This window comes from Bacteriovorax sp. BAL6_X (genome assembly GCF_000443995.1).
Classification (GTDB): domain Bacteria; phylum Bdellovibrionota; class Bacteriovoracia; order Bacteriovoracales; family Bacteriovoracaceae; genus Halobacteriovorax_A.
Genome location: NZ_AUMC01000006.1, coordinates 576,713 through 634,383, shown reverse-complemented (window position 1 = coordinate 634,383; position 57,671 = coordinate 576,713). Strand labels below are relative to the sequence as shown.

General features: G+C 37.2%; 49 protein-coding genes and 1 riboswitch (2 of these 50 running past the window's edge). Of the genes, 16 read left to right on the top strand and 33 right to left on the bottom strand.

All coding sequences use genetic code 11. The features are described from left to right. Positions 1–563, bottom strand: partial view of a response regulator transcription factor gene (locus M902_RS07270; protein ID WP_021266860.1) — the 5' portion only. 118 nt of this gene lie to the left of the window's left edge; the window shows 563 of its 681 coding nt (coding positions 1–563); its start codon is at positions 561–563; its stop codon lies off the left edge, out of view. A gap of 86 nt (positions 564–649) precedes the next feature. Then, positions 650–1,621 (bottom strand): D-glycerate dehydrogenase, encoded by a 972-nt coding sequence (locus M902_RS07265; RefSeq protein ID WP_021266808.1) that lies wholly within the window; start codon positions 1,619–1,621, stop codon positions 650–652. 145 nt (positions 1,622–1,766) lie between these two features. On the opposite strand from M902_RS07265, the gene M902_RS07260 reads away from it, so the two are divergent. Continuing rightward, entirely contained in the window at positions 1,767–3,128 is a 1,362-nt protein-coding gene (locus tag M902_RS07260) for a S8 family serine peptidase (protein WP_021267079.1), read from the top strand. 37 nt (positions 3,129–3,165) lie between these two features. Here M902_RS07260 and M902_RS07255 read toward each other — a convergent pair whose 3' ends face one another. After that, positions 3,166–4,770, bottom strand: coding sequence for a hypothetical protein (locus tag M902_RS07255; protein ID WP_156979746.1), 1,605 nt, complete (start codon positions 4,768–4,770; stop codon positions 3,166–3,168). Between the two features lie 75 nt (positions 4,771–4,845). Next, positions 4,846–7,047 (bottom strand): penicillin acylase family protein, encoded by a 2,202-nt coding sequence (locus tag M902_RS07250; protein ID WP_021266770.1) that lies wholly within the window; start codon positions 7,045–7,047, stop codon positions 4,846–4,848. Between the two features lie 83 nt (positions 7,048–7,130). On the opposite strand from M902_RS07250, the gene M902_RS07245 reads away from it, so the two are divergent. Together M902_RS07245 and M902_RS07240 are read left to right on the top strand one after the other, a co-directional pair. Next, on the top strand, positions 7,131–8,489 hold the full coding sequence (locus M902_RS07245) for a KamA family radical SAM protein (RefSeq protein ID WP_021266714.1): 1,359 nt from the start codon (positions 7,131–7,133) through the stop codon (positions 8,487–8,489). A 172-nt stretch (positions 8,490–8,661) separates the two neighbouring features. Continuing rightward, a complete protein-coding gene (locus M902_RS07240) occupies positions 8,662–12,918 on the top strand; it encodes a hypothetical protein (protein WP_040314282.1) in 4,257 nt (1,418 codons plus the stop codon). A gap of 154 nt (positions 12,919–13,072) precedes the next feature. Here the strand turns inward: M902_RS07240 and M902_RS07235 are convergent, their stop codons facing one another. From M902_RS07235 to M902_RS07225, 3 genes are all read right to left on the bottom strand, one after another. Continuing rightward, positions 13,073–14,425 carry a TldD/PmbA family protein gene (locus M902_RS07235; protein WP_021266800.1) on the bottom strand — a complete coding sequence of 451 codons (1,353 nt, stop codon included), beginning with the start codon at positions 14,423–14,425 and terminating at the stop codon, positions 13,073–13,075. Next, positions 14,425–15,810 (bottom strand): TldD/PmbA family protein, encoded by a 1,386-nt coding sequence (locus M902_RS07230; protein WP_021266941.1) that lies wholly within the window; start codon positions 15,808–15,810, stop codon positions 14,425–14,427. The genes M902_RS07235 and M902_RS07230 overlap by 1 nt, the downstream gene beginning before the upstream one ends. An 82-nt stretch (positions 15,811–15,892) precedes the next feature. Then, a complete protein-coding gene (locus M902_RS07225) occupies positions 15,893–17,245 on the bottom strand; it encodes a cyclic nucleotide-binding domain-containing protein (RefSeq protein ID WP_021267038.1) in 1,353 nt (450 codons plus the stop codon). Positions 17,246–17,435: 190 nt separating this feature from the next. Between M902_RS07225 and htpX the strand changes: the two genes are divergently transcribed. Beyond that, complete coding sequence (gene htpX, locus M902_RS07220) at positions 17,436–18,320, top strand: protease HtpX (RefSeq protein ID WP_021266729.1); 885 nt, start codon at positions 17,436–17,438, stop codon at positions 18,318–18,320. Positions 18,321–18,335: 15 nt separating this feature from the next. On the opposite strand, the gene M902_RS07215 is transcribed toward htpX, so the two are convergent. After that, on the bottom strand, positions 18,336–19,454 hold the full coding sequence (locus tag M902_RS07215) for a succinylglutamate desuccinylase/aspartoacylase family protein (protein WP_021267013.1): 1,119 nt from the start codon (positions 19,452–19,454) through the stop codon (positions 18,336–18,338). A 154-nt stretch (positions 19,455–19,608) separates the two neighbouring features. On the opposite strand from M902_RS07215, the gene M902_RS07210 reads away from it, so the two are divergent. After that, positions 19,609–23,778, top strand: a complete 4,170-nt coding sequence (locus M902_RS07210) for a hypothetical protein (RefSeq protein ID WP_021266577.1) — start codon at positions 19,609–19,611, stop codon at positions 23,776–23,778. A gap of 8 nt (positions 23,779–23,786) precedes the next feature. Here the strand turns inward: M902_RS07210 and M902_RS07205 are convergent, their stop codons facing one another. From M902_RS07205 to lysC, 5 genes are read right to left on the bottom strand one after another with little or no spacing between them, the layout of a single operon-like run. Next, complete coding sequence (locus M902_RS07205) at positions 23,787–24,983, bottom strand: PLP-dependent decarboxylase (protein ID WP_021267017.1); 1,197 nt, start codon at positions 24,981–24,983, stop codon at positions 23,787–23,789. Positions 24,984–24,996: 13 nt separating this feature from the next. Then, positions 24,997–25,752, bottom strand: a complete 756-nt coding sequence (locus M902_RS07200; protein WP_021266901.1) for a 2,3,4,5-tetrahydropyridine-2,6-dicarboxylate N-succinyltransferase — start codon at positions 25,750–25,752, stop codon at positions 24,997–24,999. Between the two features lie 2 nt (positions 25,753–25,754). Continuing rightward, positions 25,755–26,648, bottom strand: coding sequence for a 4-hydroxy-tetrahydrodipicolinate synthase (gene dapA / locus M902_RS07195; RefSeq protein ID WP_021267081.1), 894 nt, complete (start codon positions 26,646–26,648; stop codon positions 25,755–25,757). 17 nt (positions 26,649–26,665) lie between these two features. Continuing rightward, positions 26,666–27,346 (bottom strand): 4-hydroxy-tetrahydrodipicolinate reductase, encoded by a 681-nt coding sequence (locus M902_RS07190; protein WP_021267008.1) that lies wholly within the window; start codon positions 27,344–27,346, stop codon positions 26,666–26,668. Further along, positions 27,346–28,716 carry a lysine-sensitive aspartokinase 3 gene (lysC, locus tag M902_RS07185; RefSeq protein WP_021266646.1) on the bottom strand — a complete coding sequence of 457 codons (1,371 nt, stop codon included), beginning with the start codon at positions 28,714–28,716 and terminating at the stop codon, positions 27,346–27,348. The genes M902_RS07190 and lysC overlap by 1 nt, the downstream gene beginning before the upstream one ends. A gap of 105 nt (positions 28,717–28,821) precedes the next feature. Continuing rightward, positions 28,822–29,034: riboswitch (Lysine riboswitch) on the bottom strand. Positions 29,035–29,125: 91 nt separating this feature from the next. Between lysC and asd the strand changes: the two genes are divergently transcribed. From asd to M902_RS15855, 5 genes are all read left to right on the top strand, one after another. Next, positions 29,126–30,223, top strand: a complete 1,098-nt coding sequence (gene asd / locus M902_RS07180) for an aspartate-semialdehyde dehydrogenase (RefSeq protein WP_021266563.1) — start codon at positions 29,126–29,128, stop codon at positions 30,221–30,223. Positions 30,224–30,230: 7 nt separating this feature from the next. Continuing rightward, complete coding sequence (locus tag M902_RS07175; RefSeq protein ID WP_021266904.1) at positions 30,231–30,974, top strand: phytanoyl-CoA dioxygenase family protein; 744 nt, start codon at positions 30,231–30,233, stop codon at positions 30,972–30,974. 91 nt (positions 30,975–31,065) lie between these two features. Then, positions 31,066–32,631: a DUF1254 domain-containing protein gene (locus M902_RS07170; RefSeq protein WP_021266668.1), complete on the top strand. Its 1,566-nt coding sequence runs from the start codon at positions 31,066–31,068 to the stop codon at positions 32,629–32,631. A gap of 8 nt (positions 32,632–32,639) precedes the next feature. Then, positions 32,640–32,828 carry a hypothetical protein gene (locus M902_RS07165; RefSeq protein ID WP_021266667.1) on the top strand — a complete coding sequence of 63 codons (189 nt, stop codon included), beginning with the start codon at positions 32,640–32,642 and terminating at the stop codon, positions 32,826–32,828. A 75-nt stretch (positions 32,829–32,903) separates the two neighbouring features. Next, on the top strand, positions 32,904–33,707 hold the full coding sequence (locus M902_RS15855) for a hypothetical protein (RefSeq protein ID WP_021267060.1): 804 nt from the start codon (positions 32,904–32,906) through the stop codon (positions 33,705–33,707). On the opposite strand, the gene M902_RS07155 is transcribed toward M902_RS15855, so the two are convergent. Beyond that, on the bottom strand, positions 33,680–35,044 hold the full coding sequence (locus M902_RS07155) for a sodium:alanine symporter family protein (protein WP_021266590.1): 1,365 nt from the start codon (positions 35,042–35,044) through the stop codon (positions 33,680–33,682). The two genes, M902_RS15855 and M902_RS07155, sit on opposite strands and share 28 nt — an antisense overlap. Positions 35,045–35,184: 140 nt before the next feature. Here M902_RS07155 and M902_RS07150 point away from each other — a divergent pair, with 140 nt between their 5' ends. Further along, positions 35,185–36,048 carry a serine protease gene (locus M902_RS07150; protein ID WP_198011875.1) on the top strand — a complete coding sequence of 288 codons (864 nt, stop codon included), beginning with the start codon at positions 35,185–35,187 and terminating at the stop codon, positions 36,046–36,048. Positions 36,049–36,106: 58 nt separating this feature from the next. Further along, positions 36,107–39,514 carry a hypothetical protein gene (locus M902_RS07145; RefSeq protein WP_021266893.1) on the top strand — a complete coding sequence of 1,136 codons (3,408 nt, stop codon included), beginning with the start codon at positions 36,107–36,109 and terminating at the stop codon, positions 39,512–39,514. Between the two features lie 16 nt (positions 39,515–39,530). On the opposite strand, the gene M902_RS07140 is transcribed toward M902_RS07145, so the two are convergent. The 4 genes from M902_RS07140 to M902_RS07125 are packed head-to-tail and all read right to left on the bottom strand — an operon-like array spanning position 39,531 to position 42,815. After that, a complete protein-coding gene (locus M902_RS07140) occupies positions 39,531–39,869 on the bottom strand; it encodes a hypothetical protein (protein WP_040314275.1) in 339 nt (112 codons plus the stop codon). After that, on the bottom strand, positions 39,844–40,869 hold the full coding sequence (locus M902_RS07135) for a hypothetical protein (RefSeq protein ID WP_021267100.1): 1,026 nt from the start codon (positions 40,867–40,869) through the stop codon (positions 39,844–39,846). The genes M902_RS07140 and M902_RS07135 overlap by 26 nt, the downstream gene beginning before the upstream one ends. A gap of 36 nt (positions 40,870–40,905) precedes the next feature. Next, the gene (locus tag M902_RS07130; protein ID WP_021266789.1) at positions 40,906–41,736 is read right to left on the bottom strand and encodes a MipA/OmpV family protein; all 831 of its coding nucleotides are present in this window, start codon (positions 41,734–41,736) and stop codon (positions 40,906–40,908) included. Then, positions 41,691–42,815: a DegT/DnrJ/EryC1/StrS aminotransferase family protein gene (locus M902_RS07125; RefSeq protein ID WP_021266962.1), complete on the bottom strand. Its 1,125-nt coding sequence runs from the start codon at positions 42,813–42,815 to the stop codon at positions 41,691–41,693. The genes M902_RS07130 and M902_RS07125 overlap by 46 nt, the downstream gene beginning before the upstream one ends. Before the next feature lie 203 nt (positions 42,816–43,018). Between M902_RS07125 and M902_RS07120 the strand changes: the two genes are divergently transcribed. The 3 genes from M902_RS07120 (at position 43,019) to M902_RS07110 (ending at position 45,206) form a co-directional block, all read left to right on the top strand. Further along, on the top strand, positions 43,019–43,978 hold the full coding sequence (locus tag M902_RS07120; RefSeq protein WP_021266578.1) for a hypothetical protein: 960 nt from the start codon (positions 43,019–43,021) through the stop codon (positions 43,976–43,978). Positions 43,979–44,056: 78 nt separating this feature from the next. Then, entirely contained in the window at positions 44,057–44,560 is a 504-nt protein-coding gene (locus tag M902_RS07115) for a hypothetical protein (protein ID WP_021267102.1), read from the top strand. Between the two features lie 76 nt (positions 44,561–44,636). Continuing rightward, a complete protein-coding gene (locus tag M902_RS07110; RefSeq protein WP_021266896.1) occupies positions 44,637–45,206 on the top strand; it encodes a hypothetical protein in 570 nt (189 codons plus the stop codon). 319 nt (positions 45,207–45,525) lie between these two features. On the opposite strand, the gene M902_RS15850 is transcribed toward M902_RS07110, so the two are convergent. From M902_RS15850 to M902_RS15845, 4 genes are all read right to left on the bottom strand, one after another. Further along, positions 45,526–46,425, bottom strand: a complete 900-nt coding sequence (locus M902_RS15850; RefSeq protein WP_021266703.1) for a CPBP family intramembrane glutamic endopeptidase — start codon at positions 46,423–46,425, stop codon at positions 45,526–45,528. After that, positions 46,398–47,192 (bottom strand): hypothetical protein, encoded by a 795-nt coding sequence (locus M902_RS07100; protein WP_021266836.1) that lies wholly within the window; start codon positions 47,190–47,192, stop codon positions 46,398–46,400. Before M902_RS07100 ends, M902_RS15850 begins: the two co-directional genes overlap by 28 nt. Positions 47,193–47,532: 340 nt before the next feature. After that, entirely contained in the window at positions 47,533–47,991 is a 459-nt protein-coding gene (locus tag M902_RS07095; RefSeq protein WP_021266741.1) for a hypothetical protein, read from the bottom strand. Positions 47,992–48,063: 72 nt separating this feature from the next. Then, positions 48,064–48,498, bottom strand: coding sequence for a co-chaperone YbbN (locus tag M902_RS15845; protein ID WP_021267093.1), 435 nt, complete (start codon positions 48,496–48,498; stop codon positions 48,064–48,066). Between the two features lie 157 nt (positions 48,499–48,655). Here M902_RS15845 and M902_RS07085 point away from each other — a divergent pair, with 157 nt between their 5' ends. Beyond that, complete coding sequence (locus tag M902_RS07085) at positions 48,656–49,381, top strand: hypothetical protein (RefSeq protein ID WP_021266983.1); 726 nt, start codon at positions 48,656–48,658, stop codon at positions 49,379–49,381. A 229-nt stretch (positions 49,382–49,610) separates the two neighbouring features. Here the strand turns inward: M902_RS07085 and M902_RS07080 are convergent, their stop codons facing one another. The 11 genes from M902_RS07080 to M902_RS07030 all read right to left on the bottom strand — a co-directional run. Beyond that, a complete protein-coding gene (locus M902_RS07080; protein WP_021266971.1) occupies positions 49,611–50,174 on the bottom strand; it encodes a hypothetical protein in 564 nt (187 codons plus the stop codon). Then, positions 50,155–50,715, bottom strand: coding sequence for a hypothetical protein (locus tag M902_RS07075; protein WP_021266884.1), 561 nt, complete (start codon positions 50,713–50,715; stop codon positions 50,155–50,157). Before M902_RS07075 ends, M902_RS07080 begins: the two co-directional genes overlap by 20 nt. Continuing rightward, the gene (locus M902_RS07070; RefSeq protein WP_021266575.1) at positions 50,705–51,481 is read right to left on the bottom strand and encodes a hypothetical protein; all 777 of its coding nucleotides are present in this window, start codon (positions 51,479–51,481) and stop codon (positions 50,705–50,707) included. Before M902_RS07070 ends, M902_RS07075 begins: the two co-directional genes overlap by 11 nt. Before the next feature lie 355 nt (positions 51,482–51,836). Next, positions 51,837–52,712 (bottom strand): hypothetical protein, encoded by an 876-nt coding sequence (locus M902_RS07065; RefSeq protein WP_021267094.1) that lies wholly within the window; start codon positions 52,710–52,712, stop codon positions 51,837–51,839. After that, a complete protein-coding gene (locus M902_RS07060; protein WP_021266988.1) occupies positions 52,712–53,695 on the bottom strand; it encodes a tyrosine-type recombinase/integrase in 984 nt (327 codons plus the stop codon). Before M902_RS07060 ends, M902_RS07065 begins: the two co-directional genes overlap by 1 nt. Then, positions 53,695–54,306, bottom strand: coding sequence for a hypothetical protein (locus tag M902_RS07055; RefSeq protein WP_021266916.1), 612 nt, complete (start codon positions 54,304–54,306; stop codon positions 53,695–53,697). Before M902_RS07055 ends, M902_RS07060 begins: the two co-directional genes overlap by 1 nt. Before the next feature lie 184 nt (positions 54,307–54,490). Continuing rightward, entirely contained in the window at positions 54,491–55,090 is a 600-nt protein-coding gene (locus M902_RS07050; protein WP_021266835.1) for a hypothetical protein, read from the bottom strand. A gap of 283 nt (positions 55,091–55,373) precedes the next feature. After that, entirely contained in the window at positions 55,374–55,481 is a 108-nt protein-coding gene (locus M902_RS16830) for an RHS repeat-associated core domain-containing protein (RefSeq protein ID WP_156979744.1), read from the bottom strand. After that, positions 55,478–56,245, bottom strand: coding sequence for a hypothetical protein (locus M902_RS07045; protein WP_040314269.1), 768 nt, complete (start codon positions 56,243–56,245; stop codon positions 55,478–55,480). The genes M902_RS16830 and M902_RS07045 overlap by 4 nt, the downstream gene beginning before the upstream one ends. Next, on the bottom strand, positions 56,229–56,753 hold the full coding sequence (locus tag M902_RS07040; RefSeq protein WP_021267020.1) for an RHS repeat-associated core domain-containing protein: 525 nt from the start codon (positions 56,751–56,753) through the stop codon (positions 56,229–56,231). The genes M902_RS07045 and M902_RS07040 overlap by 17 nt, the downstream gene beginning before the upstream one ends. Positions 56,754–57,096: 343 nt before the next feature. Then, positions 57,097–57,671, bottom strand: the 3' portion of a protein-coding gene (locus M902_RS07030) for an RHS repeat-associated core domain-containing protein (protein ID WP_198011874.1). Its footprint extends 103 nt past the window's final position; the window shows 575 of its 678 coding nt (coding positions 104–678); its start codon lies beyond the right edge, outside the window; the stop codon is at positions 57,097–57,099.

Sequence of the window (57,671 nt, the reverse complement as noted above, 5' to 3'; positions counted from 1 at the left end):
ACCTTGTGGTTATCAGGTGCAATATGATTAAGTATTTTTTCTCGCGCAAGAACACTTTGTTCATTCTTCAAAAGTAGATGAATGATCTTAAATTCAGAAGATGTGAAATGAATTCTTTCTCCACGGATCTTAACTTCTTGTGATGGGATATTTAATGCAATATCGCGGTAATTGATCACCTCAAGAGCATTTTCATTGTTAACAGATTTAAGTGTTGTGCTAATTATGCTTTTTACTTCTGATGGTTCAAATGGTTTGCTAATAAAATTAATTCCACCTAATTGGTAACCTGTAACTCTCGTATTAACATTATTCTTTGATGAAATAAAAACAATTGGTGTTTCTTTAAGTTCATCATTCATTTTTAATTGCGAGCAAATTTCAAAGCCAGACTCATTTTGTAATAAGATATCTAGAAGGATGAGGTCTGGTTTTTCTTGCCAGGCCGTTGCGATGGCCTCATCCTGATTACTCGCTTCAACGATATTGTAATTGCTCTCTAATAAGGCCCTAAGAAGGTCTCTGATTTCTTGATCGTCATCAATTATTAAGATTTTTTTCATGAATAACTCCTTTCTATTCATGAATATAATGTATAAATATATCAAAAAATCTTCAGCTTAATTTAGGTAAACCTTATATAAGATTCTTAAACACTTGTTTTTAAATCTTTGCCATTTGCAAAGCATTGAATATTGTCAAAAATAAGTTGGGCCATATCTGAACGAGCAACATCATTGGCCGAACCAATATGTGGCAAAATGAAAATATTATCAAGTTCACGAAGGGGAGAGTTGTCGTCTAAAGGCTCGTTACAGACGACATCTAGACCGGCCATTGCGTGATTATTTATTTTGAAGAAATGATACATGGCCTCTTCGTCAATGATTTCACCTCTGGCAGTGTTAATTAATAGAATGTCTTTTTTCATTCTCTTAAAAGCACTTTGGTTAATGAGTTGGTGAGTGGCTTCACTATACGGACAGTGAATTGAAATGATATCGCTTTCTTGGAGAAGTGTTTGTAAGTTGACGTATTTTGCATCGCACGTCTCTTCGATTTCTGACTTCTTATTAGGCCCGGTATAGATTATTTCTTGATTAAAGGCCCCTTTGCACATTTTAGCAAACTGAGTTCCAATTCTCCCTGCACCAATGATTCCATGTTTTAAATTAAAGAGTGATTTTCCAATGAAACCTGATGGCTCCCAAGTCTGCCACTTTTTATCGATAACATTTTTTCTTGCTGCTTCAATATTTCTTGCACTACAGAGCATAAGGGCCATGGCCAATTCTGCTGTGGCATTAGTTAGAACATTTGGTGTGTTTGTTACACTAATGCCATTTTCTTGGCAGAAGTTAATATCAATATTATTAAAACCGACTGCGTACTGAGATATTAATTTTATATTTGGGAGTTGCGCTAAAGTTCTTGCACCTAATTTATTGCTAAGCATTGAAATGATAACATCACATTCTTTCGCATTATTTATAATATCAGATTCCGAGATTTCACCATTTTGTGTACGATCCCATACTGTTAATTGGTGGCCCTCTTTTACTAGGTCTTCAAATAGACTACCTTTGATGACATCTGTAGCGAAAATTTTTAAATGACGCATGGTTTCCTCGGCTTTTGATCAGTGATTTTTTCTATTCGTTTTATGTAAGACGTTGTAAGCTAACTTCATTTTACATATGCAATCTACATTTTAAAATAGATAATAGTCTTAAATTTGAATCAAATATTTTTCATTGGAGGAAATTTTGAAAATATTAGTAAATATATTAGCAGTGGCACTTATATCAAGTGCAACAAGTGCTGCGACAATCGCAATTATTGACTCTGGTACAGATATGATGCACGAGCAAATCGCTCCTAAAGCTTGGATCAATCAACTAGAGATTCCTGGAAATAACCGTGATGAAGATCGTAATGGTTACCAAGATGATGTTTATGGTTGGAATTTTGCGGAAGGCAATAATCAAGTAATCGATTATAAGTACCTTGGTACATTAAATGACGATATGGTGAAGTTCTTCGAACTACAAGAAAAGTCAATGCGTGGGACGATCACTCAAGAAGAAATTACTTGGATGAGATCTATTGTTCAGGATGAAGACTTCATTAAAAGAATGACTGTTTATGGAAATTTCATGCACGGGACTCACGTCGCAGGTATTTCTGCTTACAAATCAGATGATGCAAAAATTCTTGCTGTTAAACTTATTCCTACAGAAGTAAAGCTTCCTGGTCAAAAAGTTGCAATTAATTCTTTCCTTGGTGGATTTGTTGAAAAGCTAATTAAGGCGGGGATTGATCAATTAGCTAAAGCACAAACTTCAACATTTAATGAAATTGCTTACTATGTGGCCGACCACGGAGCACGTGTTGCTAATGGTTCTTTTGGGACAGGTTACCCTCAAGCAAAGATGATTGTAGAAACAGTAATGAAAACTTTCTCTAAAAAAGAACCAAACCCTGAAACAGTGGATAAATATGCAAAGTACTTTTTAAGTGCTCTTGTTAAGAACTCGCAGTCAATGCTTGAGGCGGCACCAAATACTCTTTTCGTATTTGCTGCCGGTAACGACGGTCTAGATAATGATGTTTATCCAACGTCACCTACAAATATCCAAGGTGATAATGAGATTTCTGTTGCTGCTACAATTGATTATGATCAATTAGCTCCATTTTCTAACTACGGCGAAAAGATGGTAGATGTTGCAGCTCCGGGGGTAGGGATTCTTTCGAGTGCTCCGGGAAATAAATACATAAAAGTCTCTGGTACTTCTCAAGCTGCTCCATATGTAGCTGGTGTTGCTGGAAAGGTATTTGATATTAACCCTGTTTTAACTCCATATGAAGTTAAGAGAATTATCATGGAAACAGTTGATGTGAAATCCTTCCTAGCTGGAAAGGTTAAAACATCAGGTGTTGTTAATTCTGAACGTGCCCATCGTGCAGCAATCTTATCTCTTTCAGCATCTGTCGATCATGCTATTGCGGCAGCAAAGAGTGAAGTGCTTGATATGGAATCACCACGTTTTGAAAAAGCTTCCAACAGGCCTGTCTATATTAAAGGCTCTGTTCTACCACTTCCTTCAAATTTTGTTATTTCAAATTAATTAATAAAAAGGCCGCTTACTTAGCGGCCTCTTTTATTTATAATGTATCTTTTAATTCCTGTATAGATCCTCTTTTGGACGTTCCAAATTCTGGCCTTTTACTCTTTTCGTTTAATTCCCTCTTGTTAAGTGCTTTCATATAAACTACTAAACTTAATTGTTGATCTCGTTGTGGGTCTTCAACTTGATTGATAAAGGTTTGGACAAGGTCAAATCCGTACATTGCAGGTTTTCCCATAACAAGGTTTACGTCCCATTCAATACCTTCTTTTTGTTCGTTTGGATTTGTTTCATATGAATACTGGATCAGCTCAGTACAGACAAATCTTGAGTAGGAATTACCGTTAAATGAGTAATCATATTTTTTGCCAATACTTTTAAATGTTCGTTCTAAGGCAAGTGCTTTATCCTTCTTTGAAAGATTAGGTCGTAGAATGACAAGATTATCCCATGCCATAGACGGGCCAAGCTCCATAAAGACGACACCAGGCTTTAGCCCTTCAAGTGTTACGTATGGCCGGCCCTTTTTTTCACTCGTTTTGTATTGACTCATAGACTTAGGGTATTTCTCATGTAGATATGACATATAGTCATGACATTTCATTAGTTCGTCGTTGCAGCGCTTTGCAAAGACTTCGTTTGTTTCTAGATCATCTTTGAAATACTTATTAAACTTTGAGTACTTTCCAAGAAACATAAGGCCATGAGTCCAATTTCCTTTGAATACAATATTTGATAACTTTCCATAACGTTGGATTGCGCCGATATCCCCAGGCTCAAACTCTCTTTCAGAAACCTTCTTTAGTTCTTCTACTTGTATCGCATGCTTGATTGGAAGTGCAACATAGCTAAAACTCTTTAAAATAAACTCTTTTAGAGCATATAGAAAATTGTAATGGCCAGCATTCCAATTTGTTTCTTTTAGTAGCCTTTTAAAAGCTGTTAGCTCTTGACGTGATTCTTCAATATCATCATTAATATTTTCAACCAGAGTCTTTAGGTCATTGTCATTTCCTGCAAGCTTTGAGATCTGACGATTGAGATTATAAAAATCAGTAATTGTTGGGGATTTAATATAATTTAGGTGATATCGATTATATGGAGAGTCCATATGGTCTCGGCCACTTCGATTATGAGTACGATTTGAGTCATATAATTGGCTTTTCGTTTCTTTGAAGTCTTTTTCAAAATGTTTTGAGTAGTATTTAATATCTTCAAAGTCATCAGAGAAGACAGAAATAAAATTCTCTCCCGACATCATCATATAATTCATTAGAGAAAGCATTGCTTTATACTTGGCCGTGCGAATGCGAATTAATTCTAGGGCCTTGGCATTATTCTTCTTTCTTATATGGTAAGTTACTTTTTCTAGCTCCTCATCATGTGTATGGATAAGTAAATTGAGCTTTTCATATTCATTAATTAGCTTTTCTCGTTCGTGATATCGAACAATATAGCGCGGAGTAAACGTTGTTTGATATGCTATGTCTTTTGTTGCGGAAACAAAGTCTAATAAGGCATCTTGTAATTGTTTATCAAATGATGCCGCTGACTTATGAAAGTCCGAACTTTGATATTCCTTGCCCATTATGGAAAAAGGCAAAGACGTTACAATTAGAAATGATACGAATAGAGTTTTCATCTATTATTTATATCAAATCTATTATTTTAGTGGCGTTGGCCTGTAAAGCTTACAGGCCAAGTATCAATAGGTTAGTCACTTACCATTAGTAATAACATTATGACGATAACGATTATGAATCCAGTTACTTACGTCACTTTTGTAGTTATTTGAAAACCTGCGGTCACTAAGTCCTCCAGGTAAAACGGTATAGACATCTGGAGATACATGATTTGTGACCATTTTCCAAGATGGGACAAAAGAAGTTGTTCTACCGTGGGCCTCATAGACTGCACCTTGAGTGATTGTCGAGCGATTACCAGGAATTTCTACATTATCAATATCAAAACCTAGAATCAGCGGAAGCTTACCGTCGAATAAAATGTGTTTCATTTTATAACGATTTTTATCTCCCCAACGCATATTTTTTGGTGCCTCTTCAAGGCATTTATTTAGCGCGCTTTCAATATAGTGCTCTTTTTCTTTACTATCTTTAAACCAAATATGATCAATATCATTAGTTAGAAAAATACGATCAAAAAGACCGTAGAAATCTGCAATGATCGAAGTTTCATCCATACAGTATGTCGTCACATGTTCCCCGAGTAAGTGATCACTAAAAAAGTCTTTAAGTAAGTTGCGGTAGAAGCTTTCAAAAATTGTTGCATCACAATTATCGACGTCATAATGTCGTTTCCAAGCTAGAAGTCGTTTTCCAATTTCATTCTTTTCAAAAACACTATGGAAGACATTAATATAGAGATCAGCTTGTCTTGAGAAGGTGTCTGATTGCATTTGTTTAAACATTTCAACACTGTGGTCTTTGTTACCAAATAAGAGCTCCTCAATACGATCCTTACGGTACGAGGCCATTGGTGCATTGATTGCCGTTGGAAATTGCTCATGTTGAATACGATTATTGGCCGTCGCGATAATTTTGATATCAGGATTTTTAAAGTGATATAGCTGGTGGCCTTCATAATAGCCTTGCCAAATATTTTGTTTAAAAAAACCTTCAACTGGATATAGTCCTGAATGGGCCCTTTTTGGTAAAACTCCTGATTGATGGTAAGCGATATTTCCACTTGAATCAGACAGTAGCCAATTGCAGCTTATGGCAACGTTTGAAACACAACCAAAGAGATCATCGACATTCTTGGCATAGAGGAGATCAATGATTGCCTTTAGGGTCTTTGCACCACCTCTTTTTCGACATGACCATGCCATCGATAGATAGTGGCCGTCGATGATATTTTTATTTTCACTATCTGCTTCAAGAAATCCTGCGTGAGTTTCTCTAATATAGAGTTCGACATCTTCTTTCTTTTTTCTTTTTATTACGTCTCGTCTCACTTTGAAATCAAATAGGTTTGATTCAAATCTGTATTTATTGTCGCGGACTTCTTCAATGAAGTGATCAACCATATCCATAAAGCCATAAGTAAAAGAGAATGCCGTGTCGTCACTTCTACCCATGACAAAGCCTGGTACTCCTGGCATGGAAATTCCAAAGAAGTTTCCAACATTTTTGATATTGGCCTTCATTTCATACCATATTGCCGGTAGGCGATTACATTCTAAGTGTGGGTCACAGGCGTGAATGGCATGGCCCTTCAGGTTCGATACCCAATTATTTGAGGCCTGAATTTTTGGGATATTCTTCAAAAATTTATAACTTTCAGGTATAAGTGGATTATAAACTTTTACCTTGCTGATAAGATTAATCTCACTATCTGAAATTGTGTCAAGAGCACCCTTTGCAAGTGATTTAATTCGCTCAACTTGAGTATCTTGATCGTTTTTGTCGTTCAATTTCTGAGCATTTTGTAGCAATTGTATAATTAGCTTTTCTAAATCCTGTTGTCCTTGAGCAAGCCCTAGAAAGCTCATGGCCTTAATTGTTAGGATTGTATCACTTATACGCCATTCACTAGGTTTGTGGCCTAAAATTTTAAATTCAAAAGGGTGGCCCTCACTAATGGCCTTATTAATTCCATCTACGTAGTGTGTTAATAATATATTTGTCTCTTCATCGATATTTTGAATTTCTTCTTTAGCAAAGTGATTAATTCCCAGCTCTCGCATATATTTATCAATGGCAAAAGTCTCATCGCTGTCCTTGATGCACTCACAGAGGCGTCCTTGAGCAATTAGACGCAACATCTCCATTTGCATCAAGCGGTCTTTTCCGTGATAGTAGCCTTGTGCGAAGAGAAAAGAATTGACGTTCTCGCATGAAATATGTCGAGTGACATTGTCTAAAACATCTGAGGTATAATCTAAATTAGGTTTTTCCATATCTTAATAATGACACGTTTAGCGTTTCCTAAAAAGGAATATTTTGGGATATAATATGTAAAATTAAATTCAAGGATTATTATATGACGACGACTGATCTATCTACTGATCACTCTCAAGATCACATGAAGATACCAGATCTTGAGCACAGAAATTTTAGAAATGATGACTTTTGGAAACAGATCCCAGCATGGGCAAATGTTACAAGAGGTGAGTTCTCAGACCATCTATGGCAACTGAAGAATTCAATTCGAAAAATTGACCAAGTAAAAAAAGTTCTTGGTGATAAGATTTCAAAAGAGTTTTTTGAAGACCTACAACAAGGCCAGCATATTACTCCAATGAATATCAGAATCACTCCATATGTTTTTGCACTTATTAATTGGGACGATCCGGTTAACTGTCCACTACGTAAGCAATTCTTACCAATCGGCTCTCAGTTCTTAGAGGATCACCCTATGCATATGGCCGACTCCCTTAGTGAAGATGTTGATTCACCAGTACCAATGCTTACTCATCGCTACCCTGATAAAGTTCTCTTTCTACCACTTACAATTTGTCCAGTTTATTGTGCCTACTGTACACGCTCTCGAGTTATTGGTGGTTCAACTGAAACTGTTGAAAAAGAATCTTATGGTGCAAACCAAAAACACTGGGATAATGTATTTGCTTATCTTGCTACACATCCAAAGGTTGAAGATGTCGTTATTTCTGGTGGTGATGCATTCATGCTCAACCCTAAACAGATTCAATATATTGGCGAAAACCTTCTTAAGATCCCTCATATCAGACGTATTCGCTACGCAACTAAAGGGATTGCAATCTTTCCTCAAAAAATTCTTACAGATGATGCATGGATGGACGCACTTGTTAAAGTTAATAATCTTGCCAAGGGCTTTGGTAAGCAGATGGTGATTCATACTCACTTTTCTTCACCACTTGAAATTACAAAATGGTCTCAGATGGCCATGGACCGTCTTTTTAGTGAAGGAATTCTTGTTCGTAATCAGGCCGTTCTTCAAGAAGGTGTAAATAATCATGTTGATACGATGGTTCTTTTAACTCGAAAACTAGGTTATATGAATATTCAACCATACTATGTTTATATGCATGATATGGTTCCTGGTTGTGAACACTTTAGAACTACTCTTGGCGAAGGTGAAGAACTCGAAAAGGCCGTTCGCGGAACAACTGCTGGTTTTAACACGCCAACTTTTGTCTGTGATCTTCCTGGCGGCGGTGGTAAGCGCCACGTGGCCTCTTATGAATACTATGATCAAGAAAATGGAATCTCTGTATGGCGCGCACCTTACGTGAAGCCAGACAAGTTATTCACTTACTTTGATCCAATTCATAAACTAGCACCTGACGCTCAGGAGCGCTGGAGGGATGCAGCAGCTCGTAAGGCCATGATTGATGAAGCAATTGCAAAAGCAAAATAAAGTCTAACTATCTAATAATACGCTTACGTGTGGCATTTTCTTGGCACACGTAAGTATTTGAAATTTCACTTTAACTACCTGAAATTCAATATTTATATTCTGCTTGAGTAATTTACTCATTCTTCCGATAAAATATACATAAATTTAATCTTAAGAAAATTAAGAGGGAAATATGTTTCGTCTCATAATATTAATCACTTTTACCGCTCTGTTTAATATGCTCTCGTATGGTGCAAATGAAACAGATGCGTTCATCAAGTCTGAGGCCAAGAACCTAGAGGCGATTATTGGAAAATCATCAAAAGTTAATGTTAAGGCCGTTGATGCCTATATTAAGAAGAATCTCGAGGCCTCAAGTGATGAATATGTAAAAGTAATTGTTAATAAACTCAATAAGACCTCTATAAATTCTAGGCCACTTAAAATGGCCCAACTTCTATACTCTGAAAAGAAATATTTAAAAAGAGGAGAGGCCTGTTATTCGGCCACAAACCAATGTTACAAAGGCCTAATTTGTGGACTACCACTCTATTCAAAAGATAAGAATTATTATGAGAAATGCTTAGTTGCAAAAAAAACGAATCAGGCATGTTCTCCAGAAACTGATATGTGTGAAGCAGGCTCATGTAAGAAAATGCGTCGCCTAACTAATATCAACACTTGTAATATTGAAAAGGATTCTTGTTCAAAAGATAGTGAATGCTGTTCAAACTCATGTGATAAAAGAAAGAAGGTCTGCCGTGCAAATTTCAAGTGCTCAAGTTGCTTTGGAATGGGACAGAGACCTGATAAAGGCGGAGAGTGTTGTGAGTCTCTCTTTAAAAACTCAAATGGAGTTTGTGCTCCAATACTTCCGACGTTTTCATCAATTCTTGAATTAATTATTCCAAGTGCACATGCATTTACTCGTGCTGGAGATTCGTCAGAAATTGAGGCCAAGGTTTTAACCCTTAAGTCAAAACTTGAAGCACAACTTTCACATAATCAAGTATCTGCAAGTAAAACCACTACATATATGTCAAGTCTTGATGGCCAGATTAGCTCTTGTCTTTCAAAACCAGAAAGAGATTATGATCGTGAATCATCAAATCGCTACCCAAGAAAAGCATGTCTTGAAAATGTTTATGCAGCAATCTCTACCGAGTATACTCACCAACAAGCTGTTGGTAACAAAATGGGGGAGGCCACAAAACTAATTGATAATTTTAAAAAAGAAACACAGGCCAACCCAAAACATCCGCAGCATTCAAGTAATGCTTTTGATAAGTTTGCGGCCCCTTATAGAAATGCTATTACTTCATGTGCAAATAAAGGTTCTGCCTTAGGGACAGATCATAGCAGTCGTTTGAAATTAGTTAAGCAATGTGTTGATAATGCAAAAGTTACGATTAATGATGGTGTTGTTGAGGCCAATTATATATCAATGATGACTGGAAAAGAAACAACTGACCCTGACTATACTCTTTATAATGGACACCAAAACGCTTCTCCTTTATTTGAAGACGTTTATGTCTCTGATATGAAGTCTTGTCGTGTAAACTTATTTGGTGACTTTCTATCTGCACAATCAAATGACTATTTTGAAGTTATGATGATGATGTATGCCATGGACTATACAACAGGTGGGAAGGATGAAGGTGACTTCTTTCACATCAAATCGCAATATAATACATATAAAGCGGCAAGTGGTTCTTATACTGGGACTGATAACCAGCCATATAATTGGAATGTTCAATTGAACTCAATGCGTGGCTTTAATTTCTCTCGTTTTGATCCTTCTGTTGTTGGACGTGGAAAACCTCTTTGGGATGAGTTCGATTACTCTATAGGTGAGGAGGCCCTTAAAGAGATTACTAATTATATTGAAGACCTTCCAAAGAATGAAAAGAAAATTTTTCTACATCTATTCTATAATGGAAAGCTTACTCCTAATGATCGCAATAGTATCGTAAATTTCTATATGAAAGATGATGACAAATTCCTTGAGGGATTTGATGGGCATGACCCAAAAGCAGGTGCTGGACGTTACAATATTCGTGACGTTGTTCGTTTCGAGGCCATTAAGTATAAGCACTCTCAATTTAAACTATATTCAGTCTTAAAGAAGCGATCACTTGAGATGATGTGTCGCTGTGTTGATACGGTTGGGCCAATGAGTCCTGAAGATTGGTTACAACCAGACGTCGAGGCAAATTATATCGCAAATTGTAATGGCCTTGGTAAGTATGACACTTACGTTCTTAATAATGAAAAAGAAGTCTGTGATGAAACAGGTGGTAATTGTAAGAAAGTTTCTGATAAAGACTATATGAAAACAATTACGGATAAAGAAAAGCAAGAAGTCGAGGCCCTTGGTGGAGATTCTGCTATCGAGAAAAACTCTCTTGGCAAGGCCGTCGTTAAAAATGATGGTTATTCTCTAAGAGATCGTGAACAAGACTACTTTGTTCAAACTCTAGATCAAGTTACGGCATGTATTGGAAGCGGTGAGTGTACAAAGTCTTCTCGTTATGGAGAATTTGTACAAGATGGAAAGGTCAAATTTACAGATGCAAGAAAGGAGACGGCAAAAGGTCATGGTATGGATTTTACGCTCTTTCTACGTGATATGGCACTTATGAAGATAAAGGCCATTGAAGATGCAACTCTACAAAATATAAGTGCAGGTACAGCACTGTTTGAATACACTGTTCAATGGTTAAAAGAATATAATTGGAATTATATTAAGTACAACGGAAAGAGGTATACACTCGGTAAGAAGTGTCTTTATCCTGTTTGTTGGATTATGAAATTAATGAAATTCTTTGGTCTTCATAAGAATAGCCTTATTGGAAATCTCGTTAATATCACAACAGGAGGGATTCTCTTTGGTAGTGACTACGATGTTGATCTTGATCCAGAAAGAGGGCCGGAAAATATTTGTGGGCCTAGAACAAGCTCAACATGGAAGATTGCACGTGTACCTGTTGGCCGAAAGTATAAAATTAAGTGTATGAGTTTCCACTCCCAGAATAATGATGTCTGCAATAAGGAATTGGCCACTGGTGCTTGTACGCGAAACACGTATGCCAAGAAAGAGGGAAGTGTCGCACTAAAGCTTCTTGATCCTTTCTTACCTGATATGTCGAGTCTATATTCGACGAATTACTCTTCTCGTACGAAGATTCCGTTTAATGCTGGAAAGCACGATATTCATAACTATTATATCTTTAATGATCGCATCACAAATTTCTACCGCGATCATGCCAGAGGTTATTTTCTATCAACTCTTGTTTCAGAAGATAATGGTGATGAAAAAGAAGCAGAAGATCGTAAGAGAATGGCCGATGAATTTGCCCAGTATGCTTATCGCTACCACTTTTACGCGCCAAAAGTGAGTCGTCTCGATTACTATATTACACCTGGCCTTATCCCTTATTTTGAGATGCTTATAGCTAAGCTGAATAATTTCATGGGGCAAACTCTGGCCAACTTATCTGGTACAGCAGCTTACGCGCTTAAAATGCATAACTACTATCATACAGTAAACGACGGTATTAATGCCTCCACTAATGTCGAGCGTAAGCAGACCCATCGTGGAATCCCAGATGTTCAGCTCAGTAATGGGTTTGGCCAATTTACGAATTGGTTAAGTGGTTTCAGTACAGCTGGTTCAAACTTTCAAGATGCTCTAAATGGTAAGAAGACTCTTGATTCAACAATTAGTGGTAAATTAAAAACAGGTGGAAATTCAACAAACTCTGCGATTTCACGTCTTAGTAAAGGGATTAGAAAACAACTCGATCGAAATGCAAAGAGGCGTACCGATACACAACTTATGAAAGACACTCTTGCAAAACGTGGAAAGAGTGGTGAATTTGCTTCACTTCAGCGTATTGCTGATAAAAGAAGTGCTGAACATAGTGATAACCTATCTTCGCTTACTGATTCATTCCTTAACTCAACTCTAGGTAGTTCCGCAGCTTCTCGAATTAGAAGTCGTATGGCAAACGGTGGCCAAAACGGTGATGGTGCCCTTTCTGGAGAGGGATACAGTCAAGGTGAAATTAACCCAGATGCACTTTCTGCTAGCTCTAAGAGAGGGCGTGGTGGAAATGGTATAGGAGATGGTTCTGGCGGAAATGGGCTTAATGGTGGAGCTGGAGGTGACGGCCTAGGTGCTGATGGAGCGATACCAGCGATTTCATTTGATAATTTAGATGATACAGATGGCCTATTTGACATGGATGATGGCGCTATGGTGATGCTTGGAGATCAGAAAATGACTGCTGGTCAACTTAAGAATTATATTTCAAATATTAAGGATAAACGTGCTAGACAAAATCTATTCCAAAAACAAGATAAGGAATGGGAGCGTGATGGAGTGACTCTATTTGAACTGATCTCTCAGCGCTATCAGCAAACAGCTTTTCCTAAAATGCTTAAGTAGGGTGCCATGCACTTTTGGTTTCGCACTTGCTAAATAAAGTGGAGGCTTCGACATTATCACGCATTTATGAATAGAGTAATAGTAAAAAAGAAGTGCAGCACTTTTGATTTAGCAGTTGCGAAACCAAAAGTGCATGGCACCTTATGATGGCACCTTATGAACCAGCAATCATTAGGTCTTTAAAGAGAATCTTTGGTGTAAAGAGTGAGTGATCACTTGAAGATTCGATTTTGTCTCCAATTAACTCGATTTCACTTAGCATTTTAAAGAAATTTCCGCTTACGGTTACGTCTTTAAAATAACCTTCAATCTCTCCATTATTCCAAACACGGCCACTAACACCTAGCGAGAATTCGCCACTAATAGGTCTAATCCCACTGTGAAGTCCTTGTGCTGTTAGGATTTCAACATAGCGACGAGAGTTGAATTCGTCTTGAGTGTTAGCTCCTGCTTCGATAATAAAGTTTGAAGTTGTTGCACCAAGAGATGATTTTGCTCCACGAGTAGCACAGAAGTTATTCTTAAGCCCTAGCTCTTTTGCTGTGGCGCTATTGTGTAGGAACTGAGCAAGTTTACCATTTTCTAAAAGAGTATTTACCTGCTTCTTCTTGCCTTCGCCGTCAAATGGACAAACGCTATAGCCGCCATTGTAGAAAGGGTCGTCTTTAAACGTTAGGCGAGAATCTGCAACCATTTCTCCTAGTTTATCACGCCATGGATTTGATTTATCAATGGCCGCACGTGCACTAAAGAGAAGCATGAAGCTTGATAGAATATTATCAAATAAATCGATTTCGAAATTTACATCGTAGTCACCAGTTTTAATCTGAGATGCATCGATAAAATTATTGGCAACTTCTAATGAAGTATTAATAACCTTGTCGTAGTCTAGGTCTCTGAAGTCTCTCTTCGTATCTGCAAAATAGTGCATAGCGTTTTTATCGCCTTTTTTTACAAGGGCAGATGTATACGCTGTATATGCCTTAGACTGATGTGTACAAAGAACTCCACGGGAGTTTCCAATGGCAAAGTTTGAAATACCTTCAGCAATTCCATTGTAAGGAGCGCTTTGGCAGTTTTCGTCACGTCGTCTTACTTCTGATTCGAGATAAAGTGATTTTTCGATCATCTCATTTGCATCAGGAGCATGTTCGATATTTGCTACTGGATTAGCATCATCAAGATTAACGCCTTCTTGAATCGTTTGGTACTCATCAACTTTAGAGAATTTTGAATTTTGAGAAGCATTGTAAAGTGTTGTACGAATTGCTTCGTCACTTAAGTCTTCTGTAAAACTCAGGCCAACTCTTTGATCCTTGATGACACGTACTCCTAGTGCACCAGTTTTAGACTTCTTATATTCACTAAGTTCACCTTGTTCGGCCTTAAGTGAAAATGATTCAGAACCAGAAATGATAACATCGACATTATCAATTCCCATGTCTTTGGCCATGTCTAGGGTGCGGTTAATATAATCTTTTTGTAATTGTGTTTTTGTTTTACTCATTACTTACCTCCACCCACTAGAATTTCATCTACTTTCAGGGCAGGTTGTCCTACAGTTGTGTTGACCCCTCCTGATACTGAGCCACAAACACCGGCCGCAAAATCAAGGTTGTCTGAAACCATTGAGATTTGCTTAAGAGTTTCTGGGCCAGTTCCAATTAGAGTTGCACCTTTAACTGCATCACCAATTTTTCCATCTTTGATTTCATAGCCTTCAATCACTGAGAAGTTGAATTCACCAGTTCCTGGACTTACAGAACCACCACCCATTTGAGCACAATAAATACCATGATCGATAGAAGCTATCATATCTTCAAATTTATCTTTTCCAGCTTCAATATAAGTATTTCTCATACGAGATGTCGGAGCATATTTATAAGATTCACGACGAGCAGAGCCTGTTCTTTCATAACCTGTTTTCATTGAACCAAGTTTATCAACCATGAAGCTTGTCAGCTTTCCATCTTTAATAAGTTGAGTTTTTTGTGATTTCATTCCTTCGTCGTCAATATTAATTGAACCCCAGTAGTTTTGGTTTGTTCCATCATCAACGGCACTAACCGCACTAGAAGCAATCATTTGATCCATCTTATCCCAGAAAACTGAAGCTTTTTTGGCAACAGAAGTTGTCTCAAGAAGGTGACCACAGGCTTCATGAAAGATAACTCCACCAAAGCCATTGTCAATTACAACAGGCATTTTACCGGCCGGACAAGGCTTGGCCTTAAGCTTTGTTAAAACTTCTTTTGCTAGCTTTTCAGAAATATACTTAGGGTCTTGGCCTTGAATAAATTCCCAACCAAGCATCGCGCCTGGAGAATATCCTGCACTATCTTGAATTGTTCCGTCACTGGCAATACAGCTTGCTCTTAGACGAACGTAATTTCTTTCATCTGTTACGTGTAGGCCTTCTGAATTGAAAATCTCAATCTCTTGAAAACGTTGACTTGTGCCAATTGGAACTTGTGTGATTTTATCAGTTGTTCCACGAGTAAGGCGATCAATCTCTAGTAGTAGAGGGATTTTTTGATCGAGTGAGATATTATTCTTTAGCCCAGTTTGTACAAAATGGTTTTGTAGTGGTTTTTCATAATTAAAATTCGTTGCTGTTACAACTGGATCACGTAGATCTTTTGCACTTAACGAAGAAACGATATCAAGTAATTCTTCTTTCTTTGTTGAATTCGTATAACCATAGAGAACTTTGGTTCCGTAAAAGAGACGAATTCCAATTCCGAAGTTAATTCCGTTTTCAATATTTTCAACATTAGAACTTTTAATACTGATTGATTCAAATGTCTGGCGATCGACAAAAATTTCTGCAAAGTCAGCGCCGCGAATAAGTGCGAAGTCGATAACTTCCTTTGCAATTGTACTATCTAACATCATTATGTTTCCTCCAAAATATTAGGATATGTTAACAAAGAATATGAAGGATTAAAAGGCTACAAGTGTTCTAAGGCCTAGTTTATGCCGCTTCTTGTTCGTTTTTTTCCTGTTCCTTAAGCTTTTGCTGAACTCGTTTTACACTTGGGCTGTGACGCTCTGAACGATCAGTTGAGCGACGAGTTGTAAGGCTTGTTATACTAACGAGTAGGTCGTTATGACGTGATGAGATTTCATCAAACTGCTCTTTATCAAGTTTATAAATTTCACAATAACCAAGAGCTCGAACATTTGCATTTCTTTTAGTGTCTTGTAGAAGTGCACTTTCACCAAAGAATTGACCTTCATGAAGAGTGGCCACTACATTTCCATCACTGAGTATTACCTCAACGCTACCGTGGCCAATAAGGTACATTTCATGACCAGTTTCACCAATATTGATAATGGTTTGACCAGGGCCGTAGTATTTTTGTTCAAGAGCACCAGCAACCTCTTTTAAACAACTTGACGAAAGAGTCTTAAAGATTGGAAGGTTTCGGATGAGCTTTATATTCATATAAACTGTAAGCTCTCCTTGAAGCGCTTGAGGTAGTTCATTAATGATCTTATTGTCGTTTTCAGTGAGTCTTTTTGTGACAAGGTGATTGTAGTAGCTATAGACATTTTGTTGTAGACGCTCTGGAACATTATAATGCTTCATGAAGCTTACGAGATCATGTATCTTTTCTCTATTTTGTTGCTTATAGCGCTCACCATCTTGAACCATTTTGTTAACTGTACCAATAACGAAACCGTAAACACCAACTCCTAGGATCATAATGACCATAGTAAAGAGGCGTCCTTCATTTGTTGTTGGCGTGATATCACCATATCCAATTGTCGTAAGAGTGGTCACAGTCCAATACATGGCCGTAATATAGTGAGTGGCACGATCTTGGATTAGTGACTGGTCAATAGGTGTGATCATAATCCAGCATAGGCTAATCCAGTGAACAGCGACCATAAAAAGGGTTAGAACAGCTGTGAATTTAATCATCTTAGGTACGAAGGCCAGATTTGAAACCATTTCAAAGAGGCGGGCAATTCTTACAAGACGAAAGAGCCTAAAATAAGTAAAAGCATGGAAACCTAGAGCATAGCTTAGAATGTCGTAGGGAACAGAGGCAATGAGGTCGATTCCAATTAAGACAAACCATTTATTCTTATGGGCCTTTGATGAAAAACTCATATTCTGCGCTCTTTTTTTACGAATTCTTAAAATAAGGTCACTTATAAATAGAGAAGATACTAAGAAGTCGCAAATTAGCTGCCATCCTTGAATCTTGGTTTGAAAAATAAATGAGAAAGGGGCCTCTATGGCCGTAAAGATAACTGCTGCAAAAATAATCGCATTCCATAAAATCTCTTTTTTTGTAATGTGTTTATTGTTGATCATTTTGCTCTTTTAAATGAAATTAGTTAACAGTTCCTTATTAATTACTCGGTTATTTATTAATATTCTTTAAACTTTATTGGCGCTTAGGCAGAATTGTTAAATTTTTGTAAACAATAATTCATCTTATTGACCAAATTTAGAATTACTCTCTATGATATTAAGAATATTATTTTTTAGGAGTTAATCTAAAATGCTAAGAATTGGTTTATTTTTACTTACAAATATTTTGGTTATAGCAACGATCGGTATTGTTCTAAATCTACTTGGAATCCGTGGCTATATGACGGAAGCGGGGATGAATTATAATTCCCTCATTATTATCTGTGCCGTTTGGGGGCTTGGTGGATCTTTTATTTCTTTGGCGTTGTCAAAGTTTATGGCCAAAATGGCCTATCGTATGACAGAGATCTCTCCAAACGATCCAAATTATGGATGGGTTGCTCAATCTGTTCACCAATATGCTCGCGCTAGTGGAATCAAAAACCCTGATGTTTATATTTATAACTCAAATGAAGTGAATGCTTTTGCTACTGGACCTAGTCGTAATAATTCAATGGTTGCTGTTTCAGCGGGTCTTCTACATACAATGAGTCGTGATGAAGCGGAAGGAGTCATTGGTCACGAAGTCGCTCACATTGCCAATGGCGATATGGTGACAATGGCACTAGTTCAGGGGGTTGTTAACGCATTTGTCATGATCTTATCACGTATTGGTGCCATGATAATTTCAAATGCACTTCGTTCTGATGATGAAGAAGGGCCAGGACTTGGACCTTTTGCTCATATGGCACTTGTCTTTGTTCTCGATATTATTTTCGGCCTACTCGCAATGCCAATTACAATGTGGTTCTCACGCTTTCGTGAATATAGAGCAGATGCAGGAAGTGCAAAACTTGCGGGACGTGACAAGATGATTGCGGCCCTTCAAAAACTACAACAAAGTACAAAAATGGTTGATAATTCAGATCCAAATCTAACAGCATTTAAGATCTCTAGTGGGCCATCATTTGCTGAACTTTTTAGTTCCCACCCAAGTCTTGATAAGCGTATTCGCGCGCTTCAATCAGGTATTTAAAAAGCCTTTAAGACTCTATTTTGATTTAAATTGCGTAAAGGCCTCTAAGATATTCATGCCCCTTTTCACATTTGAACTTGGGGCATGGTTAATCACAATTCCATCACAAGGTGCTAAAATAGGGGAGATGACTTCTTCTAGGCTTTCGAGTTTATCGAAATGATAGATACTCATAACCTTCTCTCCTTTCTTAAACATCTCTCCTGGTGCCTTATGATACTCAATAAAGCCTGCGCTAGGAGCAAAGAATCCTTTATAGTTTTTTAATTCACAAAAATACTGTGTATTCTTCTTTGTATTGATTTCATCCGCATCGATGACACCTCTTTTAATTAGATAGTTAAAGATATTGATGGCATCAATTTGTCCGGCCTTTGAGTCAATTAATTCTTCACTTCCTAGCTCAAGTGTATAGGCTTCAAAAGTGTTCTCGCTCTTGTGGGTTTCGTGAAATTTTACCCATGGATAAAAACTTGCTTCATCCATTGCTCCTCCAAATTCTGGCGGAATTACTAAGTGAAATGGAAAATTTAGTTCTGCCATTTTTTCTTCTAAGAAGTCTGGCCCATAGATGTAGCGACAGCCAACTCCCGCAGTATGTAAGTCTAAAACAATATCCGCATCACTTGCAAGTTCCTGAAGATAAATAAAGAGGTTTTTATTTTCATCAATTCCATAGGCCTTGTGAAAATTTCTATACTCAATAATTTTGGCCTTTAGTAGCTTTTTATACGCTTGCTTATTTTCACATGCTTTTATTTCATCTTCGCTGATAAGTCCTTGTCCTTCTTTTTGATCAAAGAAATTTAGGTACATGCGATTCCAATTATCACCGGTAATAGGATTAAAGCGTCCATAAGTATAGGTGCCCATCTTAATTGAAGTTGCATATGGATTTGCATTTGGCACCATTCGTATTCTTGCGTTAATATGTTCATCTTCTAATAAGTTTAGAAGCTTAAAAATGACCATATTTCCTTGTAGCTCAGCACCGTGAACATTTGCTTGTATATAGATTGTTGGTGCACTCTCATCAACTTTGTCAGGAACTAGATCATAAATATTAAGTTGGTACTGGGCGTGATTTGTTTCATCGATATTTATAATTTTCTTTTCTAGATTCCAATTAGACATGATCAACTCCCTAATGCCTCTTTTATAAGTCACTAAATATTCGATTTTTAATAGATAACCTCTTAATTATACATTAAAACTCGTAAGTTGTTTGAATTAATCAAAATTTAAATAATAATTAAGTAATTCTAGGTAGCAAGACGATAAGGTAGCGATGGTAAAAATAAGTCGACTTTTATATTCAGCTTTTCTTGTGCTAGCAGTAGTTGTGTCCACAACTGCAAGCGCTAAAAGAAGTCAAAGGGTTTATACTCTTGATTTAACTAGGCCCGAGCATAAGAATTTTCTTACATTGCAGTACTATCATAATTCCATTGTCGACTTTCACGAAAATATTGAAAACGCTCGAAAATATAAGAATCGCTATACTTTTCAATTTCTAATTGATGATGCCTATGCAGCGTCGAATGACTGTTTTCTTGCGGGACATAAATCAACTCTCGCCAATGGAAAATGCCAGATTCCAAGAAAGATATCTTGTGAAAAAAGTTTTTTTGGTAATCGAATTTTAAAAGTTAGGTGTAATCCTTTACTTTTTGGGCCTGGTCAAGATGGGCAAGGCGCCTGTGTAAATGCACGTCAAAAGGGAAGAAATAGTTCTAATTTTGGAACTAGTGCTTGTAAGAACTCAGCAAGTGAATACACAACGCCTCAGATTGTTAAGGATCTTTTATCAGACGAAAAGAAAATGGAGGCCTTTGATAATTTAGCTTCTCAAGTCGAGGAGTTTTGTCGCCATAATGTTGCCGATGCTGCCTGTATAGCTCAAAAAGAGAGAATTGCTAAGATTAAAGATTCAGTAGCAAAAGCAAAGGAAAATCAAGAAGGTTTAGAAAAAGGGATTGGCCTAGGGCTTTCAAAAGGTGTTGGAATTCTTTCTCGCTGTGAAAAAGACTACCGTGCAGAAGCTGAGGATAATACGCTAGGAACATTCTTTATGAGTTCACGTAATATTGGTGATACTCTTGTACAAGTTTCTTGTAGTAGTGATCAAATCGTTCAAAGTGTAAGTAGTTCTGAATTAGATACACTTTCAAAAGACTTTGATCGTATAAGAAAACACTCTTCAATTAAGTCCCTTTTAGATGATGGCCTAAAAATTGGAAGTGAGCTTTCAATGAAGAACTATATTCTTCATAAGCTAAAGTCTAAAGGTGTAAATGAGTCAAGCTTAGATCATGCTATAGATGATATTCTTAAAGAAGCACAAGAATTTGGTCAAGGGCCATTCCTAGGTATCCTTAATAGTGCGAAAGAAGAATTTAAGAAGGCCATAGCTGAAGGCAAAATCAAAAAGACAAATAAGGGAGAGTTGAGATCTAAGGTAAACGATCTCCTTGATGGTATAAATAAGCAATGTGAAAATATTAAGAAAAAGTTTCCATGTGTAACGTCTTCACAAACCGGTAATTACTATATGGGCAAGCTCCCATATTGTGCCTCAGTGAGGAGCACTCAAAACTATAAAGACTTTATTGCTTCTGAACAAAATAATTATATTTCTAATATGATTAATTTTTCGAATGAAAACCCTGATTTTAGAAAGTATTATGCTACTAAAGAGTTTCGTTCTAAATTTCATGCTCCTTCAAATGACTTTGCAAAAGATTGTTCTGAGAAAACTTCTTTATTCGGTACGAGTAAACCTGCAAGTGCTATTTCAACTAGTGATTTTGAAGATCTTGATAAGACAGTAAGTAAGAATATGCTTGAGGATTTAGCAGACTTAGAAGACAAGATTCCCTCTTCCTCTAAAGATATAGATGATTTGGATGAAGACCTAAAGGACCTACTTAAATATAGGCCATATCTAATTGCACAGGCCTTTAAAAATAATAGAGTTATCCCAGGGCTTCAGGATATGCAGGCATCGTTCTTATGTAGTCAAATGCGTGATATTTATACAAATGATGAAACATGGAAGCTTGCAAATGTTACTATGGCCGGCGCCGGTATGGCCCTGTCGGGTGTCCTAGTTGCTACAGGGATTGGAAGTCCTGTCGGGGTTGCTCTTGCTACAGCAAGTTCTGCATTAATCGTTGGTGAAGCGGCCGTAGGTGTAAGAGAAATTAATGATGCTAATAAACAGCTTGATACAACAGATACAAAGCACTCACTTGGCCTTTCTTCAACAGAAGAAAATATAGAGTCCGTTGCAGCTGCAGAGTCTCAAAAGCTTGGTGGACAAATTGCTGTTGGCCTATCCCTCGTTAGTGTTGCAACTGATAGCATTGCTGTTGCTAAATATGGTGCAGATGCCTTAAATGCTGCACGAGCTGGGAGCAACGCTGGTACTACAGGTGAAGCTGTAGTTAATACAGTTAAAGGTACTCAGGTTGCAACAACAACGACAAGTGTATCTCCTTCGCCAATTGGAATCTTAAATGCTAGAACGTCGCTGAATACTGCAAGGCCAGCACCTGTTTTAGCTCTACCTCCTCCAAAAGCTCTTGGACTACCGGCACCAAACTCTACTGGTAAAGCAGTTGCTGTTGTTGATAATCAGTCACAAGTTCCTGCAATGCTAAGAAGAATTGAAAACCAATCCGGAAGTAAGTTAACTAACGTTAGGTTCTTATCTGATAAGGTTATTCCAGAGGTGAGAAGCTATATTAGTGGATTCGAGGAAGCCGCTAACCCTAATGTTGTTTTCTACACGCGTTTAGGAAAGCGTATGGAAACATTAAAAGAAGGAAAATTGCTAGAGGACGGTAGTGGTCTAATTATTAATAAAGGTTCTGATAATTATCAGGCAATTATTGATTCAGGGCTAGGAACAGTTACTGATAAAGGTGTTGTCCTAAAGTTTGGTGTTGATATTGATAATATTAAAATTTTAACAGATGCTAAAACGGCCCAGGGCCAAGTGATGAGAGCGGAAAGACACTTTGTTTTCAAAGAGACTCAACTTCCTAAAATGAATGGTGTTGTTAACGGCCTTGATGATGTTAAGGATAGAGTCTACGACTTTTCTGGTTTAAGTGATCTTCAAAAGGCAACAGCTTATCACAATATTGAGAGTAAAGTTGCTCGAGGAGAGCGTCTAAGTGATATGGATTTACTTGCTTTGGCCTATCGTAAGGATGTTGCTAAAGGTGGTGAGCAAAGAGCACAGGGAATACTTGATCTTATTACAACAAGAGATCCTTCTTTAGTTGATAAATTAATAAGTGGATCAAGTGCGACCTCTACTGCTCGTCGTGAGGTTCTTAGGCAGGCCGTAAACTCTGGTAAGCCTTCAACGCCACAAATAGCATCAACTGCTTCAAATGCTTTAAATACGAGAGCTGCTAGTGTTACGCACGTAACTCCACAAAGTGCAATTTCAAGTGAAAAAGTGATCGCCCTTCCTGCTCCTACACAAGCAAATGTACCAGCACCGGTCAAAGAGAATATCCTTAAAGCAACAGGACAACGTATTGTTGATAGTGCAAGACAACTTGCTCACACAATTGCAAGAACTGATGATAAGGTCGAGCTCATTAAGGCCGCAAATAAGAAGGCAAGTGATGCAAAAACGGCCAGTGATACTAAGACTGCTGTAAATGATGGTATTACAATTGAAGGTGAGTATACTGATATTACTAATCAAGTTAATGCACCAAAATTAAATGGACCAAGTCTAACTTCTAATAATACTGGAACGACAACTCCGGCCATCTTAAGAAACCCTGGCATTGTGCAAGGAGCAGTTCACACGACAAATGCTTCAGCAGCTATTACTCAAGTCGTTAATACTGTTGTAGATGAAATTAATGCTAATGAAGATGTTATTATACATGACCCTAATGTTGTTGAGCCTATTCCACCAGTAGACCCAGAACCTAACAATACAGATATTATAGCGGATGAAGTTGATGCTGATCTCTTAATTGATTTTAATGGTTCAAAACCGGCCATTACTGTAACCTTTACAAATGAAAAGATTAAGGCCTGTAAAATCAAAAAGACTTACTTCGAAGAAGATGAAGATGGCAACCGCAAAGAAAAAGTAAGCACTCTAAACTCATCACTTGAAAGTGCAAAAGAGTATGAGCTGTCTTCATATGACTATGATTATATTGTTTCTGTAGAATGTAAGGTTGCTGAGAGCGATTTTAAATTAGTAACTAGCGATAGTTTTAGTGACTCTGAAATCAGTATTTCTGGATTAAGTGATGGTAAGGCCGAGTATGTTGTCACTAAGTGTGATGGTGATAATTGTAGTTCTGAGGACTCTACTGGTCCAGGCCGTGGTGTTCCAAGACTTACACCTGCACAGCTAAGACAAATGGCACCGCCAAATATTCAACTAGAAAATATTCCAATTCTTAATACACTCTAGGAGTAAGGTTACTCGAGCCAATCTGTACTTGTTTTGATTGTTCGAGGAATCATTACGTCTCCTTTATATGAGACAACTTCTGCTGGTAGGTTATGACATAAGAAAAAAGGCATACTTTCTGTAAAACCATAAGCTCCGCATTGTGAGAAGACTAACCAGTCCCCATAATCACAATCTTTTGGTAGCTCAAAAATACCAAGTTTATCTAGAGACGTACATAAAGGTCCATGAACATGAAATTTTGTCGTTTCTTTTGACTTCTTATCTTCGTTTAAAACACGACAAGGAAATGCCTGATCAGTAAGGGCCGGACGTGCAATATGATTGATACCGCCGTCAAGAACAAGAATTTCTTGGCCACGAACATTTTTACGATCAATAATTTGGCTTAAGTAAATCCCACATTCTCCAACGGCAAAGCGCCCAAGTTCCATCCAAATTTTCTTTAAATTGTGCTTGGCCTTTAAACGCATAAGTGCCGCATTGATCTTTTTAAAATCAATTCTCTCGTCTTGATTTTGATAGGCAATACCAAGGCCACCTCCAAGGTCGATGACTTCAGGCGTGATATTCATTTTGTTTGCTAGGGTACTTATGCGCTCACATGTCTTATCCCAGACTTCCTCAAGTCTTTTAGAATCCAAAATATTACCCCACTGAAATACGTGAAAGCCAATGGCCTCAATGTTTTTATATTCAGATAGGTTAATCGTAGACCATGTGGCCTCATCAAGGCCAAAGGCCGTAACTTCATCACCGCCTAGAACAGATTTTTCTTGTGAGTCCCACTCAAGTTGTACTCTTAAAAGTGCACGGGCCTTAATCCCAAGCTTTTTAGCTTGTTCATCAAGCCACTTTAATTGATAGAGACTTTCTACAACAACACAGTTAATTTCATGTTCTAAAAGTGTGCGAATATAACCACGTGACTTACTTGGGCCAGTTGAAATGATATCACTAGACTTCACTCCACTGGCCACGACTTGTGTAAGCTCTCCCTTAGATGCGACGTCTACGCCGATACCAAGGTTTCTAATAAGTTTTAAAATCGAAGACAGGGGATTGGCCTTGCATGCGTAGTAAAGCTTAATGCTGTCATCTTTATTATCAGTAATATAACGTAGGTGCTCTTCGAGGGCATCTAGATCATAAAAATAAAATGATGAATCCAATCTCTTTGTTAACTTCGTTAAAACTTTTTCCATTCTAATATTTGCCTTATCTTAAAAATGCTTCTAGCTCAAGTGAGGCATCAGATTTTTCATCACGGTATTTAACAATCATGGCACAATTCATTGAAAGTCCCATATCCCTTGCCCATGAAAGTTTTTCGTTAACAGGTCTTGTTCCAGGAACAACGATAGCACCTTCTGGAATCGGCTCTCCTGGTTCTAATCTTCTTTCATTAACACAGTCGTATACTGGAACACCTTTTGATAAAATTACGCCTGGAGCGATAACAGCGCGTTTTAATACTTGGATACCTTCAACGATAACGGCACCGGCACCAATAAAGGCATCGTCTTCAATAATTACTGGAGCAAGTCCGATTGGCTCTAGAACACCACCAATTTGAACTCCTGCACTGAGGTGTACATTCTTTCCAATTTGAGCACATGAGCCAACTAGGGCATGAGAATCAACCATCGTCCCTTCATCAACATATGCTCCAATATTAATATAAGCAGGTGGCATGATAATAACACCGCTTGAAACATAGGCACCACGACGAACACTTGAACCACCTGGTACCATGCGAACACCGCGGTCTTCAGTAAATTTTTGGGCCGGTATATTGTGCTTGTCGACAAATCCTGGCCAGCCAAATTGTGATTGTTCAACATTTTTTCCGGCCTTGAAAACTTCAAGAATCATTTGTTTTACTTCAGTGTTAGCAACCCATTTACCATCAACTTTTGAAGCTGATCTTAGAGTTCCACTTTCAAGTCCTGCTAAAATTTCATCTACAGTCATTATTACTTTCTCCAACTTTGAATATTTTTATTTGCGTTTAAAACATTAGTTTCTAATCTCATATCTTTGATTGAAAGTGGCGGACGAAGACTTGCATCTTTGATTTGTCCATTTTCTTTCATTAACCATTTTGCAGGTACTGGGTTTGAAGCAACAAACATGGTATTGCTTGATTCGACCCACATATTTGATTCTTCTTCACTTAATTCGCCGCCTAAGCAAGCGACAGTGTATGCGTGTGTTTGGGCAGGCCATGGGTTTGAAGCGACTGAAACTAGTCCTTTGGCCCCTAGAGGTGCAAATTCTGGTAACATTCCATCGTCACCACTGTAAACTCGACCTAACTCACCAGCTGCTTCAACATATTTTGCAAATTTCTCTGGGCTTCCACTTGCTTCCTTAATGGCCCAAAATTGTTTGTGCTTATTTAGGCGTTTAACGGCCTCAAATGATAATTCAATTCCTGCACGAGAAGGAACATTATAGAGCATGACAGGTTTATTTGAGACGTCCATAAGAGTTTTAAACCACTGATACTGTCCTTCAGCTCCTGGCTTTGCATAAAGAGGGGTAACCATAAGATAGGCGTCAATATTAAGTCCATCTAAGTATGAAACCCACTCACATGTTTCAGTAAGGTTGATTCCACCAACACCACACATCAGTGGTACCTTTAATTCTAGATCGATAACAAAGTTAAGAATATTCTTTCTTTCTTCAAGATTGAGGTTTAATGCCTCACCAGTTGAGCCTAGGATTAGAATCCCATTTCCAGCGGCTTCTTGTTCTCTAAGAATTGATTCAAGGGAATCAAGATCAATTGTTAGATCTGAGTTTAGGGGAGTGATCACCGCCGTCCATAAAGGTGTTGAATTTATATAGTCATGATTTGCCATCTTAATAGCTCCTTGATTTAGATTTCTCTTATTACTTGTCGTGCAATGTCACTAAAGTCGTGTAGTCCAGGACTAAGATTTTTTACGCGCTGACAGGCCCAAAGAGCTCCTGCCGCAAAAATTTTACGATCCTTAGCTTCGTGTTTTATTGTAATATATTCATTTGGAGTATCAATCTTTAATTCGTGAATTCCAATAATATCACCAGTTCTTTCGCTAGTAATAGTTGAGTCTTTATCTAACCATTCTTGCCACGAAAGTGCCGTACCACTAGGTGCATCTAATTTCTTTGTATGATGGACTTCATGAATTTCATATTTTAGATCCTTAGCAGGAAAGAGAGCTTGTGCCTTGGCCGCAATTCGGATCATTTCTTTGGCCAAATTCATGCCTAGGCTAAAGTTTGTGGCCTTAATCCAAGGAGACTTAATTTTACTTACAAGCTCAGGTGTCCATGCAAAACCAGTAGAACCAGTTACTACGCAGATTCCTGACTCGCTTAATAATTTAAAATAGTGCTCTAAAAATACATCACCATTCAAAAAAGAGAGGACTATATCAAATCTATTAAGATCATCTTTCTTTAAAGGGTTTTTTGAGTCAAAAACTTCTAGTTCAATATACGAATACTCTTGTGATTTACATAGTTCAATAACTTTTGAACCAGTCTTTCCTTTTCCTAAAAGTGCAATTTTCATTAAATGAATTCCTTGTGTAATCTTTGAATTGTTTCGTCAGCATCATTCTTACCTACTAAGAAACAAAAATTATGCTTACTAGCACCTAAGCAAATCATACGAACATTAATTCCATCAATTGCATTAAAAATTCGTGCTGCAATATTTGGTGTGTGATTGATTTCGTTTCCAATAAGACTTACTAATGTTAAATCCTTTTCTACTTTTACGCTACAAAGCTCAGATAAACGATCTATAATCTTCTTATTTAATAAAGCACTATCATCTAAAGTAAGTGCTACTGAAATCTCTGATGTTGTTATTGAATCAATACTGACTTTAAACTCGTTAAAGATTTTGAAAATTTCAAATAAAAATCCATGTGCTTGGAGCATTTTTGGGGTCGATAATGTGACAAGGCTTTGCTCACGTCTTAAGGCCATGGCACGAATTAACGGCGCAGATTGAGTTTGTGCTTTAATCCATGTTCCTGGTTCATTTGGTTCATAGCTCGATCCAACAAAGACCTTAATCCCAGCACGTAATGCCGGGGTTAAGGTCGTTGGATGAAGTATTTTTGCACCAAAAGTTGCCAGCTCGGCCGCTTCAGAAAATGTAATTTCATTTAAAAGTTTTGCTTCTTTAACAATTCTAGGGTCTGTTGTTGCAATACCTGCAACATCAGTCCAAATTTGAAGTGTGTCGGCACCCATGGCCTCTGCAATGAGTGCCGCAGAATAATCTGAACCACCTCGTCCTAAAGTTGTTGTTAACCCTTCGCTAGTTGCTCCAATAAAGCCCTGTGAAACATAGACGATGTCACCATATTTTGCGTTAACTAATAACTTATCTGCACGGGCCTTAGTCTCTTTAATGTCAGGAGAGGACTTGGTAAAACTGTCGTCTGTAACAAGTACCTGACGTATATCAAATAATTCAACTCTCTTGTTCGATGCTGACTGTTCTGTGATACGTGCTAGTACCTCACTAAAAACAAGAGATGAAAGCCGTTCTCCAAGACTTACTAATGAGTCATATGCTCGATTTGAACATTCTCTTAAAAGGAGCATCCCCTTGGCAATCATATTAACTTCTGAAAGAAGTTGAGTCATATCATCTTTTAAACTCTCTGTAGCTTGCATATCTTGAAGGATTTCACGATGTTTATCTTCTATTTCAAGAATAAGTTCATTCACGCGGGTCTCGTCACCAGCAGGTGCTTTTTTAGATATCTCCACAAGAAGATTTGTAACACCATAGACAGCTGAAACGATGACCATATTGGCACCTTTATTAACACTGATCTGCGCAGATCGAGTCATGGCCTCCAGGTTTGCCATCGAGGATCCACCAAATTTCGCAACAATAACTTCATTTGTATGAGTTGACATAAGTCTCCAAAGTAAAAACGTTTAAAGCTTTAAAATTAAGATAATTGTATGTAGGAGAATCAAGAAATGCAAAAAACATCAAGCTAACAGATCTAAGCTAACATTTGCATTTGAAGCTCTCCACATAACTAAATCCTAATTTCGTTAATTAAAATTTACTATATGACAGTCCTAAGGCTTCTCCCTTAGTGACCAATAAGACAAGTTGCACACTCTGGCCTTATTTCGGCAATATTCCCATTGTGTTGACTGATAACGGACTAAAATAGTTGTGCACCCTTATCAACACGCTCTGAACACTGCGCCTCTTCAATTGAAATTAATTGTAGTAGATAGACACATTGATGTCTATACATTTATAATTTTGGCCATAAATAAATAAAAAAGGCCGTAGCCTATGGAGATACATATGAAAAAAGTAGGAATTATTGGTTGGCGTGGAATGGTTGGATCTGTTCTCTTAGAGAGAATGGAGAGCGAAGGAGACTTTGCCAAAATTGATCCATACTTCTTTTCGACTTCTCAGGCAGGCCAAGTTGGGCCACTTATTTATAATGCTACACACACTCTTAAAGATGCAAATAATATCTCAGAACTTGCTGATATGGATATTATCATCTCTTGCCAAGGCGGAGATTATACAAAGCAAGTACGCCCAGAACTTGAAAAAGTTAACTGGCGAGGTTTTTGGATTGACGCTGCTTCTGCAAAGAGAATGGATGATGACTCACTAATTATTTTAGATCCAGTCAACCGCGATATCATTGACAAGGCCCTTAATGATGGAATTAAAAATTTTGTAGGTGGAAACTGTACCGTTAGCTTGATGCTTATGGGAATTGGAAGCCTCTTCCAAGAAGGCCTTGTTGAGTGGATGAGTACTATGTCTTATCAGGCTGCTTCTGGTGGTGGCGCTCGTCATATGAAAGAGCTTCTAACTCAAATGGAAGTAATTGGAAATATGGCCAAGCCTCTAATGGATGGGCCAATTCTTCAACTCGATCAAAATATCTCTAATCTTTTAAAAAGTAACGAGCTAGAAAGTGATTGTTTTGGTGTTCCTCTAGCGCTTAATTTAATCCCTTGGATTGATAGTGGCGTCGAAGATGGCCAGACACGTGAAGAGTGGAAAGCATTTAGTGAAACAAATAAGATCTTAGGACGTTCTAAGAATCCAATTCCTATTGATGGGACTTGTGTAAGAGTTGGTGCCTTAAGGTCACATTCTCAAGCATTAACAGTAAAGCTTAATAAATCAGTAGATCTTAAAACAATAGAAGACATGATTAGGAACTTTTCTGAGTATACTGAGTTTGTTGAAAATACACCAGAGGCCACACGTGAAAAACTCAACCCACGCTATGTTTCAGGAACACTTAAGACGACTGTTGGCCGAGTACGTAAGATGCACATGGGGGATGAGTACCTAAATATCTTTACAAGTGGTGATCAACTTCTTTGGGGAGCGGCAGAGCCATTAAGAAGAATGCTTAATATCGTGCTATAATAGATTTATGGAATTAGATTATAATAAATTAGTTAAAGATTTTTATGAAAATGGCTTTTGCATTGTAGAGGGCCTTTTTGATTTTTCGGAAATTAAGCGCATCAAGCGCTCGTTTGATAACTTATATGAAGCATCTCAAACGATAGAAGAAACTCAGATGCTAAAGCTAGCACAATTCGTTTTTGACAAGAGTGCTTTAAACCGTATCGTTTGGTGTGGCGGTTATGATGAACATCTTCTTGATATAGGTGCTGACAAGAAAATTCTAAATATTGTAGGTAGGATACTAGAGTCAAACGAATTAGTTCAGCTTATTAATCAGGCCCACTTTAAGCTACCGGGACAAATTGTTGAATTTAAGTGGCATCAAGATAGTGAACATCGTCGATATGGAACAGAGCTGTGGGAAGATGTTGATGGGCGAGGCAGTTACGTTCAAACAGTAATGGCCATTGATGATATGAATTCTCTCAATGGACCTCTTAAGTTCATCCCAAAATCGCATCTTCAAGGTCATCTTAATTATAAGGAAGATCCAAGTATTATTGATGATCTTCTCGAAAAACTTCCGGCCATTGATCTAAAGCTTAAGGCCGGTGATGTTGCTTTCTTTGGCCCCTATACTTTTCATTCTTCATCACTTAATAAAACAGATTCACCTCGTAGAGTTTTAATTAATGGTTATGCACAGCCAGGTGCAAATAAGAGAGAGTATCCTGGGGCTGGTTTTGGTAGGCGACTTACACTTTAAGTTTTTAACCTTAATTCACGATTATTAAGTTCATCGCTATTTTGCTTGCGCTATATTGTGACTATGCACACAATAAAACAAGGAAATAGCGATGAGCAAAACGAATTATAAGAAGTATCTTTTCCCTGTCTTAGGGGCAGTTCTTGCTATCTCTTGGATATCAACTGTCACTTACCTTGTACAAACGAATACACCTGAAAGCTATCGAACGCATCTTTCGCAAAAGGCCATTGATAAAATCTACTACGGTAAAGAACGTGGTAGTAATGAGAGATCTATTGCTTCTGTCCCAGTTAACGATGATCCACTTTTAAAAGAGGCCTATTCACTTGGACTAAGTGCATACCTTTGGGGCTCAACACTTGTTAGAATGGAAAATATCGCACGTATTTATACTGACGTTACACAAAAGCAGCCTGAAACAAGCTTCCGTGCACCTTTAAACGAATTTGGTCACTCTAGACGTCTGCCAGGTCCGACAGATACCGATATGCCTACCGCTAATCAGGACACTCTTTATTCAAGTGCTATTTTAGACTTAAACCAGTCACCAATGGTGCTATCCATTCCTACAATTAAAGATCGCTACTATGTTATTAATATTTTCGATATGTGGCATAACCTAATTAAGTATGTGGGAACCAGAGCAACAGGGACAAATGCACAAAAGTACTTAATAGTGGCACCAAATACAATTGGATTGTACAAGAATGACAAGAGACTCTCAGAGTTTACTATCATTGAGGCCTCAACATCGAAAGTTTGGCTTTGGGGACGTACACAGGTTTTTAAGTCAGAGGATATGAATAAAGAACTCACTGAAGTTCACAAGATTCAGGATCAATATAAACTTACTGAGCTAGACGAGTACTTGGGAAATAAAAAACGCGTGCGTATTTATCCGCTAGAAAAACGTATTGGAGGTGATAGTGACCCTCTAAGATTTTTTAAAGAGCTAGGAGAGTATTTAAAGGTAAACCCAGTCACTGATAAAGAGCGGGCGCTATTTGGACAATTTAAAAAGATTGGCATTACAAAAGATGGGTTCAAAAAAGAGATGCTCACGCAGTCCGTACAAGATATTTTAGCTCAGGTTTTAAACGATGGCCCACAAGTTAGTGCAGCACAAATCAGAAATCCAGCTAATACAAAATTTGCTAATGGTTGGAGTTATGTTTTTGGGCTAGATAATTTTGGGGATGATTATGCTCTACGCTCAATGGTTTCACATTCATACCTTGGTGGACAGGGAGAAAAGGAGGCCTTGTATCCTTTAGCCGAGATTGATATCAAAGGTAATAAGCTTACAGGCTCTAAAATGTATCGAATTCGCTTTAAGACTGAACCAAAGGTTAGAGCTTTCTGGTCTGTCACAGTCTACGATAGTGTTAGCAAAATGCTTATTAAAAATGATCTCGAACGTTATTCATTGAATAACAGTAGTAACCTAACTAAAAAACCTGATGGTTCATTTGAACTTTATTTGTCAAATCGCATGCCAATGGATGAAAAACAGAAAGCAAATTGGTTAGCAACCCCAAAAGGCAATTTCTATGTCATCATGAGATTGTATATTCCATCAAAAAAGATTCTCGATTTGAAATGGAAGGTTCCAGGCATTGAGCCAGTTGAACCAAAAGTTATTTCAATGAAGTAGGTTGTGCAATGGTTTATAAGAATTTTTTTAAAATCAGAAATACTATCCTATCAGTTGTGGCCATCGTCTTATGGGTGGCCTTTATTACTTATATGATTATTGAGCGTGATAAGCCTGAGCGTACACCGGCATCTGCTAAAGATGATATACAACAAGAGAAGAAAAGGCCTAAACCCCATAGTCTATATCGCAACTAATGTCTCTGTTTTTTACACCTATGTAGAAATGTTAAAAATTTTAAGAAGAACACTTGATTTTGCTATATTCAGTCTATGCGTTTCTTATTATTACTTATCCTCTTTTCAATTTTTAGTGTGAATTATTCCTACGCACAGGAATATGGCCTACTTGATTTAAATAATGGGGTGTTGTCAAAGAGAAGTGTTGACCATTACCTAAGGCCATTTCAAACAGATGGTTGTTCATCAATTTCTCCTCAGGGAACATTTAATGCACCTAAACTGTGGCAGCATTGTTGTATTGAACATGATGTTAGTTACTGGATGGGTGGAACTCTAATGGAAAAAATAACGGCCGACGAAGAACTTAAACAATGTGTTTCAGATGTGTTCTCTAGTATTTTTGGTAAGGCCATGCAGGTTGCTGTCTATATCGGTGGCAATCCATCATTTCACACAGGTTATGCCTGGGGCTATGGCTGGAACCATATTAGAGGCTATCATGATCTCACAATACGAGATAAGAATGAAATTTCACAAAAAATGCCTAAGGATCCACAAGGACAAGAAATCGTTGAATTAGGTTTTGATAAAGAAAGAATCCCACTTAAAAATGATAATCTTTGCTTAGAAGAAGTAAATGATTTTCTTGAGAAGCGTATTAAGAAAAAAGTTAATATTAATGTAATTAAAGAAATCGATAAATTTGTCTCTAATGGCTTCTTTCTTGAAGCAGATAATTGTAAAGGCACAATCAGAGCGATTATGAAACGTGGAGTAAGTCATAATGACTGTCGTGATATACCATTTGAAAATAAATGGAAGCGTACTCTCAAGTCAATTGAGGCCACTGGCGAGTGTGGCGAAATCTATGGACGTATATACTTAGCAAAGTAATCATCCATCTTATGCTTAACCTTTGGCGCTAGCCAAATTGTGGCAATCATATTTGGAATGGCCATCAGGGCAAAGCCAATATCCATAGCATTTACCATGTCTTCCGGTGCAGATATTGCTCCTAAAAGAACTGTTGAGGCATAAAAGATAGCGAAGGTTAATTTCGCGCCTAGGAGTGGTAATCCTCCAAAGAGAAAGTCCCAACATTTCTCACAATAATTTGAACATCCGATAATAGTCGATAATGCAAATAGAATAATTGATAGTCCTAATAGGTGTGAGCCCATAACTCCAAAATTTTTCACAAAGGCCATTTGAGTTATAAGAACGCCATTTGAGCCTTGTAGCTCCTCAGGAGTAAGCGAGCTTAGGATAACAATTGAAGTCATCGTACAAACGAGAATAGTATCAATGAATGGGCCAACCATTGCAACAAGGCCTTCGGCCACAGGCTCACTCGTTTTGGCATTTCCGTGGGCCAATGGTGCTGTGCCAACACCGGCCTCATTTGAATATGTTGCTCTTTTAATACCTGTTTTAAAAATGTGGATAACGGCCAGGCCAGATGCTCCACCTACGGCCGCACGTCCATTGATGGCCTCATTAAAGATGAGATAGAACACATCCACAACACTTGATAGATTCATGATAATGATAGCAATAGCACAACCAACATAAAGTAAGCACATGGCCGGAACAATTTTAGATGTCGCCCCACCAATTCTTCGTACACCACCCATAAGGATGTAAATTATTAATAAGGCGGCTACTATTCCCGTTATATAAGTTGGGATACTGTAATTCGATTCAATAAAGGTTGCCATTTGATTCGTGTTAAAAATTCCTAGAGTACCAATGAGACCTGCCAGCGCAAAGAAGTAAGCAAGGAAGTGCATATACTTTGGTAGCGCCTGCATGATAGTATACATCGGTCCACCTTGAATTTCTCCGTGGTGATCATTTTTTCGATACATAACGGCCAGCGTACACTCGAAGAATTTGGTATTCATTCCAATAAGAGCACCGACCCACATCCAAAATATTGCACCAGGGCCACCTTGTGAAATCGCCACCGCAACTCCTGCAACATTTCCCATCCCAACAGTTGAGGCAAGGGCATTTGTTAGGGCCTTAAAGTGTGAAATTTGTCCTTTACTCTCATCATCATGAGCGTGGTGATACTTTCCTGCAATAAGCTTTAGCGCATGCATGAAGCCTGCAAGCATTTTAAAGCGAGAGATGGCCACAAGATATAAACCACCTCCAACAAGTAACATCACTAATGGTAGCCCCCAAAGGATATCTACAGTTTGCGCAAGAAATACAGAAATATCCATATAATTTCCTATGATAATTGAGTAATAAAACTTATTTAAAATCTTTCCACAAAATGACATAAATGGCCAATTACTTTACGGACCATTACGAGTTTACAAAATTAACTATAATTAAGGCCAAGACTTTTATATTAGGACCTATGAGAATTATCTTAAGCCTATGCTTTTTAACTATATTCTTATCCTGTCACAATCAGGATACTGAGCTTCTAATTAAATCAAATAAGATGATTTATGGTGAAGATAATCGCCGTGAAGTAAGTAAGAATATTGTCTCTGAAGCGACTGCTGCGATAATACATAAAGATAACTTGGGACGCTTTGAGAGCATTCAAGAGCGCTCAAACTTATGCCCAAACGAAAAATTCGCCAAGCAAAATTCAATTGGCGAGTGCAGCTCCTTTCTAATTTCTGAAAACAAGATGATGACCGCGGGCCACTGTGTATTCCTAAATGATGGTGATCAGTATAATTTCTGTGAAAATTTTGTCTTTGTTTTCGACTACACAAACAAGAGTTCAAACTTTAAAAAGGTTTATGAGTGTGAAAAAGTGACTCATGTGCTCTTTGATGTTGAGGAAGACGCGGATGTTGCTATCATCGCATTAAAAGAATCAGTCTCACACTCAATGCCTTTAAAACTGTCGACAGATTTCAAAGAAGAAGAAAAGTTGATTACCGTAGGAAGCCCACTTGGAGCACCGTTAAAGATAGTCGACCGAGGTAAGGTTGAATATGATAATGGGCCAACTTTAGAGTATAACCTCGATGTCTTTGGTGGAAACTCTGGCTCGGCCATTTATAGTCTTGATCAAAATGCAGTTATAGGAGTCCATACATTTGGATCAGGCTGGTCACTAGTTATGGATAAGGCCAACAATTGTATGCGCTATAATCGCTGCAAACAAGACTCACAAGACCCTCTATGTATGAGTAAGGGAGGCTTTGCTGGTGGAATGCCAATTCGAGAAGTCCCTGCATATTTTCTAAATGATCTAAATTAATAAAGTTGGCATTCTAGTTGCACCATATACCCTAAGAAATCTTTGAGAGAGGTATAAGGTGTTTAAATCTAAGTTTCTACTAGCAATTCTTTTGACAGTGACCATTTTTTCGACACAACTGCAGGCCAAGCCGATGCACAGTGGAGCGATTAATTCTCGCGCTGATGAAGAATGGGGAAACGAAGAGGCATTAGTTTCACTTAAGTGGCCTCTAAAGTTTCTGCGCTATGATTTACAAGACCTGCTTGTTGGTGATGGAAAAGGAAGCTTTAAGGAAGTTACGAAGATCGATCTAGATCCTATTAATCGTACCTTTCACCTCGATGCAATTATTAATATTCCTGACTCAATGCTTTTATCAATGGAGGATAAGGCCGGTGGTAAGCTTTTAAATGAACACTCGATTTCACTTGTTCTAGGTTTTCCTCCATATGTTCGTGGCCAATATGTAGAACTATCAATTGAAAAATTTATTCTAGATGACATTGATTATACAAATGGTATGCACATCGTAACGAATGTGATGGCTGCACTTTTAAGAAACCGTAGTTTACTTAATTACTTTATGGCCGATGATAAGGCGCCTACAGATTATTCTGATGAAGACCTTTCTAAAGTTATTAAAGATTTATTTGATAACGATGAAATCGTTTTGAAAGACAATCGAATTCGCCTGCGTTTTAACTTTATGAAACTCTCCGGTCTGACTCGCTATCGAGACCTTGAGAATTTACAAATTTGGTTTATTGGGCCAAAGAAGCTTAAAGGAACAAAGCAAGGTGCATCTTTCTTAATTGAAGGTGGAATTGGTAATCCGTCGTTAAGTTATATTAAAGGCGTTAAGACAGATGGAAAAGTTGCTGCTGATGAGCTTAAAAAACTTCGTGAACAAGAATATAAGACTTACGGATTTAGTGCTGATACAGAGCTAAGACTCTCCAAAATTCATTCTAGACTGTTAGAAGCGACAGGGATTTATAATTGGAATGATCGCGAAAGAATGATCATTAACGAAATACTCAAGACATCGATTTCAAAAGCAAGAAATGCCCTAAGTCAAAAAGACCTATACTTTATCGATGAACCTCAACTTGCCAATATTAAATTCTTTGAGCAAGCAGATGAGTTTCTAAGGGTCTCAATTGCCGATTTAAAGCTTAGACATGTTGTGGATATGGAAACTCGAAATGGAGGACGCAAAGGCCCAGAGATGCCATTTGTGAACTCTCGTATCTCACAAAATGCTGTCTCACAATTTACAAACTTTTTCCGCGACTTCAAACTTATTGATAAGGAGCCACTATTTAAAGAATTAGATGTCGTTCTTGCTCCTCATTTACCCGGAGTAATCTTAAAAGGACGTGTGAATCTTGAACTCAATTCATTATTTGAAATGGGACTTGAAGGCGAGGGAATTGACTTTAACAATCCAGATATTCGCCTCGATAGCAAAACTTATGGGGATTCTATTCCATTTGAAATTTCTCTTTATACGTATATGAAAGATAAAGGGGTTCTAGAACTTGATATTAAAAATGCAACTCTTGGTAGTGGCCAAGGACGTATCCTCTTAACTCCTAAGACAGATAAGGGGTACTTTCTTGAAGAATTTACGAAACTGGCCACAGCAAATATCTTAAAGACTTATCTTATTAGTGATCCACTTGCGACCAAAGAAGATGAAGTGATTGTTGATGAAGCCGAGGTAAAAAGAAAGCTTATTGAAAAGCTGGAAAGCTTCAAGGAGAACTTCCAGCGTACTCAGTCTGTAAAGACTGAAGAACAAATCATTGCTGTAAAAAAACTAGACCTTCAAAGTCCATTTAACTCGATTCCTGAAGAGATGACGGAAGAGAACCTTGTGGAGTTCTTTAATAATATTCTAGGTATTGATCGTCGTACTGGAAGGCTTCAGATTAACCTAGATCCTACAATTCTAAGTGAAAAGATTCTCTATGCTCAAAATAATGTTCAAGTTTGGAATATTGAGCCGATCTTCGATAAATTAATGGATAAGACCTATATTGATCTGGCCATCGGTCACGGTGTGAGAACAAAGGATTTCTTATCTCATATCTACAGTCGTCCAGAAAAGAAAGATAGCCTCAATTTTGTGGGAACATCTGGTGATCTAAATAATGAAGGCCCTACTGATTACTCGTTTAAGATTAATCTTAGAGAGTTTGAGTCATTGGTTAATTCAATTCTTACGGCCTCTATTGCGCCTCAAGTGAAAGAAGCAAAGGCAATGCTCTCAACGCTTGAAGAAGGAAGCGTGAATATCCTTGAGGATCTAACGGTAAGATCACAGGGAGATAATCAACTATATCTATCAATTTCTCTTAATCAAGTAGAGAAGAAAAAACGTTGGTTTGGCGCAAGAGTTTTTAATAATATGTTTGGTAATGAAGATAAGAATTATGTAATAGAGAATAATCGTTCTTCAATTAGTGCAAAAATAAAGCTTCATGCAGTGGCATTAAATAACTACAGGAAGGAAATTCTTGAAAAGAATGAAGATGAAATCTTCCTAGGTAATACGTTACTAAAAATTGAGCTAGAATCAATTGGCCGTACAGCAAAGAACGCTGGACTATTTGGCTCAGTTTTAAATGCCATGATAGGGGATGTGAATCTAAAGAATGGTATTATAGGCTCAAACCTTAAAAAGCTTGTTCTAAAAATTGCAGGCCCTATGTTAAATCCTACAGATGAAAGAAATGGCAATGCAACTCTTGCGGGATTTGCTCTTAATAATTATCTGAAAGTTTTTACGACGAAAAAAGATATCTTACTACAACTTAATCCACGCCTTGCAGGACCAGTGTGGGACTTACTCTTAGTTCAAGATCAGGACTTTAAGGGACGCAAAATTGGGATAGGGATCGATTACCCAAGTGAGACGATAAACTTTGATTTTAAGATGGTCTTTAATCCATCAACAGTTGATAAGCATGAGCTTTACCTAATAATGAAAGAGGCCAATGAGATCTCTCAATCTGTGAAAGATGGAAAGCTTAAGACGCCAGCTGATTTCTTAATGGCATATGATCGTCTCTTTTATAATAGTGACATCTCAAAGCTTTCATTAAAGCATCGTCTTATGAAGGTTATTAATAGCTACAATGCACTATCTGTTTTAAATGATGAGCAGTCTCATGCAGATAATTACTCGACAACAGGTGCTGAGCTTATGCAAATTGCAACTGCAGCAAAGGTATTAAGGGATGCGCTTACAAGAATAAGTGATCTTAAGCATCCAAGTAGCGTTAGATCTTATGCAGATAATGCGCACAGGGTTTTAGCTGAACTTGATGAGCGTTTTATTGGGCCATACTACCGCTTATATAATAATCGCTATAAGAAGAATAACCTTAAGATTATTAACGGTGATATCACAGACTGGACGCTTTATATCCTTCCTGATGCACTCTTTGCACAGAAGGCCTTTGAGTTTCTTGATTAATATATATAATGGTCAACTATTTTGGGTTGACCATTTTATAGGCCTTCATAAGTGAGTTTAGATCAACGACTTTATTATTTGAGTTTATACAGCCTGTAATCTTAACTTTATTTATATGACCAAACCGTGGAGTCCCTTTGCTTTGGTAGCATAACGAAAACAATGGATTCTGATTAGAATAAAACTTAAGTGAGTTTGGAAACGTAAAACAATCTGAGATATTCAAGCATTCCTTGGAAGTCATTCTTTCTTTTTCGTAGACGACTTCGGCTTTAAAATCATCTGCAACAAATACAATAGATTCTGCTTTAGCGGCCGAGAGGAGAATACTAATTATCAATATACTGTACTTCATATACCATCTTATAAAACTTTTCATCACTTACCCAAAATGAACCTTTAAAAGAGTTGCAAAGTTCAATTTTATCTCTATCGTAAGCTTCGCAACCTTTACCCCATGAATTCCTAATTTCAAATAGGCATTGACCATCACTCCATGCCCTTCCTATAAGAACACTAGAATGGTTGGTTCCACTAGAAGCTATCTGATTCGCACCATAACTAACACCAACTGGTTTTCCTTTGGCCAATTGGGCCCCAATCTTTTTAAAGTATTTTTTTATGTCTCTAGCGTGTTCATGCCTTTCATGTTGCCGGCCAGAGAGTCGCTTTGGCTTTTTCATAGTTCTTACACTAAACTTTGGTATTTTTACTTTATTCTTGCAGTGATCATCGATGATTTTTTCTAAGAGAGCATTCAATGATTCCTTTTCAAGTGCAAGCTGAAGTTTTGTTGCATCAATAGATAAGTTATAATCTGTATTAATAGCTTCAACTTCACTACATATTAATTTCTTCGATTTGCTATCCGAGCTTTTAATATGTTCTCTTATCGATTCGAGTCTGAGGATTAAGGACTGCGTATCCCCATAGTTGTTTTTATCAAAAGGAAACTCCGACTCACGACATAGTTCTTGTCCATTAGAGCTCTTACGAATGGCCATGCTAGCATAGCCCCCCTCATAGACATCTTCAAATTTATCGTTTATGATTAAATTTCCAATATTATAGCCTAATTTCATAAATGTACTATTATCGACGGACTTATTATAAATGGCCGAAACGTGGGCCGAACTTATAGGAACACCAACTTCAGCAGAAATTAGGTCAGAAGCAGTGAAACCGTAACACCAACCAATAGAATCTTGATCTCGAGGTGAGGAAAAGTGTTTTCGCATGCCAGGAGACATATTCTCTCTTATATCAATTTGTGAGCATTCAGACTCTGTGAGCTTGGCCATTCCAAATGATTGAATAGAAGTGAGCAAAATGATAATGACTTTAAAGTTTTTCATGGTGAATTAGTCGGTTAACAATGAAAATTACTTTAGTTATTGTACAGATTTCCCAAGAATATAATTTAGTCCAAGAAAAATACTTTCGCGGTAGCCTCTTTTCGTTAAGGGGCTATCTTCTACCGCGGAAGAATACTTCGTATACGAATAGAAGCTATTAAGCACGTACTTCTTGCCAATAGGGTAATTCACAATGAGCCTAGCACTTAGCTGGTGAGATGCCCCTGGAGTGTATTCTGGGCGATCTGCGCGTGCTTCAAGACTTGAGACACCAAAGTAGTAACGGCTCCAATTATCACTATACTGAGAATACGTAAGAGCTGGAATTAAAACAATTTTTTCATCCTTCCAAGGTTCAATTGGAAAGGCCTTAGAAACAGATACATAGTATTTGCTGGCCTGTGATCGACCGCTGATATCATGCGCGTAACTAAATCTTGTCATAAACCACTTTGTCGGCAACATAAATGTTAGACCAAGATCAAGGGAGCGATCACGCTCTTTTAGTCCATCGTTGTATGTTCCTGCTTCGGCCTCTACTTTGTTAAAGTCTGGAGATAGCGTTAGACTTGTTAAGGGAAATAGGCGAAAGCTTGCGGCAATCCCACGAAAAGAAAATCTCTTATAATTGTAGTTAATTGAAGGAACGACAGGAATATCGAATTTATCCCCAACTTTATAGAGAGAAGATGAAAAACTAGTCCCAAGGCCAACTTGATTAGTTGGAATAGGCCTTTTACTTCTTTCTCTTTCTAACTGATTGAGCCTTTCGGTTCTTCCGTTAGAAAAAACAGGGGCCGCAAAAACGGCCCCTGATATGATTATTTTGAAAAGTAATTTTTTACAACTTGGCAAACGTACTCGCATTCTTCTTCCGTGATATAGGCGAAACATGGCAGATTTAAAACTGCTTTACTAATATAATCGGCATTACCGCGATCAATTGATCCAACACTGTGGGCAGGAGCACCTTCTTGCTTACTCATGGCACCTGGATAAATTGTCCCAAATCCTACATTTGCTTCTTTTAGAGCAGCTGTAAGACCATCTCTGAGCTCTGGCTCAATAAGAGCAACACTACAGTAACCATTTTCACCTACATGAGCTGGTACTGATTGCATCTTAAGAGGAAGCCCTTGAAGGTTTTCTTGATAGTACTTAACGGCCTTGCGGCGTGAATCAAGTCTTGCATCAATATGCTCAAGAGAAAGATTTAGAAATAGCGCTTCGTAAGCACCAATTCTTGAATTCCAGCCAATTAGGCCGTGGCTATAGTGACTTGTACGTCCGTGGTTGATTAGAGTACGACAAGTATTAATTAGAGTTTCATCATTTGAGAAGATCGCTCCAGCATCTCCAGAAGCTCCTAAAACCTTTGCTGGGTAGAAGCTTGTTGTTGAAATTTTTGCAGTACCTAGAATCGATTCTCCATTGATCGTCGTCCCATAGCACTGAGCTCCGTCTTCAATTAGCATTACGCCATTTTCTTCAGCAATTTGTCTGATTTCCATTGTATCTGGACATGCCCAACCGTATAGGTGAACAAGAATAGCGGCCTTTGGCTTAAATTTCTCAACTGCTTCTTTGAAAGTTTCCTTATCCCAGTGAAGAGTTTCGCGACTAACATCGACAGTTGCCGGATTTGCACCAACGTTAACAACGGCCTCAAAAGTCGCCCAAAAAGTCATATCAGGAACAAGAACAACATCATTCTTCTCAACGCCACTTGCTCTTAGGGCAATTTGGATCGCATCTGTTCCATTGGCACAACCAACTGAGTATTTAGCTCCAGTCTTAGCTGCTAGCTTCTCTTCAAGTTTGTTAACCTGAGGTCCACCAATAAATTGTGTGTTATCAAATAGTGTTTCAACGCCCGAAAGGAATTCTTCACGAAACCCATCTTCAAAGCGATTTAAAGTAATAAATGGTACGCCGTTTACTGACATATTTCCTCGCATTTTTAAGTAATTAGACACATTATAGGGGAAAGAATATGACTTAGGAATAGCGAATATTGTTAAATTTGGGTCAATATAAGGGGCAAAATAGGGGATTTTCGTCGCGATAATGTCTCAACAAAATCTGTACACCACTATATATAGATTTCAATATTACTCATAGCGTTCAGATTGTCTGTTATATAAGTAAAATGAAAACATTCTTACTTGCAGCGACTTGCCTTATCACATCTAATTTATTTGCCTCTAGTGTAATCACATCAGAGGAAGAGTTTCGCGAGGTCGTCGAAAGCGTTCTTAGTATTTATGACCAAAAATTACCACAAGGCAAGAATCGCCAAGTCGACATTAATTGGGAGTCAAAGACGTTAAATGCATCAGTTGGCTATAAAGGGCATTCAGAATCTGTACGTTTCAGTTTTCACGGAGAGTTTGTACGCAAAAATAAGCTTTCTAAAGATGCCTTCGCCCTTATTGCTTGTCATGAAGTTGGCCATATTATCGGAGGTTACCCGAAAGTGATGCCAACACAGAAATACTCAAGTGAGGCCCAATCTGATTACTTTGCAACTAATGAATGCTTAAAGAAATACTTTGCCTTAAATAGCTCTGGAAGCACTGAATTGGATGGTATTAGCGCTGAGAATCTGACAGAGTGTAAACAAGATAAAACATGCCTAAGAGGCCTTCGTGCCATCAGAGATGCTTCTGTGATTTATCCTGGAAGTGATATCAATGCAAAATCAGACCATATCTCAAGTGTGACAATCTTTAATGATTATCCTCAAAATCAGTGCCGCGTGGACACACTTAAGGCCGGTCTTTTAAATCAACCAAGACCAAATTGTTGGTTTAAATCTTATCAAAAAGATCGCTATGAATATCAATTTGATTATGACTATGAAGAGGCCCAGGGAGTCGCTGAAATCACAGAGGTAACGGCCACAGACTACGGCTGCCATATTCGTACAAAATATCCTGATGTATGGATGGGTGCATACTTAAACCCATTATCAGAAAGCGAGCTTCTAATGCGCGGAGTACGCTATGTAGGCACTAATTGTAAGTATCAAGTAGGGGATACGCTTAGTGGTGCCATGAGCCTATTTCGTGGGAATTTATACCTAAACCTAAATCCAACTGATAAATAAATATTAAGTTTTCTTAACTATGAACTTCGCCTCCAATTGCATAATAATTGTTAAATATTATTTACAGTTGGGGGACAAATGAAGATTTTAGCTAAAATCTCTATTGCATTAACGCTTATTTCAGCATTATCAACAATCGCAGCAACCGTTGACTTTGGAACGACTAATCACATCGCATTTCGATGCCAAGTGGACATCTTTGAAAAGAAGGTCAATCCCGTTTCATATCGTGCATATGCTGGACGCCTGATTAACTCAGTATTTCATGAACAGTACAATAATATCACTGGGCCAGATCTTAAAATGCTAATGGATTATGGTAATGGCCGCGCGCTTTTTTCTAACGTCATCATTGGTGGCAATGGATACTTAAAATGGTCAGTAGTCGAAACTGATGACCGTGGATATGGAATCGCAGAGGCCACATGGCCAATCTCTGCCCGTGTTCTTTATAGTCCACGTCATTATGATCGCGCTATAAATAGAAAATCAGTAGGAGAGTCAAACGATCACCTATATCGTGTTGAATGCTTTGAAGTGAATCAAGTACCTGGTGACGATGATATCGTCATTGGTGTCTAAAATAGTAATTGAAAAATCCCCTTCTTTTATGAAATAATTTTTGCTTACTTATTATTTTATAAAAGAAGGATTTTTCATGAAATATTCGCTAGCTCTTATTGCTGCAATTTTTAGCTGTTACTCATACGCACTTAATTTCGAAAATACGAATCAAAATACCTATGAAGCGGCCACTTTAATTGGTGGTGTTGGCATCAAGTGTGACAACGGCTCAAATCAGGCCGTAAAAGCCTTCGGATGTAAAACGCGTCATCTATATCCCGTAAGATTTGAAGACTTCATTGTGGGCCAAAGTTTAGAGGCCGATAAAATCATAGTGTCTTACACAGATGAAAAAGGCAGAAAAAAGTCAAAAACTCTCCGTTACGATATGACTAGTCAGCGTACGAAAAAATCACTGAATCTTTGGCAGAAAAACTTGCGAAAAAAGCCTGTGCTACACACGGGTAAAAATATCATTAAAATGAGCGCATATTTCAAAGGCCGTTTAGTTGAAGAAAAAACACACGAAATCTACGTTGAAGACCTAGGCCAAGTTTCATGTGGATCACAGATGTTTATCTCACGTGATATGTCAGATTGTTTCTCAGCGGCCAGAGCATGTGAGAAGTTATATCAACTAACAAATTTCTGTCGTTTGAAATAATACAAAAAAAGTGACGTTCTAAAATCGATTCTAAGAGCTTCAAATAAATTACGCGACCAAGTTGTCGCGTTTTTTATGTCAAATATTGCCTAGGTGTAGATGGCTATAATTGGGGTTATAATCATTATGATAACTTAGAATATAGCCTCACCCCATATAACTGATATTATATTGGGTGAATTATTTTCCCCTTTCATGGTCTTTGGTTCGGGATTTTCGCTAAAAAGTTACCGGCCTTTTACCGGCCAGTCTTACTAAATTTAAATATCTAACTCTCTTAAAAACAGTATTGAATACAACAACCCTTACCGCAGAATCTCTATAACTGAACTCTTTGGCCTTGCTTATGTTGTTTGCTTGACTTCTTATTTTGCATAATTGTTATAACTATAAATGTTAGCCCAACCAAAATGCTAAATATCATTTCAATGTACTCACCAGTTTTTGGATTAAATGGCCTTATTAGATAAATACCTGAGACCGTATTGTTTATTCCGTGTAAAACAGCACAAACCCAAATTGAATTAGACTTTATTTTAAACCACCCCAGGGCAAAGCTCATAAAAATAATAATTAAAGGGAAAGTAATAAAGGTTGTCAGAAAAACGTTCTCTGCACCATTTACACCTCCTAAGTTTGCAGGAATATGCCAATATGCCCAAATCAATCCAACAAGAAGCGTTCCCTTTAAAAAGCCGTACTTAGTAGTTAAAGTATCTTGTAAATACCCTCTCCATCCAATCTCTTCTCCAAGAGTGGCCATAATTGTTGTTGGAATAGTTCCAATTAGAATTGTTATAAATAGATTCAAAGCAAGGAATGAATATGACTGCTCACCTGTCCCTAGCATTAAACCAATCTTTTTAATCTCAGCTATTTTGGAAAAGTCGGGACTCAAAACAAAGCTTTCGCTATTCCATGCCCCTAGATCAAGCATATAAAAACTTAGCTGTGACAGGATGTATGGCGTCAGTGCAACGATAGGCGTGAGTGCCATATATTTAAAAGAAAAAACTCTTAGATTTTTAATAACGTCTTTAGCTTCTTCACCAAGTCCCAGTAGGCCAATCGCAGGAGTCCACATCGCAATAATTAGGAATAAACTATTCTTGTAATAAAGAAAAAATCCCTGACACAGAAAACCACTTATAAAAGTAATTAACAAAAATTTAAATAGCTTCTTATCTTTAATCATAAAATCTGAGTAACCATATTGCATTGAACAAACCCTTTCTTCAGATTCTCTTTTAGTCTTGTTGTACTAACTAAATCTGTTACTGAAGAATTATCTTCAGCATATTTAACTGCACAGCGGGTAACTTTCTCACCTTGTGATTTACAAAGAGCTGCAGTATCAAAAAATTGAGTAATAAGTTTTCCAAATGATGATTCGTTAGAGATATTTCCGACACACTTCACTGTTTCATAATCATACTCATGACACAACATTAGATTGTAATTAAAACCGTAAGTCGAAAGAAGTGAGCTCGTCGTAACTGCACATTCAATAGTTTCACCTGAATACTTCTTACAGGTTGCTAAATTATCTTTAAATGAATTAGGTATCCACATTGAGTTATTATCAGATAAATCTAATGAACAATTAATATCTTCTTGGCGCTCGCTTGTGCAGTAGCTTACAGCTTCTTTGATATTTAAATTTGAAACTTTTTTATTCAGGTCTTTCCCGCACTCTAGTTGATCATGTGTGTAATTTAAGCATAATTCAATACCCGCTTTAATATCTCGTGGCGATAGATCTACCCCACACATTATATTTTCAATATCTAGTGAATATTCTCGGCAAAGATTAAGCGCCTTTACTTGGGAAAGTTTCGTGTTACTTGCTGTGTTTTTAAGGATCTCAATTGAGCAATCAAATTGTTCCTGTGTTACCTCGTTTACACTTGAACAACTGTCTTGTGCTACGATACGCATCGAAAATAGTAATGAAATTGTAACTATAGAAAATTGCATAATTTTCATGAAACACTCTCCTAATGATAGTGAATTTCATCCATTTTTTATCAGGAACTCCACCATTTAAGATTATTTGAAAGTACTGAGTTCCTATTATTAGATCACCAGGATAACCAATTGTCAGAATTTCATCAGTCTTTTTTGTGGGTCCATCAGCTGTCATCTGAAATTCACCAAGCAGTCTACCAGCAGATTCGCCCCGAGAATTCTTTTTGATTTTTAAAATTTTTGTTTGTTCAATAATACCAATGGATGAACTCTTCCAAGCAAATCTACCATTACTGTAAGTCTTGTATTCATATGGTTGAACAAGAAATCAAGGCAAAAGAGCTTAAAAGAGCAATTATTAATCATTTAAACAGCTTGAAATGACTTGGTAGCCAGCAAGAATGATATCAAGTCTCCAAGCCGATGCTCTGACGATTCTTATCACTTGCTTCTTGTCCTCTTTGCTAAGCTCACAGTAGCCTGCACTCAGATAACAAGGAACGTGGTGGGAGATGGCCGTTTTCTTAAAGTCTCGACAAGTGGTTTCAGAAGAAATTTCATTCATCCCTGAAATTAAACAGGCCTTAACATTTTCAACCCATTTCTTACCATCTTCAGAAAACTTCTCTATTCTTGAATCGAATTTATTGCAATATTTTTTCCCAAAGGCCAAAGGATATCCACGCTTTCCACATACTCGCTCTTTTTCGATACAACTGTAGTACGCACAGTCATCAGCTAGATCAGTACAATTATTTGCAGCAAACGAATGCGTGGCCAAAAGGATGGAGAAAAAGGTGAAAATAATTGTTTTCATAAGCAATAAGTAGCAAATTTCTCAATGCTTAGTAAACTTAATGAAAAGTTTATATTCTCTTTACAAAATGTCCTATGCAAAAAAGATAGCTAAAGCAAAGGCCACTAGCAAAATAATGACGATTGCTTCAAAGAAGTAGCTCTTCTTTGTCTCCGGTTCTTTAAATTCACCTGTTAAGCGAAAGTGTGAATCATTGATATTGTTTATCACGTATTGAATTTTTCCTAGGGGCGTAAGGCCTGTGAAGTCATAAAGAACTTCTCGGTTTTCACAAATGGCAGTGTAAGGAACGCCACGAACACCAAAGTTTTGCGCAATCTCAGGACTCTCCATGGTATTTACTTCATAAACATTCACTTCTGGATTATTTTCATTTAAGGCCTCAAAGACAGGTGCCATTGTTTTACATGGGCCACAAGTATCAGAATAAAACTTGATGACGAAAACACCTCTTTCACTAGATACAACAGATTCAAAGTTTTCATTATTTATTCTTTTTATATTCATACTAAGCACCACCCTGATAAATTCAATCTTACTATAACTATTCACATCAAAGTTTACAACAAACTTAGTTGGATATAAAAAATGTATCGAGGTGGCATGCACCTCGTATTTGAAGTAGAATAATATTTTTAACCTAAATTAAGAAAAGGCATATATTATGAGAGGAACATTCTTCTTAAAACCATTAGAGTTGAATTTAGAGATTGCTGGCGAAAGCTGGCCCCAGGGCGACCAGATAAACGGAGAGCTTACGATTAAGACTCATGGAGAAGCTGACCTATCAAAAATTGGTATCCATCTCTGTGAAGTCAATATAAAGAAATTTAAGGCCAAGGATGAGTCCGCTTTTAAAGTTATTGAAACAGTTGAAGCAAATGGTGAGCAGACAAGTTTTAGCTTCAAGCTAGCTGAAAATTGCCTTATTACAGAGAAGGCCACTTCCCTTTATGTTGTCTGTGGCGATCTTGACTCTCCCTTTGAATGTGGCCATCTACTGCTTGATATCCTTCCAAATAAGAATATTCTAAGCTTCATTGAAATTTTTGAAAATTTTCTAAAATTCAAATTTAAGCCACTTAAAAATAAGGCCGGAATGATTCAGGCAAAAATCACTCCACCTGACATCAAAGACTGGACAAGTATTCAGACCATGAATCTGGGGATGTCATGTGTTGATAATCACCTTTCACTCGACTTTACTTTTAAAGTAAAGAAAATGTCATACGAAGGCGGCGCTGTGGAGACCAAAGAAGTTAAGATTAACAATAAAGTAGAGTTTAAGCCTAAGGATTATATCCTTTTTGAAAGTACGTTAAATCAAGACTTCATTATCGGAGAGTTAAACAAGGTACTCGATGAAGTAAGGTTTAAGCCCCTAACATAATTCTAAGGGGCGCGGGTACGGATCGAGATATCGAAAACTTATCTGACGTTTATTATGGATATTATTGTTTATTTCTCAAGAAATGACCAAAAAATGGAAAAAAGTCGAACTTCTAACAGTGTCTTTGCCCTTTTATAGAAGAAAATCGGGAAAACTTACCAAAATCTAGTGCTAAGTATTGGAAATCTCTATTGGTACCCGCGCCCCCTTTTAGCGCCCCCTTTTACTTTTAATTAAAGTAATCCCAAAGCTTAATAGCAGGTACAGAATTTACCGCGACAAGAAGAATACTAGATACTGATATGAGCGTTCCAATAAATAACCAAATCGTTGAAACAAGAAAAACACGAATAGGCTTAAATTCAATTTTCTTTGTTAAGTAATGATACGAAAGGATTAATAAAAGAGTTCCATATGATAGGAGCGTCACATAATATAGTTTTTTTGCGAAGTACATATTTAGGCCCATAGAGACACATGGGAAAAGAGCAAAAACTAATTGATAGTAAATTTCGGTGTCTTTAAAACTAACATCAATACGTTCTAATAACTTGCAAAATAAGAAGAGAACAAATAAAGCAAATATGACAGAAGAAAGGTTAATCCATAAATTAAATGCGACTGCAAAGAAAATATAAACTAATTTTGCGACAAAGCTTCTCTCGCTAATTATTGCTTGCGTTACCATAAATGTGCCAGGACCTGCAGCTGCAGCAAATATTAATAATCCAATAAAACTGAAGAAGAAATTCTTTTTCTTACCCGCGCCCCCCTTAAATAAGTTTCTTATCATAAGCAACCTGTAGGCTTCGCTCAATCAGATCATTCACAATCTCTCCTGAGGGATTGGTTTGGAAAGGCATAGCGAAGGCGAAGAAAAGTTGATAGTAAGTTTCGAGTCCGTCGGCAACACTGAAACGCTCAATTTCATTGCCTTTGGCATCTTCTACGATTGTTGTGGCCCTAAGCCATGTGGTTTCCTTGGCCGGAATAACTGTTAGAGTCATAGCTGATAGAAATGAAGCTGGACCGGCTTCTTGATATGTTTCAATTGTGATCTTAAGCCTTCTACTCACCTTTCTATTTTTACAGCTTTTTAAGCTACAAATTTCAAAATCATTAAGTTCCACTGGGTTAAGTCCTAGTGAAATACCTAGTGGCCTGTTGCTACGGTGTCCATCAGCTTTAGCATTATAATAGCGTGGGATGACCAAAACCTTTGCATAGCGACTCTTATCGCGTTTATAGATGGCCTCATTTTCAGCACTGAGCTTTTTTGTAGCACAAGACAGTGATGAAAATAATATGATGAAAAGTAGCAGCTTAGACTTCATTTCTTTGTTCCTTTTTCTTATATTCTTCCATGTCAGTTATAATCGTATCAATTAAGACCTTCTTGTAGAGTTTAAACTCTGGGCCTTCATAAATTTTGATAATTTTCTCTATGTCTTTATCTTTCATACTTTTGATGACAAGAAAGTAATAAGGTAACGAAATCTCTCTCGAAACCTTCATCATGCTAGAGAAGTTAATCTTCATAAAAGTTTTTGTTTCGTATTTTGGAATCTTATCAGTCATTCTTTTTAGAACTTCATCAGCAACGCTAAAAGAAAGCTCTAGCTCTAGGATTTTTTTGGCATACGCAATTTTCTTCTTATTTGCTTTTTGGTCAACTTTCTTGAAGCTGTTAACAATCTCATTTGTATTCACGTTATTATAGAAGTTTCGTTTATGCTCATAGCCCTTCCAAGCAGGGTAATCACTTAGCTTATAAGCGAAACTATAAGTCTCATCCCTTTTTGTTTTTGATTTGAGGTTTTGCTTGTACTTTGCATACAATTTATCAGCATCCAAGGTACTATAATATAAATAGGCCGGGTTATTTTTAAGCTCAGGGTATTTTGCTACAGGGACTTGAGAATACTGAAATTTCACATTGGCCAACATTCTAAAGTAATCAATAGAAAAAGATCGACAAGCAGTTACATTAATAAGTCTTTCATGATCTAAAACTTCAAGCGGCCTACGAGATGGATTTGAACATGAGCTAAAACCAAAGATAATAATCGCAACAAATACAAGTAATTTTGTATGATTCAAAACTCCCCCTTAAGAAAACAATAATTTAATCTTAACCTCATTTGGAGTTCTAGTGTATCAATTCATATTATCAGAAAGAGTACTTTAGCTTGCTTTAAAGTTACCAAGCTAAATATCTGGAATACCTTATTGTCTTTAAGTAATGTAACTAGAGAGGCTAGGCCCCGATAAAAACTAAAGCGGAAAAAGCTGCCAATATTCTAAGTATATCCCATTTCTGGATACACACTCTCCTCGATGTATTAAAGGACCTAAATGACAGTAGATCACTTTGTAAAGGATATAAGAGAAATACAGTTTTAACTGAGGAAGATGTCGCTTACCTAAAGTCACATTTCTTCAAGCAGCGCTAAAGTCAGAGCTTAATACCAATAAACCAATTTGTATCACCTCCGCCTTTAAAGCCAACACCATCGAGATCAAAACCTGGGTTTTGGTAGTGTGAAACCCCAAAGGTTAAATAGTAATACGGATTAAAGATAGAGTAATCTGCTTTATATAATAAATAATCGACAGAAACTTTGATTAGCCCACCTACTTTTGTTGTAGATTTATCGGACTCCTCCTTAGATATAAAGTTTGATACTAATGTCGGTGAAATTTCAACATTCGCATTCAGTTTAGATTCTAAAAATTGCGCTCTAAATGAATACCCATATGATAGTACATTCTGTTGTAAGTCGTATTCTTGATTAATTTTTAATTTTTTAGTTTTTAAAAAAGATAGCCCAATCAATAAGGCATGAGAGTATTTAGAATTTTCATGTGAAGTGTAGAAAAGAGAATAATGCTGGGTTTTATCACTGATACTTATAGCTTTGTATGAACTACTTCTTAGAAAGGATTGTCCAAATGAAAATTCATATAAACCAATTCTTTTCTTAGGATTTCTTTTTCCTCTATTTTCATCTAAGTGCCTTTTTACATCTGAGGTCCTATAATTAGGATATTTCCTTGAAAGTTCCGACCAGCATAGGTAATTATTTTGATAATATATTTTTCTGGTGCTTTGCTGATTTTCACATATAAGATAATCAATTTCTTCTAGGCGAGCGCTATCAGGATTTTCTATTTTGTATATTTGAGCAAAGGCTGTAGAAATATTTAATCGTTGTGACTTTTTTAAATCTAAAACTCTATTATAACTAATCTCTTCTTCACTGCCCCCTCTCTTTGGCGGTAGAGAGCAAGATACACACAGTAGAAGTAGTGCAATTAAAACCAATCTCATCAACTATCCTTTTCTAAGTAATTCACAATATTTGCAATTTCATTAATCTTTTCCTTCCTACGCTTATTATAAAGAAAGGTCATACGTGGGTCTGAGTGCCTGGCATACGTGGCCTGATCCTCAAGGCTTGCTCCGTTCTCATAGAGATTACCAATGCCTGTCGCACGTGATGAGTGCGGCGAAATCTTATGTTTGATCCCCGCAAGCTTGGCATATTTTTGAAAGATCTGGTCAATAGTATTACGATTAAGAGGCTTAAGCTCACTAGACTTACGGCCAGAAGTAAACAGAGGTTCATTTTCATGAAATTCACGACGAGAGCTAAAGACATCCATATAGTGTTTGATATCACCGAAGGTTTCATCGGAAATATAAACCTTCTGCTTCTTTCCCCCCTTACTTCTTACATGAAGATAGTTTCCAATATTGTCACTAGCAAAGTCCCCTACTTTTAGTGCAATCAATTCCGACTTTCTAAGTAAGGTATAAAACATAACTTTTAACACAGTATAGTGAAGGACGCCGCTTAGGTTGTCACTGCCGTCACGATTGGTTTGTGTAACACTTTCAAAAAGATCCATGACCTCACTAGCACTAAGGTCATTTGTCTTAACTTCCATAACGACTTTAGGACGAAAGACACCTGTAGCTGGATTCTTATAGCGAAGTTCTTTTTCTACCAAGAAATCAAAAAAGCGCTTTATAGAAGACAGATGCCTTGCGACAGTTGCATCTTTTAGTTCTTCTTTCTTTAGAAGATAGTCACGGTAGGCCGAAATATGGCGCTGAGATACATCAGAGAGGCCCCCAAAGCTTTCAAACCCCTTTAGAAACGTTAGAAACTTCTTTAGGTCGCGTCTGTAGGCATCTCTAGTGTGAGCTGAATTAGACTTAGTTAAGAAGTCCTCAAAGGTATCATTAATTTTTGACTGGGCACGAGCAGGCCTTATGGCCCTTGATCTAGCGTAGCTTATCTCAACCATTACTGAAATGATCCTTCATCTACGGTGTGCTTGTAGCTCTTAGACCATGACTCGAGTGCTTCTATCAGATTTTCCTTAGGAGATATGACCCAAGTATTAATTTGTGCCAATTCCTTTTTCGAAAATGCTTCTAAGAGATCATCTTCATCAAACATGAATTCAAAGTGTAGGCGTTTAAAAATATGGCGTCCTTTTAGAACGCGAGCTTGGTAGTGTCCGGCCTGACTATGGCGGCCATGTTTCTTATTTGATATTAGAAGTTCAGTGTCATCAATGATGAGATCAAACAGATTTCTAAGCTTAGTGAGGAGCCTCTTCTTCCTTACAAGTTCCTTATCGTATTGCTCAACTAATGTCTTAAGGATAGTTCCAAGGCCTGGCCTCTTTCTTGTTACTTTTGAAGCGACAAGGTCATAGGCCCATGAAATATATTTATTCTTTATCATAAGGGTCTTATGAATGACTTTTTCATTTTCATGTTTATGTGCAAATTCGCTCTGCATACTACCTTGAGATAAGATTAGCATGTCATATTCATCATATTTGGGGCCTTCAACTAATGAAGGCGTATGCGCTTTAGTTCTACCAGAAAGGGATCTAAGCTCTTTCATAACCGCTCCTTGGTTACATTCTATTTTATCATTCACATGGGTAATAATTCAATTTTTCCCCACGTCGATTTTACAAAATCCATATATAGGCATAACTCCAATTATGCCTATATATATTACATGTTACATATCACTCTAAAACATGTCATGTTTTTCCACGCAAAAAATGTCACGTTAAGAAATTTTAAGCTACATAAAAACTATCATCTGAATTTTTCTCGTATTGTTTCTTTCGGTGATCGACATCTAATAGCCACATGAGCCTGATAGCTGAAATAACATAAATAATTCTAATAATAGAATGTAAATAAATAATCGATGCAAAAGCTTGATAACGTAGTTCTGCTAATGATGTGAGATTGAGTGCCATAAAGATCAATGCACAAATAATTGAGAGTGCACATGAAATACGAGGTCTTCTATTTTTTATAATGAATCCACTTAAGACAAAGTATGAAATAACCATGAAACTACCCATAACAAACTCAGGCTCAAACAGACTCATTCCACGACCTACAAGCATAATGAATGCAATTGCGGCCCATAAGGCATGGCCGATCAATATTGAAGCGCTCATAAAACGCCAAAAAGTTATTGGGTTAAAATCTACTTTTTCACTTTCGATTTTTTGTGTCTTGTTATCGATTAGTATTATTATTAAAAAACTTAGAAAGATAAGAGTTAGTGGAATAAAAGGCGTTATTCCAACAAAGCGAAATGTAAAAAAACTGATTAGGCCACTAATGGCCCCAACAAGCTGGGCCTTCTTATTAATCTCTTTCATAGAATCTCCTTGCACTTAGATTATTAATGCAAAGAGTGTCAGATCAAAATTTCGAAAGTTGGTAATTAGCTATATCGAAACTCAATATAAAATCTCTTTACTATTTTTCACCACTTGAGCCTTTTTTCTCAGAACAACATAAATTTCGAGTAAGTTTTTTAAATATTCAATATATTAAAAAACTGCCAAACAATGTAGCAATACTGTCAATGTAGCTTTCTGTAATACATTATTTTCCTCATAAAAATCTAAACAGTTTCTAACAGGAGAAATATAAGTATATCTATATATTAGTATCACCACCAGCAAATCCAATCGGATCTTCACTCACAAAGCGTCCAAGGCCAGGATTGTAATACCTGTTGTGAGATAGATAGACAAAACAATTCACTGTTCATAACCAATTTTACTTCGTTCCAATCTCTCTTCTTCTTTCTTAAATTTTAAGAAAAAACTGGTTCGTGCTGAAATAATATAAATAAGAAAAAGGCAAACTCCTGCCATTAATAGAGGTAAAGTCTTAACGGTAATTAAAAAGAAGATAATACAAGTCACAACTAAGAAATATAGTATGCACGAAGCATAGTCATAGAGTGTTTTCTTGTCTATTGTAGTTACTTCTCTCGTTACTTTTTTATTTAATATTACCATTTCATTAGCACTATCATTGTAGATATACTTTTTAAAATCTGAATGTTTTTCAAAATAATACAACACTGCCAAAACAGTCAAAAGCAAAGACGATGCGGAGATAATATTTTTATCTAAATCTTGAGTTATATTATAATAACTGAGCAGATGAGGAAGAGCTATCGCAATTACGATACAAAACGTTATCCAGATATAAATTTTTGTATAATGTTTAAACAATAATCGGCCAGGGCCTATGTAACGAATAAAGCCCTTTAATAAGCCCAAAACAATCAAGGATAAAAAAACAGCACTTGGTATAAAATGAGAATTAAACAAGTAAAGTGTAACTTCATAAAAAACAATAGAGCAACTAAAAATAATTACAGATCTGAATGAAAATGGTAAGTAAATCAAACTTAACTTACAATTTGCACATTCAAAGCGAAGCATTGTAGTTAGCTCAAGAAGATTTTTAAATGACTTTCTTTCCCTGCAACTTGGGCATTTAAAAAAGTCCATCATCTCTTGCCTCTACAGCTTCGTCTATAAGCTTATTGAACCTATGAATAAAATATCTAGTATTAATTTTTGTTTTACTTAAAACTTTGTAAGCACCACAATAGCCATACAATCTTACCTGATAAGCTGCTTCATATGAAACCTTTTCTATAACAGTACTTGAGTAATAAGTAGCACTTCCTATAACTCTAGTAATTCCAGATCCGACAACAGCAGTTCCAACTGAAAGTCCCCGGGCAAGATTCGCCCCAGTTGCTGAACTAATAGCACCAATCACCCCACCTAAGCGATTAGCTGCATTAGCAACATTCTTAGCACCACTTGTAATAAATGACGTCAAAGACTTACCATAGGGGTCAATCTTCAATAAGGAACTGTTAAATACATAACGATAAAAATTGGTATCATCACCGCCCAGTCCTATCGGATCTTCACTCATAAACCGGCCAGCGCCAGGGTTGTAATACCTGTTGCGAAAATTATAATATTGCTTAATTTTATATTTGGTCATTCTAAATAAGGTTACCTTTTTTTAGTTTCATAGCCACATAAATCACAATTACTAAATGAGAAAGTAGTAAAGAAATACTCCGGAGGACTCATGCTACGAGCTCTTTTAAACAATATCCTCTTCTTACAACCAGGGCATCTAGTCAATACAAACTCGAATAAAATAAAACCACCAAAACTCAATACAGGGCTAATTAACATTATACCTAGTATTAAAGTATTATCACCTGCGTACTTATTAATTTCATTAACAAATAAAGCAGGAAAACAACTAAAAATTAGCAGTACTCTTGCTAGATATATCTTCCAAGACTGATGAGAACTTTTTACCAATGATCTTTTCATTACTTACAATCTTTACAGTCGCTTGAATCATCATAACCAAAGCCAAATAATTCATGAGCAACCGCCTCACCAAAAGAACCTAAAGCGACACCAACTGTAAAGCTTCCATAACCAGCAATTACAGACATAGCATTTGCTGCTACAGCAGTCTTTAAGGCAGCTTGTCGTGCAAGGTTACTTATTCCTACTCGTCCACCCCTCTTAAGAGCAACGCTAAAGATTTTCGAAAAACTTTTCTTACTTTTCTTTAATGTTCCCATCGAAGCAAACCCAGAAGAGATAGAACCTCCTTGAAAATTAGTTAGCTCTCCATTCTCTATCAGATCACCTATTAATCCTGCACCAAATGGTAAACCTATTAGGTCTTGCCCTAGTGAAGACCAACTTAATCCAATCGTATTAGTTGTAGTTCTGAAGTTATTCCAGCCTCTCTTTATTAAGCACTCCATACTAAATAAACCAAAAGGATCAATAGAAGCAAGTGGGGTGTTTCCAACATACATAAAATTATTAAGTTGACCACTTTGATATCCGATCGGATCTTCACTTATAAACCGGCCCGCGCCAGGATTGT

Bases quoted from the DNA above. Each gene is read 5' to 3' on its own strand.
- M902_RS07190 (WP_021267008.1), bottom strand. From the start codon at position 27,346: ATGAAAATTGCACTTTTAGGAAAAGGAAAGACTGGTTCAAAAGTTATT.
- M902_RS07170 (WP_021266668.1), top strand. From the start codon at position 31,066: ATGAGCAAAACGAATTATAAGAAGTATCTTTTCCCTGTCTTAGGGGCA.
- M902_RS07085 (WP_021266983.1), top strand. From the start codon at position 48,656: ATGAGAGGAACATTCTTCTTAAAACCATTAGAGTTGAATTTAGAGATT.
- M902_RS07245 (WP_021266714.1), top strand. From the start codon at position 7,131: ATGACGACGACTGATCTATCTACTGATCACTCTCAAGATCACATGAAG.
- dapA (WP_021267081.1), bottom strand. From the start codon at position 26,648: ATGGCAAATCATGACTATATAAATTCAACACCTTTATGGACGGCGGTG.
- M902_RS07215 (WP_021267013.1), bottom strand. From the start codon at position 19,454: ATGTCTAATTGGAATCTAGAAAAGAAAATTATAAATATCGATGAAACA.
- M902_RS07110 (WP_021266896.1), top strand. From the start codon at position 44,637: ATGAAATATTCGCTAGCTCTTATTGCTGCAATTTTTAGCTGTTACTCA.
- M902_RS15845 (WP_021267093.1), bottom strand. From the start codon at position 48,498: ATGAATATAAAAAGAATAAATAATGAAAACTTTGAATCTGTTGTATCT.
- M902_RS07150 (WP_198011875.1), top strand. From the start codon at position 35,185: ATGAGAATTATCTTAAGCCTATGCTTTTTAACTATATTCTTATCCTGT.
- M902_RS07130 (WP_021266789.1), bottom strand. From the start codon at position 41,736: ATGCGAGTACGTTTGCCAAGTTGTAAAAAATTACTTTTCAAAATAATC.
- M902_RS07060 (WP_021266988.1), bottom strand. From the start codon at position 53,695: ATGGTTGAGATAAGCTACGCTAGATCAAGGGCCATAAGGCCTGCTCGT.
- M902_RS07075 (WP_021266884.1), bottom strand. From the start codon at position 50,715: ATGAAGTCTAAGCTGCTACTTTTCATCATATTATTTTCATCACTGTCT.
- M902_RS07240 (WP_040314282.1), top strand. From the start codon at position 8,662: ATGTTTCGTCTCATAATATTAATCACTTTTACCGCTCTGTTTAATATG.
- M902_RS07055 (WP_021266916.1), bottom strand. From the start codon at position 54,306: ATGAAAGAGCTTAGATCCCTTTCTGGTAGAACTAAAGCGCATACGCCT.
- M902_RS07210 (WP_021266577.1), top strand. From the start codon at position 19,609: ATGGTAAAAATAAGTCGACTTTTATATTCAGCTTTTCTTGTGCTAGCA.
- M902_RS07225 (WP_021267038.1), bottom strand. From the start codon at position 17,245: ATGATCAACAATAAACACATTACAAAAAAAGAGATTTTATGGAATGCG.
- M902_RS07125 (WP_021266962.1), bottom strand. From the start codon at position 42,815: ATGTCAGTAAACGGCGTACCATTTATTACTTTAAATCGCTTTGAAGAT.
- lysC (WP_021266646.1), bottom strand. From the start codon at position 28,716: ATGTCAACTCATACAAATGAAGTTATTGTTGCGAAATTTGGTGGATCC.
- M902_RS07135 (WP_021267100.1), bottom strand. From the start codon at position 40,869: ATGAAAAACTTTAAAGTCATTATCATTTTGCTCACTTCTATTCAATCA.
- M902_RS07045 (WP_040314269.1), bottom strand. From the start codon at position 56,245: ATGATGGACTTTTTTAAATGCCCAAGTTGCAGGGAAAGAAAGTCATTT.
- htpX (WP_021266729.1), top strand. From the start codon at position 17,436: ATGCTAAGAATTGGTTTATTTTTACTTACAAATATTTTGGTTATAGCA.
- M902_RS07235 (WP_021266800.1), bottom strand. From the start codon at position 14,425: ATGAGTAAAACAAAAACACAATTACAAAAAGATTATATTAACCGCACC.
- M902_RS07100 (WP_021266836.1), bottom strand. From the start codon at position 47,192: ATGAAAATTATGCAATTTTCTATAGTTACAATTTCATTACTATTTTCG.
- M902_RS15850 (WP_021266703.1), bottom strand. From the start codon at position 46,425: ATGCAATATGGTTACTCAGATTTTATGATTAAAGATAAGAAGCTATTT.
- M902_RS07265 (WP_021266808.1), bottom strand. From the start codon at position 1,621: ATGCGTCATTTAAAAATTTTCGCTACAGATGTCATCAAAGGTAGTCTA.
- M902_RS07250 (WP_021266770.1), bottom strand. From the start codon at position 7,047: ATGGAAAAACCTAATTTAGATTATACCTCAGATGTTTTAGACAATGTC.
- M902_RS07255 (WP_156979746.1), bottom strand. From the start codon at position 4,770: ATGAAAACTCTATTCGTATCATTTCTAATTGTAACGTCTTTGCCTTTT.
- M902_RS15855 (WP_021267060.1), top strand. From the start codon at position 32,904: ATGCGTTTCTTATTATTACTTATCCTCTTTTCAATTTTTAGTGTGAAT.
- M902_RS07205 (WP_021267017.1), bottom strand. From the start codon at position 24,983: ATGGAAAAAGTTTTAACGAAGTTAACAAAGAGATTGGATTCATCATTT.
- M902_RS07115 (WP_021267102.1), top strand. From the start codon at position 44,057: ATGAAGATTTTAGCTAAAATCTCTATTGCATTAACGCTTATTTCAGCA.
- M902_RS07200 (WP_021266901.1), bottom strand. From the start codon at position 25,752: ATGACTGTAGATGAAATTTTAGCAGGACTTGAAAGTGGAACTCTAAGA.
- M902_RS07230 (WP_021266941.1), bottom strand. From the start codon at position 15,810: ATGTTAGATAGTACAATTGCAAAGGAAGTTATCGACTTCGCACTTATT.
- M902_RS07120 (WP_021266578.1), top strand. From the start codon at position 43,019: ATGAAAACATTCTTACTTGCAGCGACTTGCCTTATCACATCTAATTTA.
- M902_RS07155 (WP_021266590.1), bottom strand. From the start codon at position 35,044: ATGGATATTTCTGTATTTCTTGCGCAAACTGTAGATATCCTTTGGGGG.
- M902_RS07040 (WP_021267020.1), bottom strand. From the start codon at position 56,753: ATGACCAAATATAAAATTAAGCAATATTATAATTTTCGCAACAGGTAT.
- asd (WP_021266563.1), top strand. From the start codon at position 29,126: ATGAAAAAAGTAGGAATTATTGGTTGGCGTGGAATGGTTGGATCTGTT.
- M902_RS07080 (WP_021266971.1), bottom strand. From the start codon at position 50,174: ATGATAAGAAACTTATTTAAGGGGGGCGCGGGTAAGAAAAAGAATTTC.
- M902_RS07165 (WP_021266667.1), top strand. From the start codon at position 32,640: ATGGTTTATAAGAATTTTTTTAAAATCAGAAATACTATCCTATCAGTT.
- M902_RS07095 (WP_021266741.1), bottom strand. From the start codon at position 47,991: ATGAAAACAATTATTTTCACCTTTTTCTCCATCCTTTTGGCCACGCAT.
- M902_RS07175 (WP_021266904.1), top strand. From the start codon at position 30,231: ATGGAATTAGATTATAATAAATTAGTTAAAGATTTTTATGAAAATGGC.
- M902_RS07050 (WP_021266835.1), bottom strand. From the start codon at position 55,090: ATGAAAGAGATTAATAAGAAGGCCCAGCTTGTTGGGGCCATTAGTGGC.
- M902_RS07140 (WP_040314275.1), bottom strand. From the start codon at position 39,869: ATGAAGTACAGTATATTGATAATTAGTATTCTCCTCTCGGCCGCTAAA.
- M902_RS07065 (WP_021267094.1), bottom strand. From the start codon at position 52,712: ATGAGATTGGTTTTAATTGCACTACTTCTACTGTGTGTATCTTGCTCT.